Here is a 54,763-nt window from a genome sequence, read left to right on the forward strand (position 1 = left end):
GCAGATGGTCGTCATGCAGGCAAAATTGCCCCTGCAGCACTGCACCGTGCTGCCATTGTTCCGACAGGTCGCACAGCAGACCGAGACGCACCCGGCCGTCAATCGACCAGTCCAGTACCTGTGCATCTTCGAAGTAGAAGCGTTTGCCAACCAGCGGATACAGCGCCTTGAACAACGCCTCCTTGATCGAAAAGGTCAGGGTCACGCACAGCGCCAGTTGCTCCTCTGGCAACTGTTGCAGACGGGCCAGTTCGTCTGCGGTAAGGATTTCTCCGGCCAGGCGGCTGGCGCGCTCATGGCTGAGCAGGCTTTCTGCATCCAGGCCCAGGCCGCGCCAGTGCGTGCGCGGTGCAACGATGGCCGCTGCCCAGCCGGTGCTGTGGGTGATCGAACCACAGACATCGGCAGGCCAGACCGGTGCGCGGTCCTCGCCGATGGCGGGCACATAGAGACGCCGGTCAAGCTGCTGCAAGGCCTGACGGGCACACAGGCGCCCGGCGAGGAATTCAGCCTGACGCTTGGCCACCGAACGCTGGATGCTGGCCGGTGGCTCGATATTGCACAGTGACCAGTCGCTGGGGGCGAGTTGCTGCGGGTCGAATGATCCGCTAATTAATACCACCCCTGATAGCGTTTCCGGCAGAGGCCAGTGGAGCGTGAGATCAGGACAGCAGGCGGGGAGGGGCGGGTGTCGGGTCATGGTCGTGTGTCGTCGGTTACGGGCGTAGGAGCGGCTTTAGCCGCGAAAGGGTCAGGGCCCATAGCAGCTAAAACCCCGCCAACGGTGTTGGGGCTATCAGCCAAAGATTTTCTTGAAGAATGCCTGCATGTCGGCCCACGAGCTTTGGTCGGCGGCTTTGTTGTAGCCAATGTCCGGCCCGCCATGCTCACCGTGGCTCAGGCGGTCCGCGTCAGGATTGGTGAAGCCGTGTTTGACGCCTTCGATGCTGACGAACTTGTAGTCGGCCTTGGCCGCGTCCATTTCCTGTTTGAAGGCCGCGACCTGTTCGGCGGTGACCATGCTGTCGCTGGCGCCATGTTCCACCAGCATGGGGACTTTGATGCCTGGCTTGGCCGGGCTCTGGGTGGCCAGGGCGCCGTGGAAGCTCACCACGCCCGCCAGCGGTTCGCCACGGCGGGCGGCGTCCAGCACCACCTTGCCGCCGAAGCAGTAGCCAATGGCGGCAATTTTGGCCGGGTTGGTCTGCGGCTGTTTCTTGAGTTGCTCAAGGCCGGCGTCGAAGCGCTTGCTGGAGGCGTCGCTGTCTTTGAGCGCGGCCTGCATGAATGCCAGGGCGTCCTTGGGGTGTTCGGTGTTCTTGCCATCGCCATACATGTCGATGGCCAGCGCGCTGTAGCCCAGTTGCGCCAGGTCGCGGGCGCGGCGCTTGGCATAGTCGTTCAGCCCCCACCATTCGTGGACCACCAGAACGCCTGGGCGCTGGCCGGTGATCGCGTCATCGTAGGCGTAGTAGCCGACCAGTTGCGTACCGTCAGCACTCTGGTAATTGATCTGCTCGGTCTTTACCGCCGCCTGCGCCAGCCCGGCCAGGCCCATCAAGGTCAACGCAATCCAGACACGCATGGGCAATTCCTTTTCTGCAAGAGTGGGGGAGCGCACAGCCTAGCCGATTTGCCCGTTCAGGTCTGTCATGGGTGTGCCGCAGGTGTTCAGTCGGGGTTCAGCGCTGGCCTATTACCGTAGTCGCAGCAAGGTCGTTATGATGCCTGCCATGGAACCGGCGGTTACCGGGTGATCATGACGATCGCCGTTTTTTGTCCTGAGGGTGCAGCCGCATCCGGGAGAGCTGCATGAAGTTGTTGGTGGTCGAGGACGAGGCGCTGTTGCGCCATCACTTGTATACGCGCCTGAGCGAGGCCGGACACGTGGTGGAAGCGGTGGCCAATGCCGAGGAGGCGCTGTATCAGGTCGGGCAATTCAATCATGACCTGGCGATTATCGATCTGGGTCTGCCGGGCCTGGGCGGGCTGGATCTGATTCGTCAGTTGCGCACCCTGGGCAAGGCCTTTCCGATCCTGATCCTCACCGCGCGTGGCAACTGGCAGGACAAGGTCGAAGGCCTGGCTGCCGGCGCCGATGATTACGTGGTCAAGCCCTTCCAGTTCGAAGAGCTGGAGGCACGGCTCAATGCCCTGTTGCGACGCTCCAGCGGTTTTATCCAGTCGACCATCACCGCCGGCCCCTTGCTGCTTGACCTCAACCGCAAGCAGGCCACCCTGCAAGAGCAGCCGCTGGCGCTGACGGCCTACGAATACCGCATCCTGGAATACCTGATGCTCCATCACCAGCAGGTGGTGCCCAAAGAGCGTTTGATGGAGCAGCTGTACCCTGACGATGATGAGCGCGATCCGAACGTGATCGAAGTGCTGGTCGGCCGCCTGCGCCGCAAGCTCGACACCGCCGCCGCGTTCAAACCCATCGAAACCGTGCGCGGCATGGGCTATCTGTTCACTGAGCGCTGCACATGATCCGTTCGCTGCGCCTGCGCTTGATGCTGGGGGCAGCGACCCTCGCGGTCATCTTCATGCTGTTGATGCTGCCGGCACTGCAAAGCGCCTTTAGCCTGGCGCTGCGTGGCGCCATCGAGCAGCGCCTGGCTGCCGATGTGACCACCATGATTTCCGCCGCGCGGGTCGAGAGCGGCGGTTTGATGATGCCTTCTTTATTGCCGGGCGAGCAGTTCAACCTGCCGGGCAGCCGTCTGCACGGCTATATCTTCAACCGTCAGGGCCAACTGGTCTGGCGTTCGCTGGCCAGTGAGGGCGAAGATCTCGATTACCGCCCTGAATATGACGGCCTGGGCAGCAAGTTCAACCGGATCAAGACCGACAACGGCAACGAGTTTTTCGTCTACGACGTGGAAATCCGTCTGTTGGGCGGGCGTAATGCGGCGTTCAGCATCGTCGCCGTGCAGCCGTTGCACGGCTACCAGGAAACCGTTGGCCAATTGCGCAAAAAGCTTTATCTGGGCTTCGGTGGCGCCCTGATCGTACTGCTTGGCCTGCTGTGGCTGGGCCTGACCTGGGGCCTGAAGGCGCTCAAAGGCGTCAGCCGCGAGCTTGACCAGGTGGAAGCCGGCGAGCGGGAAAGCCTCAGCGAGAACCACCCCAGTGAACTGCTGCGCCTGACCGGCTCGCTCAACCGCCTGTTACGCAGCGAGCGTGAACAGCGGATTCGTTATCGCGACTCGCTGGGTGATCTGGCCCATAGCCTCAAAACACCGTTGACCGTCTTGCAGGGCGTCAGCGAAACCATTGCCAAGCGCCCGCAAGACCTTGAGCAGGCGCGGGTGCTGCAAACCCAGATCGAACGCATGAGCCAGCAGATCGGCTACCAGTTGCAGCGTGCCAGCCTGCGCAAGAGCGGTCTGGTCCGGCATTACGTCGCACTGCGGCCGGTGGTCGAGAGCCTGTGCAACACCTTGCAGAAGGTTTACCGCGACAAAACGGTCAATGTCACCTTGCACTTGCCGGAGCGCTGCCAGGTGCCCATGGAAGAGGCTGCCCTGATGGAGCTGCTCGGCAACCTGCTGGAGAACGCCTACCGGCTGTGCCTGGGCGAGGTGCGTATCAGTTTCATGGCGCTGGAGTCTGGCGACGAACTGTGTGTTGAAGATGACGGCCCCGGTGTGCCAGCCAGCCAGCGCGCGCGCATTCTGCAGCGCGGCGAGCGCCTGGACCGGCAGAACCCCGGGCAGGGCATTGGTCTTGCGGTGGTCAAGGACATCATCGAAAGCTACAGCGCACAATTGACCCTGGATGAGTCGCCGTTGGGCGGTGCGCTGTTTCGCATTCACTTCACCGCCGAGTGACTGGCGTATTTCCGCCAACGCTGGCATGGCAGGCCCACCGGCACTGGCCGCTCTGGCAGGCCGCGCCACAGGCAGATTGCGCTTGTCGGCCAGCAGGGCGCTGACGGGCGTGCAGCGCTAAAGCGTGCTGCTCAGGGCGCAGGCGGATACCCGCCACTGTTAAGCCGCTAACCTCTAAAACAGGCGGAAATCCGCCACCCATTTTTCTCAAGAGCATCTAGTGTCAATGCTGAGCGCCTTGTCTGGCGCGGGTTCTGCGGTAAATAACCGAACGTGGCACGGCCATTGCTATACAACCGGCAGAGGCCTGCTACGCGCAGCTCGACACAACAAATCCCTCCAGTGCAGGAGGGTTAGCGCTTTATAGGCAACACGCGCACCGGATAGTGCCGTGAAGCCCTTGAGGATAACTACAATGACGACTCGTCAGCCTATCTACAAAACCCTGTACTTCCAGGTCATCGTGGCCATCGTGATCGGTATCCTGATCGGTCACTTCTACCCGCAGACCGGCGAAGCCTTGAAGCCGCTGGGTGATGGCTTCATCAAACTGATCAAGATGGTCATCGCGCCCATCATCTTCTGTACTGTAGTGAGCGGCATCGCCGGCATGCAGAACATGAAGTCGATCGGCAAGACCGGCGGTTACGCGCTGCTGTATTTCGAAATCGTTTCGACCCTGGCCCTGATCATCGGCCTGGTCGTCGTCAACGTGGTCAAACCGGGCGTTGGCATGAACATCGACCCGACCACTCTGGACGCTTCCAAGATCGCCGCCTATGTAACGGCGAGTAAGGACCAGAGCATCGTTGGTTTCATCCTCAACGTGATTCCGAACACCATCGTCGGCGCCTTCGCCAACGGCGACATCCTGCAAGTGCTGATGTTCTCGGTGATCTTCGGTTTCGCCCTGCATCGCCTGGGTGCTTACGGTCGTCCGGTACTGGACTTCATCGATCGCTTCGCACACGTGATGTTCAACATCATCAACATGATCATGAAGCTGGCGCCTATCGGTGCGTTCGGTGCCATGGCCTTCACCATCGGTAAATACGGTGTCGGTACCCTGGTCCAGCTCGGTCAGCTGATGCTGTGCTTCTACATCACCTGCTTCCTGTTCGTGATGCTGGTCCTGGGCGGCATCTGCCGTGCCCACGGTTTCACCATCTCCAGGGTGATTCGCTACATCCGTGAAGAGCTGCTGATCGTACTGGGTACTTCCTCGTCGGAATCGGCCCTGCCACGCATGCTGATCAAGATGGAGCGCCTGGGTGCACAGAAGTCGGTCGTGGGTCTGGTTATCCCGACTGGCTACTCGTTCAACCTGGACGGCACCTCGATCTACCTGACCATGGCTGCTGTGTTCATCGCTCAGGCGACCAACACCGAAATGGACATCACCCACCAGATCACCCTGCTGCTGGTGCTGCTGCTGTCCTCCAAAGGTGCTGCTGGCGTGACCGGTAGTGGCTTCATCGTGTTGGCTGCAACCCTGTCGGCCGTAGGCCACCTGCCGGTTGCCGGTCTGGCGCTGATCCTGGGTATCGACCGCTTCATGTCCGAAGCCCGCGCCCTGACCAACCTGGTGGGTAACGCGGTTGCCACTCTGGTTGTTGCCAAGTGGGTCGGCGAGCTGGACAACGACAAACTGCAATCCGAGCTGGCCTCGGGCGGTTCGGCAATCATCGAAACCCGTCATGAAGATGACCTGGGTGTCGCTGAAGGCCCGGCTCCGGTGAGCACCACCAAGCCAACCGTCTGATCATCGATCGGACCTGAAAAAGCCCATCTTCGGATGGGCTTTTTCGTTGCTGGCGGTTCTATTCAATGCGGGTCTCGCCGCTGAACACCAGAGTCTGACGACAGCGGCGGCACAGGTAGCGGCGGCCCTGGACCACCATGCGGTGGCGCTGGGCGGTGAAGGCAAAATCGCTCTGCGGGCATGGGCAGCGGTAGATGTAACGGGTCACTTGCCGCCGCTCCACGGCATAGGTATGGCAGCGGTTGGGCGGTAGCTCATACACGCCGCGCATGATCAGTTGCCATTCCTCCCCGTGGGGCTGGATCTTGCTGCCAAACAACTGATGAGCGATCAGGTGAGCCACTTCATGAGGGACGGTCTGGCGCAGGAAGTCTTCGCGGTTTTCCTGGTACAGCTGAGGGTTGAAGCGCAGCAGGTTTTCCTGCAGATGGGCAACCCCGGCCTTCTGCCCGCGCAGCTTGAAACTCACCAAGGGGCGCTTGAACGGACGTTTGAAAAAGGCTTCGGCTTTTTGATAACAGGCTTCTACGTGGGACTTCAGTAGCTCGGGCATGCGTGACGACTCTCCAGTGGCGCCCAGTATGCCGCAAGGCGGGCGCCGACTGAAAATCCCGACACTGGCTACTCGTCGGGAGGGTTACGCTGACTGTCAGGTCGTATATTGCGGCCCGGCGCCCAGCCCCCAGAGCACCACGGTAAAGGCCATGATCGCCACCAGCACCACCAGGCCTACCGACAGGATGGAACTGGAAAACATGAAGCCCTCTTCGGCCGAGACGTTCATGAACGTTGGCAGGCCGCTGTACAGCAGATACACCGTGTAGCTGATCGCTGCAGTGCCCACTATCAGTCCCAGCCACAGGTGCGGATAAAGCGCTGCCACGCCGCCAATGAACAGCGGTGTCGCGGTGTAGGTGGCAAACGCGATACAGCGCGCCAGGCTCGGGTCGGCATCATAGGTACGAGCCATCCAGTGGATGAAACCGCCCATGATCGCCACGCCGGCCAACAGGGTCAGGTAAGACATCATTGCCATGCCCAAGGCGCTGGCCTGAGTGAGCATGACCGGCGCACGCTCGCCGATCGTCCAGCCGACCTGCGTGGTGCCGATATAGGCGCATAACGGTGGGATCACCGCCAATAGCAGGGTGTGAGTGAGATAGATATGACGAATGCTTTCGTCTTCTGTGCGGATTTGTTGCCACTCACGCTCCGGATGGGTGAACAGACCCCAGACATGATTGATCACGGTGTCCTCCTCGCAGTTAGCGCCTGCAGTGGCATGGCGCCGCCAACCACCTGATTCAGGCCTCACATTAAAAGTATAGAAGTGCCGCACAGCCGGTGCGCTGCTGCTTAGAGCGATTGGTGATCTGCAACACGTCGTTAATGCCATGCATGGAGGTTCAATGATGCTGACGATGTGCGTAAAATGTCGGCCCTTTCGGCGGTCTTGCGCGACATTTTCCTTGTTCAGGCCCCTTTGTAGAAACCTTGCCAGCGGAAACCACCAGCATCATGGGCACTCTTTCAGTCAATCAGAACAAACTGCAGAAACGCCTGCGTCGGCTGGCCGGCGAGGCTGTCAGCGATTACAACATGATCGAGGACGGCGACAAGGTCATGGTCTGTCTGTCCGGCGGCAAGGACAGCTACACCATGCTCGACGTGCTGATGCACCTGCAGAAGGTGGCGCCGATCAAGTTCGATATCGTCGCGGTGAACATGGACCAGAAGCAGCCCGGCTTTCCCGAGCATGTGTTGCCGGCTTATCTGGAAACCCTGGGCATCGAGTATCACATTGTCGAGAAAGACACCTACTCGGTGGTCAAGGAACTGGTGCCGGAGGGCAAAACCACCTGCTCGCTGTGCTCGCGCCTGCGTCGCGGCACGCTGTACACCTTTGCCGATGAAATCGGCGCGACCAAGATGGCCTTGGGGCATCACCGCGACGACATCGTCGAGACGTTCTTCCTCAACATGTTCTTCAACGCCTCGCTCAAGGCCATGCCGCCCAAGCTGCGCTCCGACGACGGCCGTAATGTGGTGATCCGCCCTCTGGCTTACTGCCATGAGAAGGACATCCAGGCCTATTCGAACTTCAAGGGCTTCCCGATCATCCCGTGCAACCTGTGTGGTTCTCAGGAAAACCTGCAACGCCAGGTGGTCAAGGACATGCTTCAGGATTGGGAGCGCAAGACCCCGGGCCGGGTCGAGAACATCTTCCGTGCCCTGCAGAACGTTCAGCCTTCGCAACTGGCCGACCGCAACCTGTTCGACTTCAGCAGCCTGCGCATGGACGAAAGCGCGGCGTCGCGCTTCGTCAATGTGGTCAATCTCTGAGCCGACTCAGTGGTTGACGGTATAGGCCAGCATCGCTGACAACTGACACAGTGGCCGGCCACTCTCGGCCTGCCACTGGTTGAATGCGGCCTGGACAATGGCCATGTCGCGTTTGCTGGACGGCACCTTGTCGACAATGTCCTGCGCATTGAGGGCAGCGACCACATCGTTGCTCGGCACGAAGGTGTCCTTGCCGATCATGCGCAGAAAGCGCGGCGCCGACAAACCGCCCATCTGGCTGCCATGCTTGCTCAGGTACTGCCACAGCCCGGTAATGTCCTCCACCGGCCACTGGGCGATAAAGTTGCCGAAGCTGCCGTGCTCTTGAGCGATATCCAGTACCAATTGGGCATTGCGTGGCACGCTTTTGAGCTTGCCGAGGTGGCGAATGATGCGTGTGTCCTGCATCAGCCGCTCCAGATGGTCGGCGCCCATCAGCACCACCTTTTCCGGGTCAAAACCGAAAAACACCTGCTCAAAGGCCGGCCACTTGGCATCGACCAGGCTGTGCTTGAGCCCGGCGCGAAACACCCGCAGGGCCAGGGTCGACAGGTAGCGGTCATCGCCGATGGCCTTTAATTGCTCTGGCGTTCTGGGCTGCGGCAATTGCGCCTCAAGCGCCTTGGCCGAGCCAAAGCGGTTCAGGCAATACTCATGGAGCCATTTGTAGTCTTGCATTCGAACTCCAGGCTTATAGATTTGCGGGTTTGGCCTTCTACGCCGCGCCCAGCAACGACGCGGTCCGCGCCAGACGTTGGCCCAGGGCGCGGCACAGTTCGATCTCGTGTTTGTCCAGCGGACGTTTGCCGTCGGGGCCGGCGTGATGGCTGGCGCCGTACGGTGTGCCGCCACCGGCGGTTTCCAGCAGCGCCGACTCGCTGTAGGGCAGGCCGGTGATCAGCATGCCGTGGTGCAGCAGCGGCAGCAGCATCGACATCAAAGTGGTTTCCTGGCCGCCGTGCAGGCTGGCGGTGGAGGTAAACACACTGGCGGGTTTGCCGACCAGCGCACCGGTCAGCCACAGATTGCTGGTGCCGTCGAGAAAGTACTTGAGCGGCGCAGCCATGTTGCCGAAGCGCGTCGGGCTGCCGAGGGCCAGGCCTGCGCACTGTTTGAGATCGTCCAGAGTGGCATAAGGCGCGCCGCTTTCCGGGATATCCGGGGCGCTGGCTTCGCAGTCGGCCGACACCGCCGGTACGGTGCGCAGCCGTGCTTCCAGGCCGCCCATCTCGATACCGCGGGCAATTTGCCGGGCCATCTCGCTGGTCGAACCATTACGGCTGTAGAACAACACCAGAATGTAAGGTGCACTCACGGCAGCAACTCCAGCAGCTTTTCGGTGGGGCGACCAATTGCCGCACGATCACCGGCGACCAGAATCGGTCGTTCGATCAATTTCGGGTGGCTGGCCATGGCGCCAATCAACTGCTCATCGCTCAACGCCGGGTCGGCCAGGTTCAGCTCCTTGTATTCGTCTTCACCGCTGCGCAGCAGCTGGCGCGGGGCGATTCCCAGCTTGCCGAGCAGGTCGCGCAACTGCGCTGCATCGGGCGGGGTTTGCAAATAAAGGACTACTTCAGGAGTCAGGCCGCGGGCTTGCAGCAGCTCCAGCGCCGCGCGGGATTTTGAGCAACGCGGGTTGTGATAAAGCTTCAGATCAGTCATTTGCGGGTCGCATCTTGTAGAGTGTGGCGCGTATTCTAACTGCGCGGTGTGCTGGATCGACATATACAGTGCCGATTGCACGCATCAAGTGTCATATGAGTTTGGTTTGACGAAAGAAGGAAAGTTTCGATGGCAAGGCGATTAGTGGCAACGTTGGCACTGCTCGGCAGTATCTTGCTCAGTGGTTGTGGTGTGGACCTGGGCACTGACCAGAATGGTCAGAAAGTGACCAGTGAGCGCATCGACAAGCACTGGCTGGTGATCAATTACTGGGCTGAATGGTGCGGGCCGTGTCGGGTCGAAATCCCGGAACTGAACCACCTGGCCGAACAGCTCAAGGACCAGAAGGTCACCGTATTGGGGGTCAACTTCGACAACCTGCAAGGCGATGAGCTGAAAAAGGCTTCCGATGCATTGGGCATCAAATTCACCGTGCTGGCTCGGGACCCGGCCGAGCGCTATGAATTCCCGCCTGCCGAAGCCCTGCCGGTGACCTACATCATCGATGACAAAGGCAAACTGCGTGAGCAGTTGCTGGGCGAACAGACCGCCGCCGGCCTGACCGCCAGACTCAAGGCGCTGCGCGGCGAGGGCTGACGCTGCTGCGCGGTTATTCTTGCCAGAACCGCAGCGGTTTGCCCTCTGCCGGCCACAACCGCAACTGGTTGATCGGCGAGATATCCCAGCGCTGCACTTTGGGCAAGGTTTCGAGAAAGCGCTGTTCCTGCTCCATCAGCGCTTCGACGCACAGTTTGCGAGTCTTGCCGATCCGCTCGAAGCTGATCAGTTGGCCTTGCAGCGTGTAGGCGGCGAACCAGTGGTTGCAACCGGCGTTGCCATACGCCCGACCGTCAGCGCCCAGGGTCATGGTCATGCGGCTGCGATCAACCAGCGGGCGCTCGCCGATCCACTCCAGCACGTAACTCTGCTCCTGCTGAATCAGCACTGGCTCACTGGCACAGCCGGTCAGCAGCAAGGCACCGATCAGGCTTGCTAACCCTCGGCGTTTCATGCCGGCTGGGCCTGGCATTTACGGCAGGTGTGTTTGTCGCCGTCAGTCTTCCAGCCCAGTTCGGCGATGCGCGCAACGGCCGCCGGTTTCTGAGCCTTGGTGCCCAGTTTGCTTTCCACCGAAAACTCGAACTTCAGCTCGCTGTTGCAGCTGTCGCAATGCACCGCCCACTCATGGATCGCCAGTTCGTCGAACACTGGACCGTTGGCCACCGCGACCCACTGGCCGGGCGGGTTGATCAGGTGGCGGACCTTTTCCACTGTCAGGCGCATGTACAGGCTCTTGCTGCCTTTAAGGGTGACCAGCAGTTGGTCGTCGCCTTGAATCGAACCACCGTTGCCGGTGACCTGATAGCGGCCGGGTGCCAGAGTGCGGCACTCGGTGAGGGTGTGTTGCGGGTTGAGCATGCTGTAGCGAAAATCGTGTTCGGCCATGAGTCCTCCAAAATGCCCGCTATGGTATCAGGCTAAGCGCGTGCGCTCACGCGGTGACTCGCGCTTCGGTCGCCAGGCGGGCAATGGCTTTGTCAAGGTCGTCCAGAGCGTCGCTGGCCTGCGGGGCATTTTGCTTGAGCAGGGTCTCTGCCCGCTGGCAGGCGGCGCGTAGCTGCGGCACACCGCAGTAACGGGTCGCACCATGCAGCCTGTGGATGCGCTCGATCATCGCCTGGATATCGGCAGCGCTGCGGGCCGTGCGAATCGCTTCGCGATCGGCGTCCAGCGAGGCCAGCAACATGGCCAGCATGTCGGCGGCCAGGTCAGCTTTGCCGGCCGCCAGGCGCAGGCCTTCTTCCGGGTCCAGAACCAGCGGCCCGACATGACTCTGCTCGGCGTCCAGTGGCGACTCCGGCACCGGCGTACGCAGCGCCAGACCGGTCCACTTGAGCACCACTTGAGCCAGTTGCCGCTCGCTGATCGGCTTGGTCAGGTAGTCGTCCATACCGCTTTGCAGCAACGAGCGTTTCTCGTTGGCCATGGCGTGGGCGGTTAGGGCCACAATCGGCATCGGGCTGTTCTGCCGCTCTTCTTCCCAGTCACGAATTGTCTCGGTGGCCTGGCGACCATCCATGCCGGGCATCTGCACGTCCATCAGCACCAGGTCGAAGCTCTGTTCCTGCACGGCCTGGACGGCGGCGTAGCCACTGTCCACCGCCACCACCTTGGCGCCCATGTCTTCCAGCAGGGTCTGTACCAGTAACAGGTTGGCAGGGTTATCGTCCACACAGAGGATGCGGGGTGCCCGGCTGGGCAACTGAATACTGTTTTCAGTACGGATTGCGCGCGGGGCAATCAACTCTGACAGCCCGCGACGCAGCTTGCGGTCACAGGCAGGCTTGGCCTGCAACTGGGTATATACATCCGGGACTGACTGCTGGAACAGCAGCTGCTCGGTGGTCGGGCACAGCACCAGCACCTTGCAGTCGAGGTTTTCCAGCTCCCAGATTGACTGGCGCAGACGTTCCGGAGGCATCTCGTAGCTGGTCACGCCGATCACTGCCAGTTCAATGCGCGCTGGCGTTTCATGGGCGACCGTCACACCGTTGATCAGGCTTTCCAGGTTCTTGAACAGCAGTGGCTCCAGGCCGCAATCCTCTAGCTGATGCTCCAGTGCCTGACGCGCCAGCTCATGGTGTTCCAGAACCGCCACCCGCACGCCTTGCAGCGGTTGCGGCATCGGGTCTTCGGAGTCGTCGCGGGCCTTGGGCAGTTTCAGGCTGATCCAGAACTCCGAGCCGACGCCAGGGGTGCTGTCTACCCCGATCTCGCCGCCCATCTGCTCGATCAGGCGTTTTGAAATCACCAGCCCCAGACCGGTGCCGCCTGGCTGGCGCGACAGCGAATTGTCGGCCTGGCTGAAGGCCTGGAACAGCGCGCGCAGGTCCTGGCTGGACAGCCCGACTCCGGTGTCCTGGACGCTGATGCGCAGTTGCGCGCTGTCTTCGGTCTCTTCCTCGACCATGGCGCGGGCAACAATGGTGCCTTCGCGGGTGAACTTGATCGCGTTGCTCACCAGGTTGGTGAGAATCTGTTTGAGGCGCAGCGGGTCGCCGATCAGGGCCGCCGGCGTGTCGCGGTACACCAGGCTGACCAGTTCCAGCTGCTTGGCATGCGCCGCCGGAGCGAGAATGGTCAAGGTGTCTTGCAACAGGTCGCGCAGGTTGAAGGCGATGGTGTCGAGGACCAGCTTGCCGGCCTCGATCTTGGAGAAGTCGAGAATCTCGTTGATGATGCTCAACAGGCTGTCGGCGGACTTTTCGATGGTGTTGAGGTAGTCGATCTGGCGTGGCGTCAGTTCGCTTTTCTGCAATAGATGTGTAAAACCGACGATGCCATTGAGCGGCGTACGGATTTCATGGCTCATGTTGGCCAGAAACTCCGACTTGATGCGGCTTGCCTCCAGCGCCTCTTTGCGCGCCAGGTCCAGTTCGATGTTTTGAATCTCGATGGTTTCGAGGTTCAGGCGCACGTCTTCGGTCGCCTGATCGATGCTCTGCTGCAGTTCTTCGCGGGCATTTTGCAGCGTCGAGGCCATGCGGTTGATGCCCGACGCCAGTTCGTCGAGCTCATGGCTGCCCAGTGGCGGCAGGCGGGTTTCCAGATGACCTTCCTTGAGCAGGCTGACCGCATGCTTGATGCGCCCCAGCGGCTGGTTGATGCTGCGGCTCATGCGCAGCGCCAGTGCGGCGGTGACGCCCAGCCCGAGGAGGATCAGCAGCAGGCTGGCGAACAGGCTGCGATAGCCGCGCAACAGCGTGCCGTTATGGGAAATCTCCAATTCGACCCAGCCCAGCAGACGGTCGGCCTCTTCAGGGATGACAGCGCTGGTCAGATGCCGCTGGTTGCCGAACACCGGCAATAGATAGCGGGTGGCATCGCTGCCGGTGCGATTGAGCAATTGGGTGCCCTGACCGGTGGGCGCGGGATTGATCATGCTCGGGCCGGCATGCGCCAGTGCATTACGATCGGCATCCAGGAACGTCACCGAGCGCACGTCGTCTTCTTCCAGCGACTGGGTGGCGATGCGGCTGAGAATGGCTTTGTCTTTATGCCCCAGCGCGGTAGCGGCCAGCGGTACCAGTTGGCGGGTGATCATTTCGCCGCGCACCAGTAGCTGGCTTTGCAGCTCGTACAACTGCATCCATGTGAAATAGCCGCCCAGCACCACAGCCATCAGGCTGGTGGGCAAAATGGTCAACAGCAGAACCCGGCTCTTGATACCCAGCTTGGTCAGCACACACGCTCTCCTGCAACCCGGAAGGTGTCCCGGAAGGTCCTTTATTTGTCACCCCTGAACAGTGACACACCAGTGTAGCCATTGGCTGCCAGACATATTACATCCTTAACTGCCTGCGGCGGCGCACGGCGTCACCATCCCCGGTGGCAGGGGCAATCAGCCGCCCGTTGGTCATTGTGGAGCGGCCTTGGCATTATTGACAGGCTTGGCGCGAGCGCAACGGGCTGGGCAGCCGCACGCCAGCAGCGCAGCCCGCCAGGCAAGGGGTGCCGGCAAGTCTCTTATTCTTTTTGGTGATAAATGCCTCACTTTGCGTGATATGGGCTTTGGGCGTTTGCCGGTATGATAGGCGCCCCCGCAGACTGGATTGCGAATACGCCATGACCCTGCAGTATCAAACCATTGCCGATTGCGTCGGCAACACACCGCTGGTGCGCCTGCAGCGCCTCGGCGGTGACACCAGCAATACCCTCCTGTTGAAACTTGAAGGTAACAACCCCGCAGGTTCGGTCAAAGACCGTCCGGCGCTGTCGATGATCACCCGCGCCGAGTTGCGCGGGCAGATCCAGCCCGGCGATACCCTGATCGAAGCCACCTCCGGCAACACCGGCATTGCCCTGGCCATGGCGGCGGCCATCAAGGGGTACCGCATGATCCTGATCATGCCCGACAACTCCAGTGCCGAGCGCAAGGTCGCGATGACGGCCTATGGCGCCGAGCTGATTCTGGTCAGCAAGGAAGAGGGCATGGAAGGTGCCCGCGACCTGGCCGAGCGCATGCAGGCCGAAGGTCGTGGCAAGGTGCTGGACCAGTTCGCCAACGGTGACAACCCCGAGGCGCACTACACCGGCACCGGCCCGGAAATCTGGCGGCAGACCGGCGGCACCATCACCCACTTTGTCAGCTCGATGGGCACCACCGGCACCATCATGGGTAACTCGCGCTACCTCAAGGAGCAGAACCCCAACGTGCAGATCGTCGGCCTGCAGCCGATGGAAGGCGCAGCCATTCCGGGGATCCGTCGCTGGCCCGAAGAGTACCTGCCCAGCATCTATCAGGCTTCCCGGGTCGATCAGATCATCGACATGGGGCAGGCTGAGGCCGAAGACGTCATGCGTCGCCTGGCCCGTGAAGAAGGCATCTTCTGCGGCGTGTCGTCCGGTGGTGCAGTGGCCGGGATGTTGCGCCTGTCCCGCGAGCTGGAAAACGCCGTGATCGTCGCCATTATCTGTGACCGTGGCGACCGTTACCTGTCGACCGGCGTTTACGACGCACCCAACTGATGGCCAAACAGCAACGAGGGCTGCGTTTCCAGCCCGCCGGTGGCGTTAAAAGCGCGCAGATTCCGGTCGGCAAGAAGCAGCGCCTGGTCATTGAGCGACTGTCCAGCGACGGTCGTGGCATTGCTTTCGCTGACGGCAAGACCTGGTTTGTGGCCGGCAGTCTGGCCGGTGAAGAAGTCGACACGCGGGTCCTCAACGCCCGCGGTAAGGTGGTCGAGGCCCGTACCGAGCGGGTGGTGCGGGCCAGCGAGACACGACGTGCTGCCGCTTGCGAGTATTTCGGTCGCTGTGGCGGCTGCAGCGTGCAGCACATGCCCCACGATCAGCAATTGGCATTCAAGCAGGAAATGCTCGCAGAGCAACTGCAGCGGGTGGCCCAGGTTGCGCCGGAGCAGTGGGCGCCGCCGTTGGTCGGCAGCGAGCTGGCCTACCGGCGCCGGGCCCGGGTCGCGGTGCGCTGGGACAACAAGGCGCGCCAGCTGGAGGTCGGCTTCCGCGCTGCGGCGAGCCAGGACATCGTCAATGTGCGCCATTGCCCGGTGCTGGTCGAAGAACTCCAGCCGCTGATGGCCAGCCTGCCTGAGTTGCTGGGGCGGCTAGCCAAGCCCCAGGCATTGGGGCATGTCGAGCTGTTCAGTGGTACGGCCCTGGCACTGCTGGTCCGGCATGTCGCGCCACTCGCTGCTACCGATCTGGCCATACTGGGTGAATTCTGTGATCAACAGGGCGTGCAGCTCTGGCTGCACGGCGATGGCGAGCCGTATCCGCTCGACCCGCAGCAGACCCTGGGCTATCGCCTCGAACCCTGGGATATGCAACTGGCCTGGCGGCCGGGAGATTTCATTCAGGTCAACGCGGCGGTCAACACCGCGATGATCGACCAGGCCCTGCAATGGCTGGCGCCCGAGCCGAGCGAGCGGGTCATGGACCTGTTCTGTGGCCTGGGCAATTTCGCCTTGCCGCTGGCTGCACAAGCCCGCGAGGTGGTGGCGGTCGAAGGTGTCCAGGTGATGGTCGATCGCGCCGCACTCAATGCCCGCGACAACGGGCTGCAGAACGTGAAATTTTTCCAGGCTGATCTTTCTCAGCCTTTGACGCAGGCAAGCTGGTCTGTAAAAGGATTTTCTGCGGTACTCTTGGACCCACCACGCGACGGTGCCTTTGAAGTGGTGCGCCAGATCGGCAAGTCGGGGGCCCGGCGGTTGCTGTATGTGTCCTGCAACCCCGCCACCCTGGCCCGTGACGCGCAAGAATTGATCAAACAGGGTTACCGCTTGAAACGAGCCGGAATTCTCGACATGTTTCCTCAAACGGCGCATGTCGAAGCGATGGCGTTATTTGAAATGAAAGAATGAGTGAGTGGACGCCGGTTCATTGGATCGAACCGGTGCCACAGGGAATCTCGTTTAATTCAGACTGGCCCGTGAATGCTGTTGCTTGCTGGCCCGGCAAGTGGCATTCGCTTTAAAAGGCCGGCGACTTTCGGCGCCATTCATCGCGCCGTAGGGAAGGTAAGCAGCATGGTACAGGTGAGAGCACACCAGCCGGTCAACACCGACGGCAGTATCAATCTCGACGCATGGCTCGACCATATTGTCAGTGTCGATCTGATTCTGGATCGCCAGGCCATGAAAGAAGCCTGCGAATTCGCAAGGCTGGCAGAAGAGCAGAACAACCCCACCCATAAAGACGACTGGGCCGACGGCACCTCCAGTTTTCAGACCGGTCTTGAAATTGCCGAGATCCTCGCCGACCTCAAGCTCGATCAGGACTCGCTGATTGCGGCGGTCATTTATCGTGGCGTACGCGAGGGGCTGATTCCCCTCGCGCAGGTCGAAGAACGCTTCGGCGCCACCGTGGCCAAACTGATCGAAGGCGTTCAGCGCATGGCTGCGATCAGTGCCAGCTTCAGCCCGCGCCAGTCGCTGGTGCTGGGCAGCCAGACGCAGGTCGAGAACCTGCGCCGCATGCTGGTGGCAATGGTCGATGACGTGCGCGTGGCGCTGATCAAGCTGGCCGAGCGTACCTGCGCGATTCGTGCGGTAAAAAATGCCGACGAAGAAAAGCGCAACCGCGTTGCCCGGGAAGTCTTCGACATCTATGCCCCGTTGGCCCATCGGCTGGGTATCGGGCATATCAAGTGGGAGCTCGAAGATCTCTCGTTCCGCTATCTGGAGCCTGATCAGTACAAACAGATCGCCAAGCTGCTGCATGAGCGGCGGCTGGACCGTGAGCGCTTCATCAGCGATGTGATGACCCAGCTCGACAACGAGCTGCAGGCCACCGGGGTCAAGGCCGATATCAGCGGCCGGGCGAAACACATCTACTCGATCTGGCGCAAGATGCAGCGCAAAGGCCTGGCGTTCAGCCAGATCTACGACGTGCGTGCCGTGCGGGTGCTGGTTCCGGAAATGCGCGACTGCTACACCGCGCTGGGTATCGTCCACACTCTGTGGCGGCATATTCCCAAGGAGTTTGACGACTATATCGCCAACCCCAAGGAGAACGGCTACCGCTCGCTGCACACTGCCGTGATCGGCCCGGAAGGCAAGGTCCTGGAAGTGCAGATCCGCACCCACGCCATGCACGAAGAGGCCGAGCTGGGCGTGTGTGCCCACTGGCGCTACAAGGGCACCGACGTCAAATCCAGCTCCAACCACTACGAAGAGAAGATCTCCTGGCTGCGTCAGGTGCTGGAGTGGCACGAAGAACTGGGTGACATCGGTGGGCTGGCCGAACAGCTGCGGGTCGATATCGAGCCGGACCGGGTCTATGTGTTCACCCCGGACGGTCATGCCATCGACCTGCCCAAGGGCGCGACACCGCTGGATTTCGCTTATCGGGTGCACACCGAGATTGGCCACAACTGCCGCGGTGCGAAGATCAACGGGCGGATCGTACCGCTCAACTACAGCCTGCAGACCGGTGAGCAGGTCGAGATCATCACCAGCAAGAATGGCATCCCCAGCCGAGACTGGCTCAATGCCAACCTCGGTTACATCACCACCTCACGGGCACGGGCCAAGATCGTCCACTGGTTCAAGCTGCAGGCTCGCGACCAGAACGTCGCCGCTGGCCGCACCTTGCTGGAGCGCGAACTGGCGCGCATGGCGTTGCAGCAGGTCGACTTCGAGAAGCTGGCCGACAAGGCCAATTACAAGACCGGCGAAGACATGTTCGCGGCACTGGGTGCCGGTGACCTGCGTCTGACCCAGCTGGTCAACCTGGCGCAGCAGCAAGTCGAGCCGGAGCGGGTCGACGAGGTCGAGCTGATTCCGCGCAAGGCGACCGGTTACAAGCCGGGCAAGCGTGGCGATATCCAGATCCAGGGCGTCGGTAACCTGTTGACCCAGATTGCCGGCTGCTGCCAGCCAGTGCCGGGCGATGCGATTGTCGGCTATATCACTCAGGGGCGTGGCGTGACCATTCACCGGCAGGATTGCGCCTCGGTGTTGCAACTGGGCGGCAAGGAGCCGGAGCGGATCATCCAGGTCAGTTGGGGGCCGGCGCCGGTGCTCACCTACCCGGTGGACATCCTGATTCGTGCCTACGACCGTTCCGGGCTGTTGCGTGACGTCACCCAGGTGCTGCTCAACGAGCGGATCAACGTGCTGGCGGTCAACACCCGCTCGAACAAGGAAGACAACACTGCAACGATGTCGCTGACCATCGAAATTCCGGGGCTCGATGCACTGGGCCGGTTGCTGGGGCGTATTTCCCAGTTGCCGAACATCATCGAGACCCGGCGTAACAAGACGTCGTGATGGACAGCCCGTAGGAGCGGCTTCAGCCGCGAAAGCGCATCTTCGCGGCTGAAGCCGCTCCTACGGGCGACCTTGGGAGCCTTCTATGTACACGCTCGACGATCTGCTCAATCTCATGGCCCGGCTGCGTGATCCGCAGTACGGTTGCCCCTGGGATCTGAAGCAGACTTACGCCAGTATCGTGCCGCACACGCTGGAGGAGGCCTATGAGGTCGCCGACGCCATCGAGCGGGGTGACTACAGGCAGATGCAAGGCGAATTGGGTGACTTGCTGTTCCAGGTGGTGTTCTACGCTCAACTGGCCAAAGAAGAGCAGCGCTTCGAGTTTGCTGCGGTGGTCGATGGCATCACCCGTAAACTGCTGCGCCGTCACCCGCATGTATTTCCCACCGGCGAGCTGTATGCGCCGCTGGAGACGCCGCGTCTGAGTGAAAGCGAAGTCAATCGGCGCTGGGACGAAATCAAGGCTCAGGAGCGTGCCGAGCAGGCTGCCGCGCCCGAGCAGTTGTCGTTGCTCGACGACGTGCCGCAAGCCTTGCCGGCGCTGTCCAGAGCCAGCAAGTTGCAAAAGCGTGCGGCCCAGGTGGGCTTCGACTGGCCGGCCGCCTTGCCGGTGGTCGATAAAGTGCGTGAAGAGCTCGACGAAGTGCTGGAAGCCATGGCCGATGGTGATACCGCAGAAGTGGCCGATGAAATCGGGGACCTGCTGTTTTCGGTGGTCAATCTGGCCCGGCATCTTAAAGTCGACCCGGAAACTGCGCTACGCTCGGCCAATGGCAAGTTTGACAGGCGTTTTCGCTTCATCGAAGCGGTCTTGCACGATCAGGGGCGCGCCCTTGAGGGCTGCAGCCTGGAAGAACTCGATGCCTTGTGGGGCGAAGCCAAACGTCAGGAAAAGAACACAACCCATTGCGGTTGAACCGGATAAAGCGAGTAAACAATGAGCCTCTCCCTACGCGACCAATTGCTCAAGGCCGGCCTGGTCAACGAAAAACAGGCCAAGCAGGTCAGCAAAGCCAAGCAGAAAGAACAGCGTCTGGTTCATAAGGGCCAGATCGAAGCTGACGACTCACAAAAGCGCGCCGCCCAGGAGGCCCAGGCCGAAAAAGCCAGGCGCGACCAGGAACTGAATCGTCAGCAACAGGAAAAAGCCGAGGCCAAGGCCCGTACGGCGCAGATCAAGCAACTGATCGAAGTGTCCCGCTTGCCCAAGCTCACCACCGAGGACTACTACAACTTCGTCGACGACAAAAAGGTCAAGCGCATCTCGGTCAACACCCTGGTGCGCAACAAACTCAGCAGCGGCTCGCTGGGTATTGTCCATCACGGCGGCGGTTACGAAATCATCCCCCGTGAAGCAGCCCTGAAAATCCAGGAGCGCGACCCACGCCGCATCGTACTGCTCAACGCCCCGACCGAAGAGCCGGATGCCGATGATCCGTACGCTGCGTACCAGATCCCTGATGATTTGATGTGGTAAGTACCGCCACGCCCCGGTAGGAGCGGCCGTCGCCACGGCACCGCGCTGTCGCGCAGCAAACACGGAACCCCGTAGGACTGGCTTCAGCCGGGAAGCCTTCGCGGCTGAAGCGGATCGCCGCCCGGCCGCTCCTACGGTGTATTCCTTGCAAATCAACGGGTTGTGGTCTTGTTTGATGAGAGAGCGGCTTTAACCGCGAAAGCTCAAAGCTTCGCAGCTAAAGCTGCTCCTACAAAGGGCTGTGTCTGCTGCACGACGGCGCAATTGTGCTGTGCCTGCTCTTCCAGCGCCTCAAGTTCCTGCTTGTAACGCTGCGCATCAGCCTCATCGTGGAACATCCCCACCAGCTGATCCTGCTGGCGCACATCCCAGATATGAATTCCGTGGCCAATCGCCTCATGAGAGAGGTGGGCTTCGTCGCGTTCAGTCACTGTTACGGTCATGGTGTGATCTCCCGGATCTGATAACTGCGGCGAGATGTCGCAGGTCTTTTTTATAGTTTTTGTTAGCCTGCTAAGTAAATACCCTTTATCGACCATGAAACCCGCGAAATAGCTGAAGCCCTTGAAATACAAGCCCTCGCGCCAGCATGAATGTTTCTTCATGTTTCAAGAGGTAAAGTGGCCGCCCACAAAAAAGCCCCTGATACCTGCGTACCAGAGGCTCTTTGTAACGCACGTCTTAGCGGCCTTTAACCGACTTGCCGTTCACCGTGCCGTCCTGGAGCATGATGTTGTACTCCTTGCCATCGGTCTCGACCTGCTGCAAGCGTACCAGCAGATAATCCCAGTCCTTGGCGAACCACAGCACCGTGATGCGCTTGCTCTGCGTCGGGTCGCGTACCCGCTCGACCTTGATCGCATCGATCTGGCCAGCCTTGGTCGATACGGTCTCCGAACCCAGCACACGGAAGTCGTAGGTGTCGAGCTCGTCACCATCGACCACCTGATAGCTCATGCTCTTCTTGCCGGCCGCCACGTCATGTTGCAGGGCCAACTGGTACGTGGACTTGTCCAGCACACCACGATTGATCGGCAGCTTGATCGCGTCGCCACGGTCGCTGCCGGTGACGAACTTGCTCGACCAGTCGAAAGCCAGGTCAACCTTCTTGGACTTGCCCAGACCGCTACGCTCGAACGTGTAGGTCTGTGGCATCAACACATCCTTGTCGACCTTCAGCGTGCTGGACTCGGTCAGGCTGGCAATGACCATCGACGCCTTGAAGTTGAGGTTCCAAGTGCCGTTCTGGCCGGCTTCCAGACTGCGTTCGGCTGTGCCGCTCATGGGCAACTGTTTCCAGTCGGCCGTGTAGCTGGCGGAGAATGGCTGCAGATCGGCTGCCTGGGTGGCAGGCAGGGCGAGCAGGGCGAAAGCGAAGAGCAGTGCGCGACGCATGATGTCTCCTAGTTTCGAATCAGGTGGCCGCTGGCCGGGAGCAGTTGACCATCGAGGCTGGCGCCTTGTTGGTCAAGATGCAGACGCCGCTCAGCGAACCAGCGAATGGCCAGCGGGTAAATCCGGTGTTCCTGGATATGAACGCGTTGCGCCAGAGTCGTGGATGAATCGTGCGACTCTACCGAAATCACTGACTGTACGACCAGTGGTCCTCCATCGAGTTCCTCGGTGACGAAGTGCACGCTGCAACCATGCTCGCGATCACCGGCATCCAGCGCCCGCTGATGGGTATGCAAACCCTTGTAGCGCGGCAGCAGCGATGGATGAATGTTCAGCAGGCGGCCGTGGTAGTGATTGACGAAACCTGCGCTGAGAATGCGCATGAAGCCGGCCAGCACCACCAGGTCAGGATTGAAGCCGTCAATCAGCTCGACCAGCGCTGCGTCGAACGCCTCGCGTCCGTCGAACTGCTTGTGGTCCAGGACACAGGCATCGATGCCCGCGTCTTTGGCGCGTTGCAAGCCGAATGCATCGGCGCGGTTGGAAATCACGGCGCGGATGCGCGCCGGGCTGTCCGGGGCGCTGAAGCTGTCGATCATCGCCTGCAGGTTGCTGCCGGTACCCGACAGCAACACAACGACATTGCAGGGAGCTTGTGTCGATGCTGGCATCAATGCGCCTTGAGGTTGTTCAGCTCGACCTGGGCAGCACCTTCGGCAGCCGCCGCGATCTGACCGATCACCCATGGCTGTTCACCGGCATCACGCAGCACGCTCAAGGTCTTCTCGACCTGATCTTGCGCAACACAGATGACCATGCCCACGCCGCAGTTCAGGACGCGGTGCATTTCGTGCTCGTCAACGTTGCCCTGCTCTTGCAGCCAGTCGAAGACGGCCGGGCGTTGCCAGCTGGCGACGTCGATGATCGCCTGGGCGCCTTTTGGCAGGACCCGCGGGATGTTGTCGAGCAGACCACCGCCGGTGATGTGGGCCATGGCCTTGACCGCACCGGTGTCCTTGATCAGCTTGAGCAGCGGTTTGACGTAGATGCGCGTTGGCGCCATCAGCAGTTCGGTCAGCGGCTTGCCGCCCAACTGGGTGGTTTCGATGTCGGCACCGCTGACTTCGATGATCTTGCGGATCAGCGAGTAGCCGTTGGAGTGCGGGCCGGAAGACGGCAGGGCGATCAGTGCGTCGCCGGTCACCACTTTGGAGCCGTCGATGATCTCGGCTTTTTCGACCACACCAACACAGAAGCCGGCCAGGTCGTAGTCTTCGCCTTCGTACATGCCAGGCATTTCAGCGGTTTCGCCACCGACCAGCGAGCAGCCTGCCAGTTCGCAACCGGCGCCGATGCCGGTGACCACGGTCGCCGCGACGTCAACGTTCAGTTTGCCGGTGGCGTAGTAGTCGAGGAAAAACAGCGGCTCGGCACCGCACACCACCAGGTCGTTGACGCACATGGCGACCAGGTCCTGGCCAATGCTGTCGTGCTTGTTCAGGTTCAGCGCCAGGCGCAGTTTGGTGCCGACGCCGTCGGTGCCTGAAACCAGCACTGGCTGCTTGTAGCCGGCCGGGATTTCGCAAAGCGCGCCGAAACCTCCCAGGCCGCCCATGACTTCAGGACGTGCGGTGCGCTTGGCGACGCTTTTGATGCGTTCGACCAATGCTTCACCGGCGTCGATGTCTACACCGGCGTCTTTGTAGCTCAGGGAAGGTTGCTTGCTCATAGAAAATCCAGGCCTTTAGGGGGGATTCGGAAGGACAATCGACCGTTGCGGCCGGGTCCGGTCCAGTCATGCGCAATCGCACAGTGCTGTTTCGGAGCCGATACCATTGTCGGTCTGTGAAGGCGCGCGATTTTAACAGGCTTGCTGCTCTGGAGCCATCCTTGGGCCGACGGGCAGGGCAGCGCTGTACAATCGCGACGTTAATGTGAATGATTGAGCGCCCGCTGCTGTCTCAACCACGAAGTGCCGCGACTGCGTTCTTCCTAGACCAGGAACCTTCCATGCGTTTTTCCAGTTACCTTCTTCTTGGCTGCCTGAGTCTGGCCAGCCTGCCGGGTTTGGCGCAGACCGTGAATGACCTTTATCAAGTCCGCGAACCAGTCACCAGTCAGTCTCCCCAGGAGCGTGACCGGGCTACCCAGGCGGCGGTGCAGACCATGGTAGTGCGCCTGACCGGCAACACCAGGGCCGCCGAGGGGGCGGCGCTGGCCGAGGTGCGCAAGGACCCGCAACAAATCATCAGCCAGTACGGCTATGAGCCTGGCCCGCCGCAGACCCTGCTGGTCGATTTTGACCCGGCCAGCACGGATCGTGCCTTGCGTCAGGCCGGTCTGCCGATCTGGGGCAGCAACCGCCCGAGCATTCTTGGCTGGTGGCTGATCGACTCCACTGAAGGCTCGAATCTGGTCGGCGACGCGCAGGAGGCTGCCGCGCCGCTGCGCCGCGCCGCTCAGCATCGCGGTCTGCCCATGCAGTTGCCGCTGGCCGATCTGAGCGAGCAGGGTGTCGGCACCGCACAGCATCTGTCCGCCAGTGATCCGGGCGAGCTCAAGCAAGCGTCCGAGCGTTACGGCGCTGACGCCATTCTGGCGGTGCATGCCCGTGAAGAGGGCGGCAAGTGGCAGGCGCAGTGGCGCCTGTGGCTGGGTGAGCAGCGTGAGCAGGGCAATGTCGGCGGCGACAGTGTCGAGGCGCTGGCCGATGCCGTGCTGCTGGCGGTTACCGAGCGCCTGGCGCCACGCTTCGCGGTCAAGCCCGGCGCGACCGCCAGTACGCTGCAGTTCGAGGTTCAGGGCATGAACCTTGAGCGTTATGCGCAATTGATGCGGGTGCTCGAAGCCATGGGCGGCAAGCTGGTACTGGTCGAAGGCGAGCGCAGCACCTTTGCGGTCGGGACCAGTGCCGAGCAACTGCGTAACCAGCTTGGTCTGGCCCGTCTGCAGGAAATCCCGGCCAGTGAGGCCGTGCCCGTGGATGCCAGCGCCCCGGCTACAGCTCCGACGCCAGGTGCTGAGGCTGGCGCGCCCGTCAGTGCCGGCAAACTGTATTTCCGTTGGTAACGGTTTTGCGGGAGATTCTTGATCGCGAAGACTGCCTGAGGTTCATGGCAAATGTGCTGGCTTTGCTGGCCTCTTCGCGAGCAGGCTCGCTCCCACGATCACCTTTGATTTGCGCTGAGCGAGCGGCGCTACCCAACGGTGGCTCCTGCGCACCGGTTGTTTGATGAGGAACATCAATGACTGACATAAAACGCTGGTACTGGCTGGGCGCTGCGGCGCTGCTGATCGCCTTTCTATTCTCGCTGCATTCGATCCTGATGCCGTTTCTGGTCGCGTTGCTGCTGGCCTATATGGGCGACCCGCTGGTCGACCGCCTGGAGCGTCTTGGCTTGTCCCGTACCCTCGGCGTAGCAGCGGTGTTCGGTTTGTTTACCTTGATCATGCTGGCGTTGCTGCTGGTGCTGGTGCCGATGCTGGTCAAGCAGTTGATCCGCCTTTATGAGCTGGCCCCGCAGATCCTCGACTGGCTGCAACACACCGCCTTGCCGTGGGCGCAGGCCAAGTTCGGCCTGTCCGATGGCTTCTGGCGGTTCGACAAACTCAAGACGGCGCTGGCCGGGCATATGGGGCAGGCTGGCGATATCGTTGGCCTGGTGCTCTCCCAAGCCACCGCTTCTAGCCTGGCGCTGATGGCCTGGCTGGCCAATCTGGTGCTGATCCCGGTGGTGAGCTTCTATCTGCTGCGCGACTGGGATCTGATGATGGCCAAGCTGCGCAGCCTGCTGCCGCGCCAGCGTGAAACCCAGATCATGGGCCTTGCCAGTGAATGTCACGAAGTGCTGGGCGCCTTCATTCGCGGCCAGTTGTTGGTGATGGTCGGCCTTGGCGTGATCTATTCGGCCGGGCTGATGCTGGTGGGCCTGGAACTGGGGTTGCTGATCGGCATGATTGCCGGTCTGGCAGCGATCGTGCCTTATATGGGCTTCGTTATCGGTATTGGCGCGGCACTGATCGCCGGCTTGTTCCAGTTCGGTGGTGACCTGTATCCGATGCTCGGGATCGTTGCGGTGTTCATGATCGGTCAGGCGCTGGAAGGCATGGTTCTCACCCCTTTACTGGTGGGCGACCGTATCGGCCTGCACCCGGTGGCGGTGATCTTCGCGATTCTGGCGGGCGGTGAGTTGTTCGGCTTTACTGGCATCCTGTTGGCGTTGCCGGTGGCGGCGGTGATCATGGTGTTGTTGCGCCATGTGCATACCCTGTACAAAGAGTCGGACATGTATGCAGGCAGTCGTGACCCGGAACTTTAATGGCCGATGCTGGCAAACACCGCTGGAGCAGGCGCTGCGAAAAAACGCAAGCCTTTGATTTTGCTTGAAGTCTGTCGCATTGTGCGGTCCGCCTCACGGGTATAGACTTTGCTAACTTTATTCAGAGGTCATCGCTTGCTCCCAGGAAGCGCCCAGTCAGCATGAAACCGGTTCAGCTGCCCCTGAGTGTGCGTCTGCGCGATGACGCCACTTTCATCAATTACTATCCCGGCGCCAACGCGGCGGCCCTCGGCTATGTCGAGCGGTTGTGCGAGGCCGATGCGGGATGGACCGAAAGCCTCATCTATCTGTGGGGCAAAGACGGGGTGGGGCGCTCTCATCTGTTGCAGGCGGCCTGCCTGCGCTTCAAGCAACTGGGCGAGCCGGCGGTCTACCTGCCGCTGACCGAGTTGCTCGAGCAGGGCGTCGAGCTGTTCGATCATCTTGAGCAGTACGAACTGGTTTGCCTGGATGACTTGCAGGCCATCGCCGGCAAGGCTGACTGGGAAGAGGCACTGTTTCACCTGTTCAATCGTTTGCGTGACAGTGGCCGGCGTTTATTGATTGCCGCGTCCAAGTCACCTCGCGAGCTGTCGATCAAGCTGCCTGACCTCAAGTCACGCCTGACCATGGCGCTGGTGTTCCAGATGCGCGGCCTGTCTGATGAAGACAAGCTGCGCGCCTTGCAACTGCGTGCCTCGCGCCGTGGCCTGCACCTCACCGACGAAGTCGGGCATTTCATTCTGACCCGTGGCACGCGCAGCATGAGTGCGTTGTTCGAACTGCTTGAACGCCTCGATCAGGCCTCGTTGCAAGAAAAGCGCAAACTGACCATTCCTTTTCTCAAGGAAACCCTTGGGTGGTAGCGGCGCCGCTCGATCAGCAACTGATCCGCCAGGCCGCCGCCGCCTTGCGGCATGCCCAACGTATTCTGATCATCACCGGTGCCGGTCTGTCGGCCGATTCAGGGTTGCCGACCTATCGTGGTCTGGGCGGCCTGTATAACGGCCGTACCGATGATGGCTTGCCTATTGAAATGGCGCTGTCCGGGCCGATGCTGCGCCGCGATCCGGCGCTGTGCTGGAAATACATCGCTGAACTGGGCAAGGCCTGCCTTGCTGGCGAGCCCAACATCGCCCATTACGCCATCGCGCAATTACAGCGCCTCAAGCCTGATTGCTGGGTGCTGACCCAGAATGTCGATGGCTATCACCGGGCTGCGGGCAGTCCGCCGGAGCGCCTGATCGAGATTCATGGGCAAATGACTCCGCTGTTTTGCCAGGCGTGCGGCGCCGAAGACCCGCAACTGGCCGGGCATCTATCAGCCGAGCTACCGCCGCTGTGTAGCCATTGTCATGGCATTTTGCGACCGCCGGTTGTTCTGTTCCAGGAAATGCTCCCTGAGCCCGCTATAGACGCTCTGCAAGCGCAAATGGCGCTGGGCTTCGACGCGGTGCTGAGTATCGGCACCACCGCCAGCTTTCCCTATATTCACGAGCCGGTGTTGCGCACGCGGATTACCGGCGGCTTTACCCTGGAAATCAATCCTCAGGCCACTGATCACAGTGCGGGGATGGATATTTTCCTGCAGGGCCGGGCGGCACATGTCATGCCGGAACTCATAAGTCACATTTAATTCGATAGAATTTGCAAATCGGTTGGATAGCGGGCATAGTCGCGGCTCCTCATTTTTTGACGCCACGGTCGTGCCCATGCAAGTTTTACGCTTCGCACCCCTCGTGCCACTCGCTTTAGTTACTTTTCTATTCGGCTGCTCCACCCAGTCATCGGTGACCCAGCCAGAGCAATTCGCTCAATACCAGAATTCCGTTACCGCTCAATCCAGTGCCCGTCAGGCGCACAACATCCGTGCCCAGCAAGCTCTGGAAGCGGAAGAAGAGCTGGCCGAGTTCACCGACGAGAATGCCTACCAGCTGCCGTTGCTGGCAGACAGCATTCTGGAGCGCGGCAAGGCGCTGATCGGCACCCGTTACCGCTTTGGCGGCAACTCCACTGCCGGTTTCGATTGCAGCGGTTTCATCAGCTACCTGTTCCGCGAAGAAGCCGGCATGACCCTGCCGCGTTCGAGCCGCGACATGATGAAAATCGACGCCCCGCAGGTCTCGCGTCATGACCTCAAGCCAGGCGACCTGCTGTTCTTCAGCACTGCCGGCCGCGGCCGTATCAGCCACGCTGCGATCTATCTGGGCGACGACCAGTTCATCCACTCCAGCAGCCGCCGTAGCGGTGGGGTGCGGATCGACAGCCTGGACGACACCTACTGGAGCAAAACCTTCGTCGAAGCCAAGCGCGCTCTGGTGTTGGCACCAGCCTCCGGTGAGGCGCAGACCACTGCAATGACTTCCACCAGCGTCAAGCCGGTGAGTAACAAGCGTCATAACTAAAACAAGCTGTTTGAAACGGCCTGTTAACTGGAAAGCCCGTTTGGTCGGATTGTCTGAAACCTCTGCACAGCGCTCTGGTCTTCAGCTAGTCTCTCTTAACGGGCTTTCTAGCTTTCGGCAGTAAAGCCGCATTCCTGATGGAGTTTTTGTGGTCATGTCGATTTTCTTACGCTGTGCCGTGATCTCTCTCGCTGCGCTGCTCGGCGCCTGCGCCAGCGCGCCGCCGCCCAAACCCAAGGTCGTCCAGCGTCCGGTGATCGTCGCGCCTGCGGTGCTGAATTCACCCGCTGCCGAAGACGTGCTGTTTCGCGCGCTAGGCCTGGTTGGCACGCCTTACCGCTGGGGCGGTAATACCCCGGACTCCGGCTTCGACTGCAGTGGCCTGATCGGCTATGTCTACCGCGACATGGCGGGCATCAGCCTGCCGCGTTCGACCCGCGACATGATCGTGATGAAAGCGCCCAACGTCGGCCGCGAGAACCTCCAGACCGGCGACCTGGTGTTCTTCGCCACCTCCGGCGGCTCGCAGGTCTCCCATGCCGGCATCTACGTCGGCGAAGGCCGCTTCGTGCATGCCCCGGCCACTGGCGGCACCGTCAAGCTCGACAGCCTCGGCTCGCCTTATTGGCAGAAAGCCTACCTGAACGCCAAGCGCGTTCTGGAGCCTTCCAGCCTGGCGCAGAACAACCGTTAGTGGAGGCATCGCGTAGGGGGAAGCCGGCTCTTAGCGAGTGAGCGTCGTGTCTGTTTCTTGAGCACGGCACAAATCCGGTGGGAGCGAGCTTGCTCGCGAATGCGATGCCAGCTTCACAGCAAATGCGCTGACTTTACCGGCCTCTTCGCGAGCAAGCTCGCTCCCACAAAAAGTGAAGTGCCTGATCGGACGGTATTGCGGCTAAAGCCGTTCCTACGCGCAGACGCGCCGATACCCGACCCGATACCGTTTGACGCTCCATGCCCAACCCTCTACCCTTCGCGGTTTGTTTCAGGTGCCCGGCAGCCAACGGCTGGCAGGGTGAAACAGGGAAGCCGGTGGGAAGACACGCACTTCGATTCCGGCGCTGCCCCCGCAACGGTAAATGAGTCAAGACCGCGCATCGTGCCACTGGACATTCTCCGGGAAGGCGCGCGGTCGGCAGGCAATGCCTCGCTCATGAGCCCGGAGACCGGCCTGTCACGTATTCAAGGCATCACGGCGGGCGATGCTCTGCGCAAGGCAACTGACTGCCTTGGCGTTCTGTCGTCCTGTTGTCTGCTTTCGCCTGCCTTTCCAGCGGAGAGCTGAGATGAACGAGTCCCTCGAACGCGACGAGCGCCATCTGGCGCGCATGCAGCGTAAAAAAGCCATTATCGATGAACGCATCGCCAACTCGCCCAACGAGTGCGGCCTGCTGCTGGTGCTGGGCGGCAATGGCAAGGGCAAGAGCAGCTCGGCCTTTGGCATGCTCGCCCGGGCGATGGGCCACGATATGCAGTGTGGCGTGGTGCAATTTATCAAGGGCCGTAACGCCACTGGCGAAGAGCTGTTCTTCCGCCGTTTCCCCGACCAGGTGCGTTATCACGTCATGGGCGAGGGCTTTACCTGGGAAACCCAGGACCGCCAGCGCGACATCGCCGCTGCCGAAGCGGCCTGGCAAGTGTCGAAGCAGTTGCTCAGCGACCCGAACATCAATCTGGTGATCCTCGACGAGCTGAATATCGCGCTCAAACACGGCTACCTCGACCTGGAGCAGGTGCTCAACGACCTGCAGGCGCGCCCGCCGATGCAGCACGTCGTGGTGACCGGTCGCGGGGCAAAACCGGAACTGATCGAGCTGGCCGATACCGTCTCGGAGATCGGCATGGTCAAGCATGCCTTCCAGGCCGGCATCCGGGCGCAGAAGGGCATCGAACTGTGAGTGATGCGCAAGCGCGACAATGTCCTGCGGTACTGATCGCCGCGCCGGCGTCCGGCCAGGGCAAGACTACCGTCACTGCTGCCCTGGCACGTTTGCATCGCAATCAGGGCCGCAAGGTCCGGGTGTTCAAGTGCGGGCCGGACTTTCTCGACCCGATGATTCTCGAACGCGCCAGTGGTGCGCCGGTCTATCAACTGGACCTGTGGATGGTCGGCGCCGATGAAAGCCGGCGGCTGCTCTGGGAGGCGGCCGCTGAGGCTGACCTGATCCTGATTGAAGGGGTCATGGGCCTGTTCGATGGCACGCCCTCCAGCGCGGATCTGGCCCGCCACTTCGGGGTGCCGGTGCTGGGCGTTATTGACGGTACTGCCATGGCCCAGACCTTTGGCGCACTGGCGCTGGGCCTGGCCCGTTATCAGCCAGACCTGCCATTCGCCGGTGTGCTGGCCAACCGGGTTGGCACGGTGCGCCATGCGCAACTGCTGGAAAACAGCCTGACCGAGGGCCTGCGCTGGTACGGCGCGTTGTCGCGCGAAACCGGTATTGAACTGCCCAGCCGGCATTTGGGCCTGGTGCAAGCCAGTGAACTGAATGACCTGGATGCACGCCTTGATGCTGCGGCCGAGGCGCTGGCCGGCACTTGCGAAGTCGCGCTGCCGCCGCCGGTGAGTTTTGCCGCACCTGAGCCGCAACCGGTCGAGCCCTGGCTGGCCGGGGTGCGGGTTGCGATTGCCCGTGACGAAGCCTTTGCCTTCACCTACGGCGCCAGCCTGGAGCTGCTGCGCAATATGGGCGCCGAACTGAAGTTCTTCTCGCCGATTCACGACAGCCAGTTGCCCGAAGCGGACAGTCTGTACCTGCCCGGCGGTTACCCTGAATTGCACCATGTTGCGCTGCAGGCCAACCGCTCGATGCGCGAGGCCATTGCCGCCCACCACGCACAGGGCAAGCCGCTGCTGGCCGAATGTGGCGGCATGCTGTATCTGCTCGACGCACTGACTGATGTCGACGGGGTGCGCGCTGAGTTGGCCGGCCTGCTGCCCGGTGAGGCGACCATGCAGAAGCGCCTGGCGGCGTTGGCCCTGCAAGCGGTGACGCTGCCTGAGGGCGTGTTGCGCGGCCACACCTATCACCATTCGCTGACCAGCACTGAACTGGAGCCGATTGCCCGTGGTGTCAGCCCCAACGGTGGACGTGGCGCCGAAGCGGTGTACCGGCTGGGGCGGCTGACCGCCTCTTATGTGCACTTTTATTTCCCTTCCAACCCCCAGGCGGTGGCGGCGTTGCTGAAACCATGAGTGAAGCAGCCTTTAGCCCGGATGAGCGGGCCGCGGTGTACCGGGCGATTGCCGAGCGCCGCGACATGCGTCATTTCAGCGGCGGCACGGTGGCGCCCGAGGTTCTGGCGCGCTTGCTCGAAGCCGCGCACCACGCGCCGAGCGTCGGCCTGATGCAGCCCTGGCGCTTTATCCGGATCACTGATCCGGCGCTGCGCAGCAGCATGCAAGAGCAGGTCGAGCAGGAGCGGGTCCGCACCGCTGAAGCATTGGGCGAGCGCGCCGATCAATTCATGAAGCTCAAGGTCGAGGGTATCAGCGACTGTGCCGAGGTGATCGTCGCCGCATTGATGGACGGCCGTGAGCAGTTTGTCTTTGGCCGACGCACGATGCCGGAAATGGACATCGCCTCAATGTCCTGCGCCATTCAGAATATGTGGCTGGCGGCCCGCGCCGAAGGGCTGGGCATGGGCTGGGTGTCGCTGTTCGATCCTGACAAGCTGGCCGCCCTGCTGAACATGCCCGAGGGCGCCCGGCCGTTGGCGATTCTATGCCTGGGGCCGGTCACCGGTTTCTATCCGGCACCCATGCTGGTGCTCGAAGGCTGGGCGCAAGAGCGCCCGCTGGAACAACTGCTGTATGACAATCAATGGGGAGTGCATCGATGAGTGTGGCGCTGTTGAGCGTAGCGGGGGTGGCGCTGGATGCGTTGCTCGGAGAACCGAAGCGCTCGCATCCGCTGGTGGCGTTCGGGCGATACGCCGAGCGCATCGAACAGCGTTTCAATGCCGCCGGGCGCGGCTGGCGCAGTCATGGGGTCACCGCCTGGGTGCTGGCGGTGATTCCGCTGACCCTGCTGATCACCTTGCTGAGCTGGCTGCCTTATATCGGGCTGCTGGTGGACATTCTGGCGTTGTACTGCGCGCTGGGCCTGCGCAGCCTCGGCGAGCATGTGCAGCCGGTCGCGGCGGCATTGCGTGGCGGTGACCTCGACCAGGCGCGGCAGCGGGTCGGTTATCTGGTCAGCCGCCAGACTTCGGAGCTTGATGCCAATGGCGTGGCCCGCGCAGCCACCGAGTCGGTGCTGGAAAATGGCAGCGATGCGGTATTCGCCGCGTTGTTCTGGTTTGTCGTGGCCGGTGCGCCCGGGGTGGTGCTGTATCGCCTGAGCAATACCCTGGACGCCATGTGGGGTTATCGCAACGAGCGTTTCGAGCGCTTTGGCTGGGCGGCGGCGAAGATCGACGACGTGCTCAATTACATTCCTGCGCGGCTGGTGGCCTTGACCTATGCGCTGCTGGGCAAAACCCGCCTGGCGCTGCGTTGCTGGCGCACCCAGGGGCCGACCTGGGACAGCCCCAATGCCGGCCCGGTGATGGCGGCGGGCGCTGGCGCGCTGGGGGTCGAGCTGGGCGGTGCAGCGATTTATCACGGTGAGTTGCACGAGCGTCCAGCGCTGGGCGAAGGCCGGCCTGCCGATGCCGAGTCCATCGAAGCCGGCTGGCAACTGGTGCAGCGCGGCGTATGGCTGTGGCTGCTGATTCTCTGCGTGGGAGCGCAACTCTATGCTTGAACATGGCGGCCGGCTACGCGCAGCGGCGCAGCAGTACGCGATTGCCGAGGCCGACTGGCTGGATCTGTCCACCGGTATCGCGCCGTGGTCCTGGCCGATTGCGCCGGTCGATGCGCGCGACTGGGCACGTTTGCCAGAAACCGATGACGGTCTGGAAGCGGCGGCTTGCGCCTATTACAACGCCGCGCAGGTGTTGCCGGTGCCGGGCTCCCAGGCTGCCATTCAGGCGTTACCCCGCTTGCGTGGCCCCGTCGGCAAGGTTGGCGTGCTGTCGCCGTGTTATGCCGAGCATGCTCATGCCTGGCGCAAGAGCGGTTTTCTGGTGCGTGAAGTGCTGGAGCATGAAGTCGAGCACTTCATCGACGTCTTCAACGTGCTGGTGGTGGTCAACCCGAATAACCCCACCGGCCGTTTGATTGCGCCTGAGCAGTTGCTCAAATGGCATGCCCGGCTGGCCGAGCGCGGTGGCTGGCTGGTGGTGGACGAGGCGTTTATGGACACCGCGCCGGCGCACAGCCTGGCGGCCGAAACCTGGCGCAGCGGGCTTATCGTGTTGCGCTCGTTTGGCAAGTTTTTTGGCCTGGCCGGTGCGCGCCTGGGCTTTGTGCTGGCTGAGGCCGGTTTGTTGCAGGCACTGGCGAGCGAGATCGGCCCCTGGGCCGTCAGCGGCCCCACCCGCAAGGTCGGGCTGGCGTGCCTGAGCGATCTGCCCGGCCAGCAATTGCAGCGTGAGCGTTGTGAATATGCGGCGCTGCGCCTGTCGGCGCTGCTCAGCGCTCATGGTCTGGAACCTGACGGCGGTTGCGCACTGTTTCAATGGCTGGTCACTGCCCATGCTGAGCCGTTGTACGAGTTTGCTGCCCGGCGTGGAGTGTTGCTGCGCTTGTTCAAGGCCGAGCGTGCCGAACACAGCAGCCTGCGGTTTGGCCTGCCGCACAGTGAAGCTGACTGGCAGCGCCTGGAAACCCTGCTGCATGACTACCGCAAGGACCTGAAATGACCACCCTGATGGTGCAAGGCACCACCTCCGATGCGGGCAAAAGCACGCTGGTAACCGGCCTGTGCCGCTGGCTCAAACGCCAGGGCATCAGTGTGGTGCCGTTCAAACCGCAGAACATGGCGCTCAACAGCGCAGTCACTGCCGACGGCGGCGAGATTGGCCGTGCCCAGGCCGTACAGGCCCAGGCCAGCGGGCTTGAGCCGCACACCGACATGAACCCGGTGCTGCTCAAACCCAATACCGACACCGGCTCGCAGGTGATCATTCATGGGCGGGCGGTGACCACCATGAATGCGGTGGCTTATCACGGTTACAAAGCCATCGCCATGCAGGCGGTGCTCGACTCGCACCAGCGCCTGGGCGCGGCGTATCAGGTGGTGATGGTCGAAGGTGCCGGCTCGCCGGCCGAGATCAACCTGCGCGAGAACGACATCGCCAATATGGGCTTTGCCGAGGCGGTGGACTGCCCGGTGCTGTTGATTGCCGACATTAACCGCGGCGGGGTGTTTGCCCACCTGGTCGGTACGCTGGAACTGCTCTCGCCCAGCGAGCAGGCGCGGGTCAAGGGCTTTATCATCAACCGCTTTCGTGGTGATGTGGCGTTGCTGCAGCCAGGCCTGGACTGGCTGCAGCAACGCACTGGCAAGCCGGTAGTGGGCGTGCTGCCCTACCTGATGGATTTGCATCTGGAAGCCGAAGACGGTCTGGACCGGCGCCAGACCGAAAAGCTCGACAAGGTACTCAACGTGGTGGTGCCGGTGCTGCCGCGCATCAGCAACCACACGGACTTTGACCCGCTGCGCCTGCACCCGCAGGTTAACTTGCAGTTCATCAGCGCCGGCCAGCCGATTCCGCCCGCCGACCTGATCATCCTGCCTGGCTCCAAGAGCGTGCGCAGTGACCTGGCGTATCTGCGCGCCAATGGCTGGGAGCCGGCGATCGCCCGGCATCTGCGCTATGGCGGCAAGCTGTTGGGCATTTGCGGCGGGCTGCAGATGCTCGGTGAGCAGGTGCATGACCCGTTGGGCCTGGAAGGCGCGCCGGGTTCCAGTGCCGGTTTTGCTCTGCTACAGATCAGCACGGTGCTGGAGGCGCAAAAGCAACTGCGTAACGTGCGCGGTGTGCTGAGCCTGGAAGGCGCCGAGGTCAGCGGCTACGAGATTCATGCCGGGGTCACCAGTGGCCCGGCCCTGGAGCAACCAGCGGTGCAATTGGCAGACGGTCGCTGTGATGGCGCGCAAAGCGCCGATGGCCAGGTGCTTGGCACCTATCTGCATGGCCTGTTTGAATCGCCGGCCGCTTGCGGCGCGCTGCTGCGCTGGGCCGGGCTTGAAGACGTGCAGAGTGTTGACTATCACGCGCTGCGCGAGCGCGATATCGAACGCCTCGCCGATCTGGTCGACAAGCACCTCGATGGCGCGCTGTTGCGTGGGCTGTGCGGTCTGGAGAACAACTGACATGCTGCAACTGATTCTCGGCGGCGCCCGCTCTGGCAAGAGCCGCCTGGCTGAAGAGCTGGCAAGCCGCTCGGGGCTGGCGGTGACCTACATTGCCACCAGCCAGCCGGTAGACGGCGAACTCAACCAGCGTGTGGCCCTGCACCGGGCGCGACGCCCCGAGCACTGGGGGTTGGTCGAAGAACCGCTGGAACTGGCGCGGGTCCTGCGTGAGCACGCGGCCGCTGATCAATGCCTGCTGGTCGATTGCCTGACCTTGTGGCTGACTAACCTGTTGATGCTCGACGATCCCGAACGGCTGGCCCATGAGCGCCAGACGCTGCTCGATAGCGTGGCGCAGTTGCCAGGCGAAATCATTTTTGTCAGCAATGAAACCGGGCTGGGTGTCGTGCCCCTGGGTGAGCTGACCCGTCGCTATGTTGACGAAGCCGGCTTGTTGCATCAGGCCCTTGCCGAACGCTGCCAGCGCGTGGTGTTGACGGTTGCCGGCCTGCCTCTGACTTTGAAAGGAACTGCTCCATGACTCAATCCTGGTGGCTTGCCCCTGCTCGCGGCATCGACGTGGCGGCCCGTGAAGCGGCGCTGGCGCGTCAACAGCAACTGACCAAACCGGCCGGCTCGCTGGCGCAACTGGAGCGTCTGGCGGTGCAGATCGCGGGCCTGCAAGGCCGCGAAAAACCGGCTGTCGAGCGGCTGTGGATCGCGATTTTTGCCGGCGACCACGGGGTGGTCAGTGAAGGCGTGTCGGCCTATCCGCAGGAAGTCACCGGGCAGATGCTCGGCAACTTCGTCAATGGCGGTGCGGCTATCAGCGTACTGGCCCGGCAATTGGTCGCGCAGCTGGATGTGGTCGACCTCGGCACTGTCAGTGCCCTGAACCTGCCAGGTGTGCGTCATCTGCAACTGGGCGCCGGCACCGCCAGCTTCGTCAGCGGCCCGGCGATGAACGCCGGGCAGGGCCATGCGGCGTTGCAGGCCGGGCGTGACAGCGTACTACGCGCCAAGGCCGCCGGTATCGAGCTGTTTGTCGGCGGTGAAATGGGCATTGGCAATACCACCGCAGCCAGTGCCGTAGCCTGTTCATTGCTTGAGTGTGCAGCAGCATTGATGGTTGGTCCGGGCACCGGTCTGAACGCCGAGGGCGTGCAGCACAAGACCGCCGTGATCGAGCGCGGCCTGGCGTTGCATGCCGAACATGCGGGCGATCCGCTGGGCAGTTTGCTGAGCCTTGGCGGCTTCGAGATCGCCGCTCTGGCCGGTGCCTACCTGGCCTGCGCTCAGGAAGGTATCGTCGCGCTGGTCGATGGCTTTATTTGCAGCGTCGCCGCCTTGGTGGCGGTGCGCCTGAATCCATCGATACGGCCATGGCTGTTGTTTGGTCATCGCGGTGCCGAGCCCGGTCATCGGCATGTCCTGGAAGTGCTGCAGGCCGAGCCGCTGCTTGATCTGGGGCTGCGGCTGGGCGAAGGCAGTGGTGCGGCGCTGGCAGTACCGCTGGTGCGCCTGGCCTGCGAGCTGCATAACGGCATGGCGACCTTTGCCGAAGCCGCCGTGGCGGATCGCCCGGCATGATCGTCGACCTGCTGCGCCATGGCGAAACCGAACTGGGCGGCGGTCTGCGCGGCAGTATCGACGATGCCCTGACCGAAGCGGGCTGGGCACAGATGCATGCCGCCGTGGCCGACGCTGCAACAGGTGCCGCGCCATGGACCCGGATCGTCAGTTCGCCGTTGCAGCGCTGTGCACGGTTCGCGCAAGTATTGGCCGAGCGTCTGCAACTGCCGCTGAGCCTGGACGCTGATGTTCAGGAGCTGCATTTCGGTGACTGGGAAGGGCGCAGCGCGGCGCAGATCATGCAAACCGATGCCGATGGCCTGGGCGCGTTCTGGAACAACCCCTACACCTTCACCCCGCCCAATGGCGAGCCGGTGGCGGTGTTTGCCGAGCGTGTGGGCGCGGCGTTGCAACGCTTGCAACAGCGCCATAGTGGCGAGCGGGTATTGCTGGTCTGTCATGGCGGGGTGATCCGCCTGTTGTTGGCCCGTGCCCGCGGCCTGCCCCGTGAGCAGTTGCTGCAAGTGTCGGTGGCCCATGGCGCGCTGCACAGCGTGCAAGTGGCGGTGGATGGCACCCTGACGGAGCTTTGAGATGCTGCCTTTGTGGATCGCCGTGCAATTTCTCAGCAGCCTGCCGGTGCGTTTGCCGGGCATGCCGGAACCGCAGCAGATGGGCCGTTCGCTGCTGTTTTATCCGCTGGTCGGGGCGCTGTTCGGCGCGTTGTTGATGCTGCTCGCGGCGCTATTGTCCGCAACCCCGCCGATCTTGCAGGCGGCGCTGCTGCTCTGCGCCTGGGTGCTGCTCAGCGGTGGTCTGCACCTGGACGGCCTGGCCGACAGCGCGGACGCTTGGCTGGGCGGCTTCGGTGACCGTGAGCGCACCCTGAGCATCATGAAGGACCCGCGCAGCGGACCGATTGCGGTGGTCACCGTGGTGCTGGTGCTGCTGCTGAAGTTCTGCGCGATTCTGGTCCTGCTTGAGCAGCAGGCGTGGATCGGCTTGCTGCTGGCACCGCTGATCGGGCGCACGGCGTTGCTGGGGTTGTTTCTCAGCACGCCTTACGTGCGTGCCGGCGGCCTGGGTCAGGCGCTGGCCGATCACCTGCCGCGCCGCGCTGGCTGGCAAGTGTCGGGCGTGGTGGTGGTGGCCTGCCTGTTGTTGGGGGGCGCCAGCGGCGTAGTTGCCTTGCTCGTCGCCAGCACGGTCTTCCTTTGGCTGCGCAGCCTGATGCTGCGCCGACTCGGCGGCACCACCGGGGACACTGCCGGGGCGTTGCTGGAGTTGCTTGAGGTCGCCGTGCTGGTGGCGTTGGCCTTGTAAAGCAGCATTCGCTGTGAATAGAGCCTTCGGGGCACAAGCCCCTTCTACAGACGATGTTGTTCTTGTCGTGGCTGGCATACTGTGAAATATCTTGCAATACCCATTGATGGGGGTATATACACGTATTTATGTTGACCACCGAATGTATCTGTACCCATCTGCGTCGTGCTGCCCGTGGGGTGAGCCGGCATTATGACGAAGCGCTGGACGGCTTCGGGATTAATGTCGCCCAGTTTTCCCTGCTGCGCCATCTGCAGCGTCTCGACCAACCGAGTATCTCCAGCCTGGCTGAAGCCATGGGGCTGGAGCGCAGTACGTTGGGCCGCAATCTGCGGGTGCTGGAAGCCGAGGGGCTGGTGGCGCTGGATGAGGGGCGTGATCAGCGTAATCGGCTGGTGCGCCTGACGGCTGAAGGTAATAAGCGTCTGCACGCAGCCGGCCCGGCCTGGGAGCAGGCCCAGCAACAATTGATCGATCGATTGGGTGAAGACCGGCGTAATGAACTGCTGCGCGTGCTGCAAAGCCTGGCCTGAATAACAACGGGTAAACCACCCGAATAACGTACGAGGGAATGACAAATGACATCAGCCTGGCGAACCAGCGGCTGGATCATGGTGGGCAGTGCGCTGATCCTGGCGTTATCACTGGGAACGCGGCATGGCTTCGGGCTGTTTCTTGCGCCCATGAGCAGTGATTTTGGCTGGGGCCGTGAAGTGTTTGCCTTCGCCATTGCCCTGCAGAACCTGTGCTGGGGGCTGGCGCAACCGTTCGCCGGTGCGCTGGCTGACCGCTATGGCTCCGGCAAGGTGGTGTTCGTAGGGGGTGTGCTGTATGCCATCGGCCTGGCGATGATGAGCATGGCCGATTCGCCCTGGAGCCTGTCGTTGAGTGCTGGCATTCTGATCGGCATCGGTTTGTCCGGCACCTCGTTCTCGATTTTGCTCAGTCTGGTGGGGCGCTCGTTGCCTGCGGAAAAACGCAGCATGGGCATGGGGATTGCCAGTGCGGCGGGCTCGTTTGGCCAGTTCGCGATGCTGCCAGGCACCTTGGGGCTGATTGGCGGCCTGGGCTGGTCCGGTGCTTTGTTGGTGCTCAGCGTGCTGGTGGCGCTGATCCTGCCGCTGGCCGCGATGCTCAAGGAGCAGCGCCCGGTGGAGGCCCAGGGGCCGCAGCAGACGCTGGCTGAGGCGCTGCGCGAAGCCTGCAGCCATTCCGGCTTCTGGCTGCTGGCGCTGGGCTTTTTCGTCTGTGGCTTTCAAGTGGTCTTCATCGGCTTGCACCTGCCGGCTTATCTGGTGGATCAGCACTTGCCGGTGCAGGTCGGCACCACGGTGCTGGCGCTGGTGGGGCTGTTCAATATCTTTGGTACTTACACCGCCGGCTGGCTGGGCGGGCGGATGTCCAAACCGCGGCTGCTCAGCGCGCTGTATCTGCTGCGCGGCGTGGCGATCGTGATATTTCTCTGGGTGCCGCTCAGTGAGACCTCGGCCTACCTGTTTGGCGTGGTGATGGGGCTGTTGTGGCTGTCGACTGTGCCGTTGACCAATGGCACGGTGGCGGTGATGTTCGGTGTGCGTAACCTGTCGATGCTCGCCGGTATCGTGTTCCTGTTCCATCAGTTGGGCTCGTTCATGGGCGGCTGGCTGGGCGGGGTGGTCTATGACCGTACCGGCAGTTACGATCTGGTCTGGCAAATCGCAGTGTTGCTCAGTGTGCTGGCGGCGGCCCTGAACTGGCCGGTGCGTGAGCGTCCGGTGGCTCGTTTGCAGGTGGCGGTGTGATCCGCCTTGGCCCCTGGCTGCTCGCTGTGGCGGCCGGCACTGCGCTGCTGGCGCTGAGCTGGTGGGGCTGGCAGCGCATGGGGCTGGCGGCGTTGCAACTGGGCATGGGCAATTGTTGAGCTGTGGCCGGTTGTGGGAGTAACGTGTCAGACAATACACCGACTAAAACACCACCCACAGGGATGCTCCGATGACTGCGCGCTGGATTTCACTGCCACTTCTATTGCTGGCCTTGGGCAGCACCGCCCAGGCCGCCGATTGCCCCGCCGTGCTCAAGGAACAGGGCGAGTTGCCCGCGTTGCGCGGCAAACAAACCATTGACCTGTGCCAGCGTTTTGCCGGTAAACCGCTGGTGGTGGTCAATACGGCCAGCTTCTGTGGCTTTACCTCGCAGTTCAAGGGCCTGGAGGCGTTGAATCAGCAGTACAAGGCTCAAGGCCTTGAGGTGCTGGGCGTACCGTCCAATGATTTCAAGCAGGAGTCCGGGGACGGTGAAGAAACGGCCAAGGTCTGCTACGTCAATTACGGCGTGACCTTCACTATGACCGAGCCGCAACCGGTACGCGGCAGCGATGCCATTGCGTTGTTTCGTAATCTTGCCGAACAAAGCGATGGCGCCGCACCGCGCTGGAACTTCAACAAGTATGTGCTGGACCGTCAGGGCAAGGTTGTCGCCCACTTCGGCAGCACCACCAAGCCGGATGATCCGCAGTTGATTGCGGCCATCGAGAAGGCGATTGCTTCAAAGCCTTGAGGTACATACAGGGGTATTAAAAAGCCCGCAACCGTGACCGGTTGCGGGCTTTTTAATGGCTGATCCGTGATCAGAACTTGTAGGTCAGCGAAGTACCGATGGTGTGTGCGCTGTTGCGGAAGTCAGCGTTGTAGGCGCCTTTGGTGGCGCTGGCATCGCGCAGCTTGGCTTCTTCTTCACGCAGGTACAGGTAAGCGAAGTCGATGGTGATGTCTTCGGTCGGGCTGTAACCGGCGCCAAGGCTGAAGATCTTGCGATCGCCAGTCGGGATGCGTGGCGAACGATGCGAGTTGCTGACTGGCGACTGGTCCATGGCAAGGCCGGTGCGCAGGGTCCACTGGTTGTTCAGTTTGTAGGCTGCACCAATGGCGTGGTACCAGGTGTTTTTCCACTCCTGGACTTCCGAAATGCGCCCGATCGGACCTGTTGCGCCGCCGAGCTGGGCCGGCACGCCGCTGTTGTTCACGTCGATCGATTGCAGACGGCTCCAGCGGGTCCAGGTGCTGCCTGCGTAGAGTGTCCACTGGTCATCCAGTTGGTGGGTGATGGACAGTTCGGCAGACTCCGGGGTTTCCAGTTTCAGCGAGGCGTCGTATTTCTGGCCGTTGAACACACTGAAGCCCGGGCCTTCGATCTTGGTCTTGCCCTTGAGCTTGTAGTCGACCTTGGAACGGTAAGCCAGGCCGATGCTTGTGTCGTCGGTGGCCTGGACCAGCACACCGATGTTGAAGCCTACCGCGACGTCATCACCCTTGATGGTGACCTTGCCGTCGTTGCGGCCAGGTGTGGCGGCGTTGACGGCTGCCGAAGCCAGCTCGCCTTCAATACGGTTGATTGTCGGCCCGAAACCGATCGAGACCCGGTCGTTGAAGGCGTAGCTGATGGTCGGCTGCAGCGTCACGACCTGAACTTCGCTCTTGGAGCCCCAGTAACGGCCGGCGAAGCCGCTTTCGTAGTCGGTCTTCAGGCCAAATGGTGCATACATGCCCAGGCCGAAGGTCCATTGTTCGCTGAGTGGCTTGACGTAGTAACCCATGGGTACCGCGACCACAGGGACCATGTCGCCATCATTGCTGCCGCCGAAGGTGCCCTGGCCATTGTCGATGTCAGTCTTGGCAAAAATTGCAGCGGCACCGAGGTTGACCTGTTCACGCTTGAGGCGTGACATACCGGCAGGGTTGCCAGCCACTGTGCTGGCGTCTTCAGCTGCCGATGCACGACCGGCGAACGAGGTGCCCATGCCACTGATGCTTTGTTCGTTGAGGGCGAAACCGGAAGCCAGCAGATGGGAGGAGGCGAGACAGGCAGTCAATCCGAGTGTGGTCTTGAGCATTGCTTTTTTCATTATTAGTACTCCATGAGAATCACGGCATCGAAAGTATCAATATTTCCTACCGTGCGCCATAGCCTGAAGAGCCCGAGATAGAGCCTTTTTTTGTCTGACAATCGGACCTTTTTGCACGATCGTCCCAGAACGTGCGGACTACGGCCATCGCTTAGGCGGTGGCAAATAAAGGGGCGACGCTGAGTTGCCATGCAGTGACAAAATCTTTCAGTCTGCCTTGCGGCTGAAATATCTGTCGCCAGATTCTGGCCATTGCCAGAGGATCGTCTTCCGTGGGCAGGGTGTTGATCTGCGCCTCGACCATCAGCCAGGCAATCGCCGTGGCGTACCGCAGGTTGACGGTCAGTTCCAGGTGCGGGCCGCTGAGAAACGCATGCTGGCTGGCCAGCCCACGGACCAGACTGGCAAGGTTCGGGTCCTGCGCCAGGTAGTCGTCCCAGAGCCGCTGATGGCGTGATTCGGAAATATGATAGAGGCCATGGCCGCGGGGGCTGTCCAGTGCGGCACCGAGCGCCGACTGGCTGGCGGCGATACCCAGCAGCAATGCCTCTGCAGCGGGGTGGTGACGATCAAGGTAGGCCAGAGTCGGGCGAATGACGTGACGGTGCAAATGTACGGCTGCGATACCCATAAGACAGTCCGCTCACTGTGAAGTGGCCGGCGGACCCGCGCGCGTGGCAGCACTATGAAAGGTGGGGTCCGTCGGAAGCGGCAGGGCCGCTTGAGTTCAAGTGTAGTGTCATATTTACGGTGTAAAGGCCTGTTTTTACATCGTTTGTCTTGCCAGCATCACTTCGATAGAACGCTTGGCGATTAGCCGGCTGGCGCTCAATCAGGCCGCCAGGGCCTGGCGGGTGCGGTCGATGACGGCCTGCAGCGGGGCTGCGCTGGCGTACTGCTCGGGGTACAGGCGCTCACTGTGACGGGCAATGCCGTGCTCGTTGACCAGGGTAAAGCTGAAGCTGCCCTTGCGTGCTGCGACGATAAGGCAGTTCATGGGGGCAAAAGCGTGAGTCAGGGCGTTGATGGCTTCTTGGGTATGAAAGTGTTGAGTTGTCATTATGAAAATATTCCTGAGTACGGCATGTCTGCATGCCGTGCATCCATTAAGGATTCCAGTAAACGCGGGGTACGGAGTCTTGGGGCCGTAATTGGGCGTAGAACCTGACTGGAACAAAAGCAGCCAGTTGAAGCGCATAAATATGTGGCGCTCGGGCTGACCGGTAGGTACGTGGGAAGTCAGGCAACATACAAGAGCAAAGGTTCGCGCTCTGATGAAGATCCTGATCAATTGCAGAAGGGTCGGTGGAGCATGGGCCTTGATGTGCAGCGCGTTGGCGCAGCAGAGAGAGCAAGGAGGTGCTCGAAAAACCAGCGATGGGGTCTGTTCCCGTGGGTTATAGCCGTGGCTGGCCTTGGGAACCTGGTCGACCTGAGTGAATTGACATTCAGCTTGGTACTTAACGGCGGCGATGCTGCCTGAGATTGGCGAGTAATGCAAGTCCTTTGACAAAATTTCTGGTGAACCGGTTTGCACGCCGGGTGCGTCCAGGCGTCGATGACCGGTCGTAGTGTCTGGCTCGCTGGTTTGTCACTTTCTGTAAGGCGAGGCTTACAGCCTGGCCAGCTGTCAAGCATCGTTGTGCACATTAGCGGCACAAGCTGCCACATCACTGTCATATGGGCGCCTAAGAGCTTGATTTACTGCGGTGAATTAATAAGTCAATGAAAAACATCGCTTTTTTTTACTGGTGAAAAAATCGACAGTTTGAGCGCAGGCCTCATTCTGTGTGGCTTTGCGAGGGGATAGGGGGGGTTGTCCACTGAGTTATCCACAGCTTCTGTGGATTGTCCCGGTGCATTTCTGTGTGTATCAGGGGCTTTACCTTGGCAGAAAATGGCGTAGAGTATGCTCCCCCTCGATTTAAGTCCTTGATCCTTCGGTCATCAGGACGCAGTCTTCGCTACGGGTCTGAACACGCACATTGCTGCTGGCCGTGGAGTTCTCAAATGGCGCTTGAACTGAACAGCCTGTTGTTGGGCCTGGCCTTGGCTGCTGCGCCGCTACTGGCATTGGCCTGGCAGTTGCAACGGCGGGCCGCGACCGCTGCTGGCGAACAGGCATTGCTCGAAGAGCGCCTGAGCACCGCGCAGCTGGCGCAGGACGGGCTGACCGTGCAGCTTGAAGCCAGCCGTGACGAAGTCAGCGACCTGAGCGAGGCCAACGCCGCCCGCCAGGCCGATCTGGCGGCATTGCGCCGTGAGGTCCAGTTGCTGCGTCAGGAGTGCGATGACCGCCGCGACGCCGCTGAGGGCTGGAATGTCGAGCGCACTGGCAAAGAAAGCGAGTTACGGCGCCTGGAAGCCCGCTGCGCGGCGTTGCAGGCCGAGTTGACCGAGCAGCAGGAAGGCCACCAGCAACGCCTCAATGATTTGCAGGATTCACGCAATGAACTGCGGGCGCAATTCGCCGAACTGGCCGGCAAGATTTTCGACGAGCGCGAGCAGCGCTTTGCCCAGACCAGTCAGGAGCAGCTCGGCCAGTTGCTCAACCCGCTCAAGGAGCGCATTCAATCGTTCGAAAAGCGCGTGGAGGAAAGCTACCAGAACGAAGCGCGCGAGCGCTTCTCGCTAGGTAAGGAGCTGGAGCGCCTGCAACAGCTCAATCTGCGCCTGAGCGATGAAGCCACCAACCTGACCCAGGCCCTCAAGGGTCAGAAGACCCAAGGCAACTGGGGAGAATTGATCCTGGAGCGGGTGCTGGAGCACGCCGGGCTGGAAAAGGGCCGTGAGTACCAGACCCAGGTCAGCCTCAAGGGGCCTGAGGGTGAACGCTTTCAGCCTGACGTGCTGATCATGCTGCCGGGTGACAAGCAGGTGGTGGTCGATGCCAAGGTCAGCCTCACCGCTTATCAACAGTATGTCAGTGCTCCTGACGAGGTGCTGGGCCAGGCAGCACTGAAACAGCATGTGCTGTCGCTGCGCAATCACGTCAAGGGTTTGTCCGGCAAGGACTATAAACGTCTGGAAGGCCTGCACAGTCTGGATTTCGTACTGCTGTTCGTGCCGATCGAAGCGGCTTTTGCCGCGGCCCTTCAGGCCGAGCCAAATCTGTTTCAGGAAGCGTTTGACCGCCACATCGTGATTGTCAGCCCGACTACCTTGCTGGCCACCCTGAGGGTGATCGACAGCCTGTGGAAGCAGGAGCGGCAGAGCCAGAATGCCCGGGAAATCGCCGAGCGGGCCGGCTGGCTTTACGACAAGTTTGTCTTGTTCATTCAGGACCTCGATGAAGTCGGCAATCGCTTGCAACAATTGGATAAGGCTTATGCGGCCGCACGCAATAAACTCACTGAAGGGCGTGGCAATCTGGTCAGCCGTAGTGAACAGCTGCGTCTACTGGGGGCACGGGCCAGCAAGAGTCTTCCGGCCGACCTGCTGGAGCGGGCAATGACCGACGAAGACGGCACGCTGCACTTGCCTGAGTAGCCGGGCCGTTCATCGCCAATGGATGACGATTGGGCTGATAGATGTCACATTGCCCATGTTTGCAGAGCGGTGACTGGCGGCATGCCGGTCAGGCTCTAGAATCAGTACAGGCGGCCGATAATCTGTAGTCGCCGGTTTTTCCCCAAGGGGGCGTTATGAACAACAAATTGCAGGAATGGCTTCATGATCTCGGCGTTGCCCTGGGCCTGATAGAACGGCCCAAATTGCAGCCGATCCCCGTGCGTAGCGACGACGAGCGCCGCCAGCGCCGTCGATAACAGCCCAGCTGCCGTGCAAGCCCTGATGCTCTCGGGGCTAGCGCCTCAGGCGTCGGCCAGGCAGGTCCCGGCCCATCAGCATGATCAGGTCAACGATCACCGGCACCGAGACCCGGTCCGGGCGCTTTCTGGCGCTTTCGCGGACCCGCTGCGGGAACTGACAGCCAAACGTCTCTTCGAGCCGCTCAAGCAGCATCTGTACATCGTCGTCGTCCAGCAGCATTTCTGCGAACGTGGCGTTGTCGCGTATGTGTGACTTGTCCACCAGAATGATGCCCAGTGCATCGAGCACGCGCTGGGTGACCCCCTCGCGATCCATAGGGACCTCCGGGTGTTGGCTGCTCACCTGGCACCATTACCGCAGTGCCAGCCTTGGCAGGTTAACGCAATCCATTCCCGGCTCAGAGGCAGTGCCGACAGACGCGCCGCTTCTGTTCGGTAAAGGGCTGTTGTAGATTGGCCGATTTCGAGGTTTCCGATGTCCCGCCAGCGTTGCGAGCGTTGCCTGCGCCCGCTCAGCCACTGCCTGTGTGCGCTGATTCCGAGTCTTGATAGTCGTACCCGGGTGTTGGTGCTGCAGCATCCCAGCGAGGTGGGGCACGCCCTCAATACGGCGCGTCTGGCGACTCTGGGGCTGCGCAATGCGCAGTTGCTGGTGGGTGAAGTGTTCGATGACCTGCCGCAATTGCTCCATCAGCCCGGTTATCAGGCGCGCTTGCTGTTTCCGGGGGCGCAGGCTGAGGTGGTTGCACCGGTGCCTGCTGATGGCTTGCCGACCTTGTTGGTGGTCCCTGACGGCACCTGGCGCAAAGCGCGTAAGCTGCTGCATCTGAACCCGGCGCTGGCAGCGTTGCCCCGGCTAAGTCTGGCGCAGGTAACGGCTTCTCGCTATCGGCTGCGCAAAGCGCCTGGTCCCGAGGCGCTGTCGACCCTGGAGTCGATCGTCCAGGCACTGCAAGTGCTGGAGGCGCCCACAGGCTTTGATGCCTTGCTAAAGCCTTTTGATGCGTTGATCGACGGGCAGATTGCGGCCATGGGTGATGAGGTTTATCGGCGTAACCATGGGTGAGGTGCCCGACCATCAAGGACGGCCTCTGTCATCGCAGACAGGCCGCTGTTAGGTTGTATTTGCAGGTAGCTGTAACTGTCAGCTCGATAGCCCGCTATCTAGAATGATCGTGACCGCACCATTTTCCCGCCATTCTGGAACCATTCATGCACGTATCTTCCGGCCGTTGGCTATTGGGCCTCGGTCTGGCGCTGTTGACCGCGCTGCTCTGGGGCATCCTGCCTGTCAAACTCAAACAGGTTCTGCAGGTCATGGACCCGGTCACGGTGACCTGGTACCGCTTGCTCGTTTCCGGGCTGTTGCTGTTCATCTGGCTCAAGGCGAGCAGGGGCCTGCCGAGCTTCAAACCGCTGGGCAAGACCGGCAAGGGGCTGGTGGTCATGGCGGTATTGGGGCTGGTGGGCAACTATGTGCTGTATCTGGTGGGGTTGAAGCTGCTCAGCCCGGGTACTACGCAACTGTTGATCCAGACCGGGCCGATCATGTTGCTGATCGCCAGTATCTTCGTGTTCAAGGAGCGTTTCACACTGGGGCAGGGCATGGGGCTGCTAATCATGCTGGCCGGCTTTGTGCTGTTCTTCAACGAGCGGTTGGCCGAACTGTTCAGCTCACTGGGCAGCTACACCGTCGGTGTGCTGGTGATATTGCTGGCGTCATTGGTCTGGACCTTCTATGGCCTTAGCCAGAAGCAATTGCTCACGGTCTGGGACTCACGCCAGGTGATGATGGTCATCTACCTGTTCTGCGCCTTGCTGATCACGCCGTGGGCGCACCCACTGCAAGTGCTGCAACTCGATACCGTGCAGGGTTTGCTGCTGTTCGCCTGTTGTCTCAATACCCTGGTGGCCTACGGCGCGTTTGCCGAAGCGCTGGTGCATTGGGAAGCTTCAAGGATCAGCGCGACTCTGGCGCTGACGCCGCTGATTACCCTGGCGTGCGTCGCGGTAGCGGCCTGGCTGTGGCCCGACCATGTGCAGGGCGAGCAGCTTAATCTGTTGGGGTATGGTGGCGCGGTGCTGGTGGTGACCGGTTCGGCGTTTACCGCCCTGGTGCCGTCGCTGATGACCGGTTGGCGGGCCCGCAATGCTCGTTTGTCGAACGGCAAGCTTCACGGTTAAAGCCAATATTGTTCACTAGATAAACCTTAACCTCGGCCCAACTGCTCTGCCTGGCGCACCCATTGCTGGCGCTGTGCCTCGCTGGCGCTGCGCACCGGGGCAAACTCGGTCAGACGAGTGGTCCTGATCCCGCAAGAACCCAGAATCGTGCGCGTGATCTGCCGGTGGGGCGGGGCGCCGAAAATCCAGCGAAAGTAGCGCGGTGGCGTGTCCAGGCTGATCAGCAGTTCCGCGCTGCGGCCCTTGAGCAGTTGATTGTCCGGGTCTTCGCGTCCATGGAGCCTGAAGGCGAAGCCCGGGATCAGGACCCGATCAAAAAAACCACTCAGCAGCGCGGGCAGGCCGCTCCACCAGACCGGATAGACCAGCACCAGATGTTCGGCCCAATGAATCAGCCGCTGGGCATCGAGCAAATCGGCCTCCAGTGGCTGACCCTGCTCATAGCCGCCACGCAGGATCGGATCGAATGCCATTTCGCCCAGTTTCAGGCTGCGCACGACATGGCCCTCACCGCGCGCGCCCAGGGCGTAGGCATCGCCCAGGGCATGACATAACCCGCCAGCCTTGGGGGTGCCATAGATCAGCAGGATTCGCTTGCCATTACCTTCAAGCGGAGTGGCGCCACTACGGGCCTCAGCCATGACTACCCGCCTCAAGCATGTTTTGCGGGCGTACCCAGGCGTCGAACTGCTCGTCGCTCAGGTAGCCCAGGTCCAGAGCTGCCTGGCGCAGGGTAAGCCCTTCGGTGTAGGCCTTCTTGGCGATCTGTGCGGCTTTGTCATAACCGATATGCGGATTGAGTGCGGTGACCAGCATCAGTCCGCGCTCCAGATGCTCAGCCATCTTCGCGGTGTCTGGCTCCATGCCAGCCACACAGTGCTCATTAAAGTTTCGGCAGCCGTCTGCCAGCAGTTCGATGGATTCGAGCAGGTTATGGATGATCACCGGCTTGTACACATTGAGCTGTAAATGCCCCTGACTGGCGGCAAAACCGATGGTCACATCATTACCCATGACCTGGCAGGCAAGCATTGACAAGGCCTCGCACTGGGTCGGGTTGACCTTGCCGGGCATGATCGAGCTGCCCGGTTCGTTGGCCGGCAGGCGCACTTCGGCCAGCCCGCCGCGCGGGCCGGAGCCGAGCAGGCGCAAGTCGTTGGCGATTTTCATCAGGCTGGTGGCCAGGGTCTTCAGGGCGCCGGACAAGGCGGCCAGTGGTTCGTGACCGGCCAGGGCGGCGAATTTGTTTGGCGCGGTGACGAATGGTAAACCCGACAGCGCTGCCAGTTCGGCCGCCACCGCTTCGGCAAAGCCTTTCGGGGCATTGAGGCCGGTCCCCACCGCCGTGCCGCCCTGGGCCAGCTCGTACACTGCTGGCAGGGTGGCGCGAATGGCTTTGACCGAGTAATCAAGCTGGGCCACGAAACCGGACAGTTCCTGACCGAAGGTGATCGGCGTGGCGTCCATCATGTGGGTACGGCCGGTCTTGACCAGTTGGCTATGCCGTCTGGACTGCTCGGTCAGGCCTTCAGCCAGTTCTGCGACAGCCGGCAGCAGTTGATTTTGAACCGCTTGGGCGACCGCGATGTGCATGGCCGTGGGGAAGCAGTCGTTGGAGCTTTGCGAGCGATTGACGTGATCGTTGGGGTGCACCGGCGACTTGCCGCCGCGGCCCTGGCCGGCCAGCTCGTTGGCGCGTCCAGCGATCACTTCGTTGACGTTCATGTTGCTCTGCGTGCCACTGCCGGTCTGCCAGACCACCAGCGGAAACTGGTCATTGAGCTGGGCGTCGAGAATTTCGTCAGCCGCCTGCTCGATCAGCCGGGCGATATCGGCGGGCAGGTCGCCATTGCGGTTGTTGACCCGCGCGGCGGCTTTCTTGATCAGTGTCAAGGCATGCACCACTGGCAGCGGCATGCGCTGCTGGCCAATCGCGAAGTTGATCAGCGAGCGCTGGGTTTGCGCTCCCCAGTAGGCATCTTGCGGGACTTCAATCGGACCAAGGCTATCGGTTTCGGTACGGCTCACTGGACGACTCCTCGAAAATACGTTCGGTCTGTGCTGCTGACCGGTAGAGTTTAGTCGCCGATATCACCCTCGGGTTCCCCGCAGGCTCATGACCGCTGGCAACGCAGGGGTTGAGGCCGATGCGAACATCTGCGCAGAATGAAAAACATTGAGGCCATGCCTCGTTTGCCCAAATAGGAAACCCGATGATTCGTCTTCGCGTCATGTTCACCGTGCTGGCTCTGGCGTGTGCCAGCGGTCAGGTTCTTGCCGACACGGCCAGCCAGAATGCCAGCGCCGAGACGCTTCTGAAGCTGACCAACGCTGACAAACTCACCACGCCGATCTACGGGCAGGTTCAGCAGTTGTTTGCCCAGCGCTTCGCCGAGGCCAAGGCGCCGGCTTCGAAGAAAGCCCTGCTGGAGACCTATCAGGCCAAGGCCAACGCAGCGCTGGACCAGGCGGTTGGCTGGAACAAGCTCAAACCTGAGCTGGTGAAGATCTACACCAGCAACTTCACTGAGGCCGAGCTCAAAGAACTGGTGAATTTCTATCAGTCACCGGTCGGCAAAAAGGTGCTGAGCAAAATGCCTGAGCTGTCGCAGCAGTCAGTGCAACTGACCCAGACTCGTCTGGAAAGCGCAGGTCCTGTGGTCAACAAGCTGCTCGCCGACATGAGTGCCGAGCTTGAGCCGGCCAAGGCCGCACCTGCGAAAAAACCTTGAGCCTCCACTCTGAGACATCGTACCGATCATGAGCATGCAGCAACGTATCGAAACGGCCCTGGCCGACCTGCAACCTCTGCACCTGCAAGTGCTGAATGAAAGCCATATGCACAGCCGGGGCCAGGAGACGCACTACAAGGCGATCCTGGTCTGCGAGTCATTCCAGGGGCTCAATGCTGTCAAGCGTCATCAAAAGGTCTATGCCACTCTCGGCGGCCTGATGCAAGAGTTTCACGCGCTGGCGCTGCACACTTACACCCCGCAGGAGTGGGCGGCAAACAGCGATGTACCGGCGTCGCCGACCTGCGCAGGCGGTCACGCCTGAGGCCTGCGGCTTATTGATCCAGGTCAATATCCAGCGCTGTCTGCCAGCTCAGGTTTTTTGCTAGAATCCGCGCCGCGCCGCACTTGGCCGGCGCGTTTTCATTTCTGTTCTGTCCGGTAGGCCCTTTGCGAGGGTCACCACCTGGAGATATTGATGACTCAAACGTCGATGACCGCGCCGATCGTCGTGGCTGCGCTATACAAGTTCGTCACCCTCGACAATTACCTTGAGCTGCGTGAGCCGCTGCTCAATGCCATGCTCGCCAACGGCGTCAAAGGCACCCTGCTGATTGCCGAGGAAGGTATCAACGGCACCGTGTCTGCAACCCGCGAGGGGATCGACGGTTTGCTGGCCTGGCTGCGCAGTGACCCGCGGCTGGTGGACATCGACCACAAGGAATCCTACTGCGACGAACAGCCGTTCTATCGCACCAAGGTCAAGCTCAAGAAAGAGATCGTGACCCTGGGCGTGCCAGGCGTCGACCCCAACAAGGCGGTCGGGACCTATGTCGAGCCGCAGGACTGGAACGCGCTGATCAGCGACCCTGAAGTGCTGTTGATCGATACGCGCAACGACTATGAAGTGTCGATCGGCACCTTTGAAGGCGCGATCGATCCGAAAACCACCACCTTCCGCGAGTTTCCCGACTACATCAAGGCCAACTTCGACCCGAAGGTGCACAAGAAGGTCGCCATGTTCTGCACCGGCGGCATCCGCTGCGAAAAGGCCTCCAGCTACATGCTCGGTGAAGGCTTCGAAGAGGTCTATCACCTCAAGGGCGGGATTCTCAAGTACCTCGAAGAGGTGCCGCAGGAGCAGACCCTGTGGCGCGGCGACTGCTTTGTGTTCGACAACCGCGTAACGGTACGTCACGACTTGTCTGAAGGCGACTACGATCAATGTCATGCCTGTCGTAATCCGGTCAGTGTCGAGGACCGTGCCAGCGAGCATTACGTGCCGGGTATCAGTTGCCCGCATTGCTGGAATACCCTGAGCGAAAAGACCCGCCGCAGCGCCATCGACCGGCAGAAGCAGATCGAGCTGGCCAAGGCGCGTAATCAGCCACACCCGATCGGCTACAACTATCGCCAAGCATCGGAAACGGAGGCCTGAGCCATGTCCGCTCGTCTGGTGTATGTGATGGACCCGCTTTGTTCATGGTGCTGGGGCTTCGCTCCGGTCGCCGAGGCTCTGGTGCGCCAGGCACAGGACAGCGGTGTGCAACTGCACCTGGTGATGGGCGGACTGCGCGCCAACGATGCGCCGCTGGACCCTTCCACCCGGCGCTACATCCTTGATCACTGGCAGTCGGTGCAGCAGACCACCGGCCAGCCGTTTCTGTTCGACGCGGCTTTGCCTGAAGGTTTTGTCTATGACACCACCCCGGTGTGCCGGGCGGTGGTCACCGCACGACAGCTCGACCCGCAGGCGGCCTGGCGATTGGTGGGCCTGATTCAGGCAGCGTTTTATGCCGCAGGCCGCGACGTGACTCAAGGTTCACTGTTGGCCGAGCTGGCCGAGCAGGCGGGGCTGGATCGCCTGCAGTTTGCCGAGCTGTTCGACAGCGCCGAACTCAAAAGCGCCACGGCGGCGGATTTTGCCTGGGTTCAGGGGCTGGGGATTGCCGGCTTTCCGACTTTGCTGGCCGAACGTAACGGCCAACTGGCGTTGCTGACCAACGGCTACCAGCCCGTGGACGCCCTGGCGCCATTGCTGGCCCGCTGGCTGGAGCGCGCTGCCAGTGCCTGATACACCCGGCGACACGGCGGCAACTTCCACCACGACCGATCGGCTGAGCTGGGCGGATATTCGCGCGCTGGTGTTGCGCCACAAAAAGGCGTTATGGACGGCCAATGGCGTGGCGATCATGGCCACCCTGTGCAGTGTGCCGATTCCCTTGCTGTTGCCGCTGCTGGTCGATGAAGTGCTATTGGGCCATGGCGATACGGCGTTGCGCTTCATGGACCGGCTGCTGCCTGAAAGCCTGCACCAGGCGGTGGGCTATATCGGCCTGATGCTGCTGGCGACTTTGCTGCTGCGTCTGGGGGCGCTGCTGTTCAACGTGTTGCAGGCGCGGTTGTTTGCCCGCTTGTCCAAAGACATTGTCTATCGCATTCGCTTGCGTCTGATCGAGCGCCTCAAGCGTATCGCCCTGCGTGAATACGAGAGTCTCGGCGGCGGGACGGTGACCACCCATCTGGTCACTGATCTGGACACGCTGGACAAGTTCGTCGGCGATACCCTCAGCCGCTTTCTGGTAGCGATGCTGACCCTGACCGGCACGGCTGCCGTCCTGATGTGGATGCACTGGAAGCTGGCGCTGTTGATTTTGCTGTTCAACCCGTTGGTGATCTTCGCCACCGTACGGCTGGGCAAGCGGGTCAAACACCTTAAAAAACTGGAAAACGACAGCACCGCACGCTTCAGCGAAGCCTTGAGCGAGACCCTTGAGGCGATACAGGAGGTTCGTGCCGGCAATCACCAGGGCTTTTTCCTGGGCCGGCTTGGCCTGCGTGCCCGCGAGGTGCGTGACTACGCGGTCAATTCACAATGGAAAAGCGATGCCTCAGGGCGCGCCAGTGCGCTGTTGTTCCAGTTCGGTATCGATCTGTTTCGTGCGGCGGCGATGCTCACTGTGCTGTTCTCTGATCTGTCCATCGGTCAGATGCTGGCGGTGTTCAGCTACCTGTGGTTCATGATCGGCCCGGTGGAGCAGTTGCTTAACCTGCAATACGCCTGGTACGCCGCTGGCGGCGCGCTGAGCCGTATCAACGAACTGCTGGCGCGGGCCGATGAACCGCGTTATCCCGGCCACGCCGACCCGTTTGCCGGCCGGCAGACAGTGGGCATTGAAGTGTGTGGCCTGAGTTTCGGTTACGGCGCCGAGCGGGTCCTGGATCAGGTGAATCTGTCGATTGCGCCCGGTGAAAAGGTCGCCATCGTGGGCGCCAGCGGAGGCGGCAAGAGCACCCTGGTGCAGTTGTTACTGGGCTTGTACACAGCTGATGCCGGCAGCATCCGGTTTGGCGGTGCAACCCAGCAGGAGATCGGCCTTGAGCGGTTGCGTGAGCGCGTCGCAGTGGTGTTGCAGCATCCGGCACTGTTCAACGACAGTGTCCGCGCCAACCTGACCATGGGACGCGATCGCAGTGATGAGGCTTGCTGGCAGGCGTTGCAGATCGCGCAACTGGACGCCACCGTGCGCAGCATGCCGCAGGGGCTCGATACCGTGGTTGGACGTTCCGGGGTACGGCTTTCAGGCGGCCAGCGGCAACGCCTGGCGATTGCGCGGATG

At 61.5% G+C, this 54,763-nt stretch carries 59 protein-coding genes and 1 riboswitch (2 of these 60 only partly in view); of the genes, 39 read left to right on the forward strand and 20 right to left on the reverse strand.

Going from position 1 to position 54,763, the window contains the following annotated elements:
* Both NJC38_RS12655 and NJC38_RS12660 read right to left on the reverse strand, forming a co-directional pair.
* Positions 1-700, reverse strand: the 5' portion of a protein-coding gene (locus tag NJC38_RS12655; protein ID WP_253115052.1) for a 4'-phosphopantetheinyl transferase. 26 nt of this gene lie to the left of the window's left edge; the window shows 700 of its 726 coding nt (coding positions 1-700); its start codon is at positions 698-700; the stop codon falls past the left edge of the window.
* Between the two features lie 96 nt (positions 701-796).
* Positions 797-1,585, reverse strand: coding sequence for a dienelactone hydrolase family protein (locus tag NJC38_RS12660; RefSeq protein WP_253115053.1), 789 nt, complete (start codon positions 1,583-1,585; stop codon positions 797-799).
* A 227-nt stretch (positions 1,586-1,812) separates the two neighbouring features.
* Here NJC38_RS12660 and NJC38_RS12665 point away from each other — a divergent pair, with 227 nt between their 5' ends.
* From NJC38_RS12665 to NJC38_RS12675, 3 genes are all read left to right on the forward strand, one after another.
* Positions 1,813-2,490: a response regulator gene (locus NJC38_RS12665; RefSeq protein WP_045482183.1), complete on the forward strand. Its 678-nt coding sequence runs from the start codon at positions 1,813-1,815 to the stop codon at positions 2,488-2,490.
* Positions 2,487-3,833 carry an ATP-binding protein gene (locus NJC38_RS12670; protein WP_045482180.1) on the forward strand — a complete coding sequence of 449 codons (1,347 nt, stop codon included), beginning with the start codon at positions 2,487-2,489 and terminating at the stop codon, positions 3,831-3,833. Before NJC38_RS12665 ends, NJC38_RS12670 begins: the two co-directional genes overlap by 4 nt.
* A gap of 415 nt (positions 3,834-4,248) precedes the next feature.
* Positions 4,249-5,595 carry a dicarboxylate/amino acid:cation symporter gene (locus NJC38_RS12675; RefSeq protein WP_045482177.1) on the forward strand — a complete coding sequence of 449 codons (1,347 nt, stop codon included), beginning with the start codon at positions 4,249-4,251 and terminating at the stop codon, positions 5,593-5,595.
* 58 nt (positions 5,596-5,653) lie between these two features.
* Here NJC38_RS12675 and NJC38_RS12680 read toward each other — a convergent pair whose 3' ends face one another.
* Both NJC38_RS12680 and NJC38_RS12685 read right to left on the reverse strand, forming a co-directional pair.
* Positions 5,654-6,148, reverse strand: a complete 495-nt coding sequence (locus tag NJC38_RS12680) for a SprT family zinc-dependent metalloprotease (RefSeq protein ID WP_045482174.1) — start codon at positions 6,146-6,148, stop codon at positions 5,654-5,656.
* Between the two features lie 96 nt (positions 6,149-6,244).
* Positions 6,245-6,844, reverse strand: a complete 600-nt coding sequence (locus NJC38_RS12685) for a Yip1 family protein (RefSeq protein ID WP_045482171.1) — start codon at positions 6,842-6,844, stop codon at positions 6,245-6,247.
* Positions 6,845-7,113: 269 nt separating this feature from the next.
* On the opposite strand from NJC38_RS12685, the gene ttcA reads away from it, so the two are divergent.
* Positions 7,114-7,938 carry a tRNA 2-thiocytidine(32) synthetase TtcA gene (ttcA, locus tag NJC38_RS12690; RefSeq protein ID WP_045482168.1) on the forward strand — a complete coding sequence of 275 codons (825 nt, stop codon included), beginning with the start codon at positions 7,114-7,116 and terminating at the stop codon, positions 7,936-7,938.
* A gap of 6 nt (positions 7,939-7,944) precedes the next feature.
* Here ttcA and NJC38_RS12695 read toward each other — a convergent pair whose 3' ends face one another.
* From NJC38_RS12695 to arsC, 3 genes are read right to left on the reverse strand one after another with little or no spacing between them, the layout of a single operon-like run.
* Positions 7,945-8,616: a DNA-3-methyladenine glycosylase I gene (locus NJC38_RS12695; protein ID WP_253115054.1), complete on the reverse strand. Its 672-nt coding sequence runs from the start codon at positions 8,614-8,616 to the stop codon at positions 7,945-7,947.
* Positions 8,617-8,653: 37 nt separating this feature from the next.
* The gene (gene wrbA, locus NJC38_RS12700) at positions 8,654-9,253 is read right to left on the reverse strand and encodes an NAD(P)H:quinone oxidoreductase (protein WP_045482162.1); all 600 of its coding nucleotides are present in this window, start codon (positions 9,251-9,253) and stop codon (positions 8,654-8,656) included.
* Complete coding sequence (gene arsC / locus NJC38_RS12705) at positions 9,250-9,603, reverse strand: arsenate reductase (glutaredoxin) (protein WP_045482160.1); 354 nt, start codon at positions 9,601-9,603, stop codon at positions 9,250-9,252. Before arsC ends, wrbA begins: the two co-directional genes overlap by 4 nt.
* A 129-nt stretch (positions 9,604-9,732) precedes the next feature.
* On the opposite strand from arsC, the gene NJC38_RS12710 reads away from it, so the two are divergent.
* Positions 9,733-10,200: a TlpA disulfide reductase family protein gene (locus tag NJC38_RS12710; RefSeq protein WP_253115055.1), complete on the forward strand. Its 468-nt coding sequence runs from the start codon at positions 9,733-9,735 to the stop codon at positions 10,198-10,200.
* Between the two features lie 13 nt (positions 10,201-10,213).
* Here the strand turns inward: NJC38_RS12710 and NJC38_RS12715 are convergent, their stop codons facing one another.
* The 3 genes from NJC38_RS12715 to NJC38_RS12725 are packed head-to-tail and all read right to left on the reverse strand — an operon-like array spanning position 10,214 to position 13,849.
* Positions 10,214-10,615 (reverse strand): META domain-containing protein, encoded by a 402-nt coding sequence (locus NJC38_RS12715; RefSeq protein ID WP_045493696.1) that lies wholly within the window; start codon positions 10,613-10,615, stop codon positions 10,214-10,216.
* Positions 10,612-11,049 carry a hypothetical protein gene (locus NJC38_RS12720; RefSeq protein ID WP_045482155.1) on the reverse strand — a complete coding sequence of 146 codons (438 nt, stop codon included), beginning with the start codon at positions 11,047-11,049 and terminating at the stop codon, positions 10,612-10,614. The genes NJC38_RS12715 and NJC38_RS12720 overlap by 4 nt, the downstream gene beginning before the upstream one ends.
* Positions 11,050-11,095: 46 nt before the next feature.
* Positions 11,096-13,849: a response regulator gene (locus NJC38_RS12725; protein ID WP_045482152.1), complete on the reverse strand. Its 2,754-nt coding sequence runs from the start codon at positions 13,847-13,849 to the stop codon at positions 11,096-11,098.
* A 380-nt stretch (positions 13,850-14,229) separates the two neighbouring features.
* On the opposite strand from NJC38_RS12725, the gene cysM reads away from it, so the two are divergent.
* From cysM to NJC38_RS12750, 5 genes are all read left to right on the forward strand, one after another.
* On the forward strand, positions 14,230-15,132 hold the full coding sequence (cysM, locus tag NJC38_RS12730; protein WP_045482149.1) for a cysteine synthase CysM: 903 nt from the start codon (positions 14,230-14,232) through the stop codon (positions 15,130-15,132).
* Entirely contained in the window at positions 15,132-16,487 is a 1,356-nt protein-coding gene (rlmD, locus tag NJC38_RS12735) for a 23S rRNA (uracil(1939)-C(5))-methyltransferase RlmD (protein WP_253115056.1), read from the forward strand. The genes cysM and rlmD overlap by 1 nt, the downstream gene beginning before the upstream one ends.
* A 165-nt stretch (positions 16,488-16,652) precedes the next feature.
* Positions 16,653-18,896, forward strand: a complete 2,244-nt coding sequence (relA, locus tag NJC38_RS12740; protein WP_045482143.1) for a GTP diphosphokinase — start codon at positions 16,653-16,655, stop codon at positions 18,894-18,896.
* 85 nt (positions 18,897-18,981) lie between these two features.
* Entirely contained in the window at positions 18,982-19,815 is an 834-nt protein-coding gene (gene mazG / locus NJC38_RS12745; protein WP_253115057.1) for a nucleoside triphosphate pyrophosphohydrolase, read from the forward strand.
* Positions 19,816-19,836: 21 nt separating this feature from the next.
* Positions 19,837-20,376 (forward strand): DUF2058 domain-containing protein, encoded by a 540-nt coding sequence (locus NJC38_RS12750; protein WP_253115058.1) that lies wholly within the window; start codon positions 19,837-19,839, stop codon positions 20,374-20,376.
* A 203-nt stretch (positions 20,377-20,579) separates the two neighbouring features.
* Here the strand turns inward: NJC38_RS12750 and NJC38_RS12755 are convergent, their stop codons facing one another.
* The 4 genes from NJC38_RS12755 to purM all read right to left on the reverse strand — a co-directional run bounded on the left by NJC38_RS12755 (position 20,580) and on the right by purM (position 23,500).
* Positions 20,580-20,981 carry a hypothetical protein gene (locus NJC38_RS12755; protein WP_253115137.1) on the reverse strand — a complete coding sequence of 134 codons (402 nt, stop codon included), beginning with the start codon at positions 20,979-20,981 and terminating at the stop codon, positions 20,580-20,582.
* 76 nt (positions 20,982-21,057) lie between these two features.
* The gene (locus NJC38_RS12760) at positions 21,058-21,771 is read right to left on the reverse strand and encodes a DUF3108 domain-containing protein (RefSeq protein ID WP_045482137.1); all 714 of its coding nucleotides are present in this window, start codon (positions 21,769-21,771) and stop codon (positions 21,058-21,060) included.
* A gap of 8 nt (positions 21,772-21,779) precedes the next feature.
* Positions 21,780-22,442 (reverse strand): phosphoribosylglycinamide formyltransferase, encoded by a 663-nt coding sequence (gene purN / locus NJC38_RS12765; protein WP_045482134.1) that lies wholly within the window; start codon positions 22,440-22,442, stop codon positions 21,780-21,782.
* Entirely contained in the window at positions 22,442-23,500 is a 1,059-nt protein-coding gene (gene purM, locus NJC38_RS12770) for a phosphoribosylformylglycinamidine cyclo-ligase (protein ID WP_045482131.1), read from the reverse strand. The genes purN and purM overlap by 1 nt, the downstream gene beginning before the upstream one ends.
* 281 nt (positions 23,501-23,781) lie before the next feature.
* Between purM and NJC38_RS12775 the strand changes: the two genes are divergently transcribed.
* The 20 genes from NJC38_RS12775 to NJC38_RS12865 all read left to right on the forward strand — a co-directional run bounded on the left by NJC38_RS12775 (position 23,782) and on the right by NJC38_RS12865 (position 41,112).
* Entirely contained in the window at positions 23,782-24,840 is a 1,059-nt protein-coding gene (locus tag NJC38_RS12775; protein WP_045482128.1) for a DUF2066 domain-containing protein, read from the forward strand.
* 176 nt (positions 24,841-25,016) lie between these two features.
* Positions 25,017-26,090 (forward strand): AI-2E family transporter, encoded by a 1,074-nt coding sequence (locus NJC38_RS12780; RefSeq protein ID WP_045482125.1) that lies wholly within the window; start codon positions 25,017-25,019, stop codon positions 26,088-26,090.
* 161 nt (positions 26,091-26,251) lie between these two features.
* Positions 26,252-26,956 (forward strand): DnaA regulatory inactivator Hda, encoded by a 705-nt coding sequence (gene hda, locus NJC38_RS12785; protein WP_045482122.1) that lies wholly within the window; start codon positions 26,252-26,254, stop codon positions 26,954-26,956.
* Positions 26,950-27,726: an NAD-dependent deacylase gene (locus tag NJC38_RS12790; protein WP_045482119.1), complete on the forward strand. Its 777-nt coding sequence runs from the start codon at positions 26,950-26,952 to the stop codon at positions 27,724-27,726. The genes hda and NJC38_RS12790 overlap by 7 nt, the downstream gene beginning before the upstream one ends.
* 76 nt (positions 27,727-27,802) lie before the next feature.
* Positions 27,803-28,495, forward strand: coding sequence for a C40 family peptidase (locus tag NJC38_RS12795; RefSeq protein ID WP_045482116.1), 693 nt, complete (start codon positions 27,803-27,805; stop codon positions 28,493-28,495).
* Positions 28,496-28,649: 154 nt separating this feature from the next.
* Positions 28,650-29,189, forward strand: coding sequence for a C40 family peptidase (locus tag NJC38_RS12800; RefSeq protein WP_045482113.1), 540 nt, complete (start codon positions 28,650-28,652; stop codon positions 29,187-29,189).
* Between the two features lie 276 nt (positions 29,190-29,465).
* Positions 29,466-29,685, forward strand: a riboswitch (cobalamin riboswitch).
* Positions 29,686-29,781: 96 nt separating this feature from the next.
* Positions 29,782-30,393, forward strand: coding sequence for a cob(I)yrinic acid a,c-diamide adenosyltransferase (gene cobO / locus NJC38_RS12805; RefSeq protein ID WP_045482110.1), 612 nt, complete (start codon positions 29,782-29,784; stop codon positions 30,391-30,393).
* Positions 30,390-31,691: a cobyrinate a,c-diamide synthase gene (locus tag NJC38_RS12810; protein WP_253115059.1), complete on the forward strand. Its 1,302-nt coding sequence runs from the start codon at positions 30,390-30,392 to the stop codon at positions 31,689-31,691. The genes cobO and NJC38_RS12810 overlap by 4 nt, the downstream gene beginning before the upstream one ends.
* Positions 31,688-32,338 (forward strand): 5,6-dimethylbenzimidazole synthase, encoded by a 651-nt coding sequence (gene bluB / locus NJC38_RS12815; protein WP_253115060.1) that lies wholly within the window; start codon positions 31,688-31,690, stop codon positions 32,336-32,338. Before NJC38_RS12810 ends, bluB begins: the two co-directional genes overlap by 4 nt.
* Positions 32,335-33,243 (forward strand): adenosylcobinamide-phosphate synthase CbiB, encoded by a 909-nt coding sequence (gene cbiB, locus NJC38_RS12820; protein WP_045482101.1) that lies wholly within the window; start codon positions 32,335-32,337, stop codon positions 33,241-33,243. The genes bluB and cbiB overlap by 4 nt, the downstream gene beginning before the upstream one ends.
* The gene (cobD, locus tag NJC38_RS12825) at positions 33,236-34,243 is read left to right on the forward strand and encodes a threonine-phosphate decarboxylase CobD (RefSeq protein ID WP_253115061.1); all 1,008 of its coding nucleotides are present in this window, start codon (positions 33,236-33,238) and stop codon (positions 34,241-34,243) included. The genes cbiB and cobD overlap by 8 nt, the downstream gene beginning before the upstream one ends.
* Complete coding sequence (locus NJC38_RS12830) at positions 34,240-35,700, forward strand: cobyric acid synthase (RefSeq protein WP_253115062.1); 1,461 nt, start codon at positions 34,240-34,242, stop codon at positions 35,698-35,700. The genes cobD and NJC38_RS12830 overlap by 4 nt, the downstream gene beginning before the upstream one ends.
* Before the next feature lies 1 nt (position 35,701).
* Positions 35,702-36,223, forward strand: coding sequence for a bifunctional adenosylcobinamide kinase/adenosylcobinamide-phosphate guanylyltransferase (gene cobU / locus NJC38_RS12835; protein ID WP_253115063.1), 522 nt, complete (start codon positions 35,702-35,704; stop codon positions 36,221-36,223).
* Positions 36,220-37,272 carry a nicotinate-nucleotide--dimethylbenzimidazole phosphoribosyltransferase gene (cobT, locus tag NJC38_RS12840; protein ID WP_253115064.1) on the forward strand — a complete coding sequence of 351 codons (1,053 nt, stop codon included), beginning with the start codon at positions 36,220-36,222 and terminating at the stop codon, positions 37,270-37,272. The genes cobU and cobT overlap by 4 nt, the downstream gene beginning before the upstream one ends.
* Positions 37,269-37,847 carry an alpha-ribazole phosphatase family protein gene (gene cobC / locus NJC38_RS12845; protein ID WP_253115065.1) on the forward strand — a complete coding sequence of 193 codons (579 nt, stop codon included), beginning with the start codon at positions 37,269-37,271 and terminating at the stop codon, positions 37,845-37,847. The genes cobT and cobC overlap by 4 nt, the downstream gene beginning before the upstream one ends.
* A gap of 1 nt (position 37,848) precedes the next feature.
* A complete protein-coding gene (locus NJC38_RS12850) occupies positions 37,849-38,577 on the forward strand; it encodes an adenosylcobinamide-GDP ribazoletransferase (protein WP_253115066.1) in 729 nt (242 codons plus the stop codon).
* Between the two features lie 128 nt (positions 38,578-38,705).
* Positions 38,706-39,110 (forward strand): MarR family winged helix-turn-helix transcriptional regulator, encoded by a 405-nt coding sequence (locus tag NJC38_RS12855; RefSeq protein ID WP_045482079.1) that lies wholly within the window; start codon positions 38,706-38,708, stop codon positions 39,108-39,110.
* 45 nt (positions 39,111-39,155) lie between these two features.
* Positions 39,156-40,358, forward strand: a complete 1,203-nt coding sequence (locus NJC38_RS12860; protein ID WP_253115067.1) for an MFS transporter — start codon at positions 39,156-39,158, stop codon at positions 40,356-40,358.
* Positions 40,355-40,477 carry a hypothetical protein gene (locus NJC38_RS29030; RefSeq protein ID WP_269451202.1) on the forward strand — a complete coding sequence of 41 codons (123 nt, stop codon included), beginning with the start codon at positions 40,355-40,357 and terminating at the stop codon, positions 40,475-40,477. Before NJC38_RS12860 ends, NJC38_RS29030 begins: the two co-directional genes overlap by 4 nt.
* Positions 40,478-40,548: 71 nt before the next feature.
* Positions 40,549-41,112 (forward strand): glutathione peroxidase, encoded by a 564-nt coding sequence (locus NJC38_RS12865; protein ID WP_253115068.1) that lies wholly within the window; start codon positions 40,549-40,551, stop codon positions 41,110-41,112.
* Between the two features lie 70 nt (positions 41,113-41,182).
* On the opposite strand, the gene NJC38_RS12870 is transcribed toward NJC38_RS12865, so the two are convergent.
* The 3 genes from NJC38_RS12870 to NJC38_RS12880 form a co-directional block, all read right to left on the reverse strand.
* Positions 41,183-42,457, reverse strand: coding sequence for an outer membrane protein transport protein (locus NJC38_RS12870; protein WP_045482070.1), 1,275 nt, complete (start codon positions 42,455-42,457; stop codon positions 41,183-41,185).
* A 151-nt stretch (positions 42,458-42,608) separates the two neighbouring features.
* Positions 42,609-43,088, reverse strand: a complete 480-nt coding sequence (locus NJC38_RS12875) for a hypothetical protein (RefSeq protein WP_045482067.1) — start codon at positions 43,086-43,088, stop codon at positions 42,609-42,611.
* A gap of 201 nt (positions 43,089-43,289) precedes the next feature.
* Complete coding sequence (locus NJC38_RS12880) at positions 43,290-43,517, reverse strand: hypothetical protein (RefSeq protein WP_045482064.1); 228 nt, start codon at positions 43,515-43,517, stop codon at positions 43,290-43,292.
* A 1,064-nt stretch (positions 43,518-44,581) separates the two neighbouring features.
* On the opposite strand from NJC38_RS12880, the gene rmuC reads away from it, so the two are divergent.
* Entirely contained in the window at positions 44,582-45,946 is a 1,365-nt protein-coding gene (gene rmuC, locus NJC38_RS12885) for a DNA recombination protein RmuC (protein ID WP_162484341.1), read from the forward strand.
* Between the two features lie 155 nt (positions 45,947-46,101).
* On the forward strand, positions 46,102-46,224 hold the full coding sequence (locus NJC38_RS29035) for a PA1414 family protein (protein ID WP_144403179.1): 123 nt from the start codon (positions 46,102-46,104) through the stop codon (positions 46,222-46,224).
* Between the two features lie 37 nt (positions 46,225-46,261).
* Here NJC38_RS29035 and NJC38_RS12890 read toward each other — a convergent pair whose 3' ends face one another.
* Positions 46,262-46,543 (reverse strand): hypothetical protein, encoded by a 282-nt coding sequence (locus NJC38_RS12890; protein WP_045482057.1) that lies wholly within the window; start codon positions 46,541-46,543, stop codon positions 46,262-46,264.
* Between the two features lie 159 nt (positions 46,544-46,702).
* Between NJC38_RS12890 and NJC38_RS12895 the strand changes: the two genes are divergently transcribed.
* On the forward strand, positions 46,703-47,293 hold the full coding sequence (locus NJC38_RS12895) for a DTW domain-containing protein (protein ID WP_045482054.1): 591 nt from the start codon (positions 46,703-46,705) through the stop codon (positions 47,291-47,293).
* A 146-nt stretch (positions 47,294-47,439) separates the two neighbouring features.
* On the forward strand, positions 47,440-48,411 hold the full coding sequence (locus NJC38_RS12900; RefSeq protein WP_253115069.1) for a DMT family transporter: 972 nt from the start codon (positions 47,440-47,442) through the stop codon (positions 48,409-48,411).
* Between the two features lie 26 nt (positions 48,412-48,437).
* On the opposite strand, the gene NJC38_RS12905 is transcribed toward NJC38_RS12900, so the two are convergent.
* Both NJC38_RS12905 and NJC38_RS12910 read right to left on the reverse strand, forming a co-directional pair.
* Positions 48,438-49,052 (reverse strand): NAD(P)H-dependent oxidoreductase, encoded by a 615-nt coding sequence (locus tag NJC38_RS12905; protein ID WP_253115070.1) that lies wholly within the window; start codon positions 49,050-49,052, stop codon positions 48,438-48,440.
* Positions 49,045-50,439, reverse strand: coding sequence for a class II fumarate hydratase (locus NJC38_RS12910; RefSeq protein ID WP_253115071.1), 1,395 nt, complete (start codon positions 50,437-50,439; stop codon positions 49,045-49,047). The genes NJC38_RS12905 and NJC38_RS12910 overlap by 8 nt, the downstream gene beginning before the upstream one ends.
* A gap of 185 nt (positions 50,440-50,624) precedes the next feature.
* Here NJC38_RS12910 and NJC38_RS12915 point away from each other — a divergent pair, with 185 nt between their 5' ends.
* From NJC38_RS12915 to NJC38_RS12935, 5 genes are all read left to right on the forward strand, one after another.
* Positions 50,625-51,143, forward strand: a complete 519-nt coding sequence (locus NJC38_RS12915) for a DUF2059 domain-containing protein (RefSeq protein WP_045482044.1) — start codon at positions 50,625-50,627, stop codon at positions 51,141-51,143.
* A 28-nt stretch (positions 51,144-51,171) separates the two neighbouring features.
* Entirely contained in the window at positions 51,172-51,468 is a 297-nt protein-coding gene (locus tag NJC38_RS12920) for a BolA/IbaG family iron-sulfur metabolism protein (RefSeq protein ID WP_045482042.1), read from the forward strand.
* 168 nt (positions 51,469-51,636) lie between these two features.
* Positions 51,637-52,581, forward strand: a complete 945-nt coding sequence (locus NJC38_RS12925; RefSeq protein ID WP_045493690.1) for a rhodanese-related sulfurtransferase — start codon at positions 51,637-51,639, stop codon at positions 52,579-52,581.
* Positions 52,582-52,584: 3 nt separating this feature from the next.
* Positions 52,585-53,217 (forward strand): DsbA family protein, encoded by a 633-nt coding sequence (locus NJC38_RS12930; protein WP_045482040.1) that lies wholly within the window; start codon positions 52,585-52,587, stop codon positions 53,215-53,217.
* Positions 53,210-54,763: the 5' portion of an ABC transporter ATP-binding protein gene (locus NJC38_RS12935; RefSeq protein ID WP_045482038.1), read on the forward strand. It continues 267 nt past the right edge of the window; 1,554 of the gene's 1,821 nt are visible here — the first part of the coding sequence; the start codon lies at positions 53,210-53,212; its stop codon lies beyond the right edge, outside the window. Before NJC38_RS12930 ends, NJC38_RS12935 begins: the two co-directional genes overlap by 8 nt.

Origin of the sequence: Pseudomonas sp. 21LCFQ010 (assembly GCF_024129905.1) — a bacterium.
Classification (GTDB): domain Bacteria; phylum Pseudomonadota; class Gammaproteobacteria; order Pseudomonadales; family Pseudomonadaceae; genus Aquipseudomonas.

Excerpts from the sequence above, each read along its gene's own strand:
- NJC38_RS12660 (WP_253115053.1), bottom strand. The coding sequence starts at position 1,585 with ATGCGTGTCTGGATTGCGTTGACCTTGATGGGCCTGGCCGGGCTGGCG.
- NJC38_RS12665 (WP_045482183.1), top strand. The coding sequence starts at position 1,813 with ATGAAGTTGTTGGTGGTCGAGGACGAGGCGCTGTTGCGCCATCACTTG.
- NJC38_RS12670 (WP_045482180.1), top strand. The coding sequence starts at position 2,487 with ATGATCCGTTCGCTGCGCCTGCGCTTGATGCTGGGGGCAGCGACCCTC.
- NJC38_RS12675 (WP_045482177.1), top strand. The coding sequence starts at position 4,249 with ATGACGACTCGTCAGCCTATCTACAAAACCCTGTACTTCCAGGTCATC.
- NJC38_RS12680 (WP_045482174.1), bottom strand. The coding sequence starts at position 6,148 with ATGCCCGAGCTACTGAAGTCCCACGTAGAAGCCTGTTATCAAAAAGCC.
- ttcA (WP_045482168.1), top strand. The coding sequence starts at position 7,114 with ATGGGCACTCTTTCAGTCAATCAGAACAAACTGCAGAAACGCCTGCGT.
- NJC38_RS12695 (WP_253115054.1), bottom strand. The coding sequence starts at position 8,616 with ATGCAAGACTACAAATGGCTCCATGAGTATTGCCTGAACCGCTTTGGC.
- arsC (WP_045482160.1), bottom strand. The coding sequence starts at position 9,603 with ATGACTGATCTGAAGCTTTATCACAACCCGCGTTGCTCAAAATCCCGC.
- NJC38_RS12710 (WP_253115055.1), top strand. The coding sequence starts at position 9,733 with ATGGCAAGGCGATTAGTGGCAACGTTGGCACTGCTCGGCAGTATCTTG.
- NJC38_RS12715 (WP_045493696.1), bottom strand. The coding sequence starts at position 10,615 with ATGAAACGCCGAGGGTTAGCAAGCCTGATCGGTGCCTTGCTGCTGACC.
- NJC38_RS12720 (WP_045482155.1), bottom strand. The coding sequence starts at position 11,049 with ATGGCCGAACACGATTTTCGCTACAGCATGCTCAACCCGCAACACACC.
- cysM (WP_045482149.1), top strand. The coding sequence starts at position 14,230 with ATGACCCTGCAGTATCAAACCATTGCCGATTGCGTCGGCAACACACCG.
- rlmD (WP_253115056.1), top strand. The coding sequence starts at position 15,132 with ATGGCCAAACAGCAACGAGGGCTGCGTTTCCAGCCCGCCGGTGGCGTT.
- relA (WP_045482143.1), top strand. The coding sequence starts at position 16,653 with ATGGTACAGGTGAGAGCACACCAGCCGGTCAACACCGACGGCAGTATC.
- mazG (WP_253115057.1), top strand. The coding sequence starts at position 18,982 with ATGTACACGCTCGACGATCTGCTCAATCTCATGGCCCGGCTGCGTGAT.
- NJC38_RS12750 (WP_253115058.1), top strand. The coding sequence starts at position 19,837 with ATGAGCCTCTCCCTACGCGACCAATTGCTCAAGGCCGGCCTGGTCAAC.
- NJC38_RS12755 (WP_253115137.1), bottom strand. The coding sequence starts at position 20,981 with ATGAAGAAACATTCATGCTGGCGCGAGGGCTTGTATTTCAAGGGCTTC.
- NJC38_RS12760 (WP_045482137.1), bottom strand. The coding sequence starts at position 21,771 with ATGCGTCGCGCACTGCTCTTCGCTTTCGCCCTGCTCGCCCTGCCTGCC.
- purN (WP_045482134.1), bottom strand. The coding sequence starts at position 22,442 with ATGCCAGCATCGACACAAGCTCCCTGCAATGTCGTTGTGTTGCTGTCG.
- purM (WP_045482131.1), bottom strand. The coding sequence starts at position 23,500 with ATGAGCAAGCAACCTTCCCTGAGCTACAAAGACGCCGGTGTAGACATC.
- NJC38_RS12775 (WP_045482128.1), top strand. The coding sequence starts at position 23,782 with ATGCGTTTTTCCAGTTACCTTCTTCTTGGCTGCCTGAGTCTGGCCAGC.
- NJC38_RS12780 (WP_045482125.1), top strand. The coding sequence starts at position 25,017 with ATGACTGACATAAAACGCTGGTACTGGCTGGGCGCTGCGGCGCTGCTG.
- hda (WP_045482122.1), top strand. The coding sequence starts at position 26,252 with ATGAAACCGGTTCAGCTGCCCCTGAGTGTGCGTCTGCGCGATGACGCC.
- NJC38_RS12795 (WP_045482116.1), top strand. The coding sequence starts at position 27,803 with ATGCAAGTTTTACGCTTCGCACCCCTCGTGCCACTCGCTTTAGTTACT.
- NJC38_RS12800 (WP_045482113.1), top strand. The coding sequence starts at position 28,650 with ATGTCGATTTTCTTACGCTGTGCCGTGATCTCTCTCGCTGCGCTGCTC.
- cobO (WP_045482110.1), top strand. The coding sequence starts at position 29,782 with ATGAACGAGTCCCTCGAACGCGACGAGCGCCATCTGGCGCGCATGCAG.
- bluB (WP_253115060.1), top strand. The coding sequence starts at position 31,688 with ATGAGTGAAGCAGCCTTTAGCCCGGATGAGCGGGCCGCGGTGTACCGG.
- cbiB (WP_045482101.1), top strand. The coding sequence starts at position 32,335 with ATGAGTGTGGCGCTGTTGAGCGTAGCGGGGGTGGCGCTGGATGCGTTG.
- cobD (WP_253115061.1), top strand. The coding sequence starts at position 33,236 with ATGCTTGAACATGGCGGCCGGCTACGCGCAGCGGCGCAGCAGTACGCG.
- NJC38_RS12830 (WP_253115062.1), top strand. The coding sequence starts at position 34,240 with ATGACCACCCTGATGGTGCAAGGCACCACCTCCGATGCGGGCAAAAGC.
- cobU (WP_253115063.1), top strand. The coding sequence starts at position 35,702 with ATGCTGCAACTGATTCTCGGCGGCGCCCGCTCTGGCAAGAGCCGCCTG.
- cobT (WP_253115064.1), top strand. The coding sequence starts at position 36,220 with ATGACTCAATCCTGGTGGCTTGCCCCTGCTCGCGGCATCGACGTGGCG.
- cobC (WP_253115065.1), top strand. The coding sequence starts at position 37,269 with ATGATCGTCGACCTGCTGCGCCATGGCGAAACCGAACTGGGCGGCGGT.
- NJC38_RS12850 (WP_253115066.1), top strand. The coding sequence starts at position 37,849 with ATGCTGCCTTTGTGGATCGCCGTGCAATTTCTCAGCAGCCTGCCGGTG.
- NJC38_RS12855 (WP_045482079.1), top strand. The coding sequence starts at position 38,706 with ATGTTGACCACCGAATGTATCTGTACCCATCTGCGTCGTGCTGCCCGT.
- NJC38_RS12860 (WP_253115067.1), top strand. The coding sequence starts at position 39,156 with ATGACATCAGCCTGGCGAACCAGCGGCTGGATCATGGTGGGCAGTGCG.
- NJC38_RS12865 (WP_253115068.1), top strand. The coding sequence starts at position 40,549 with ATGACTGCGCGCTGGATTTCACTGCCACTTCTATTGCTGGCCTTGGGC.
- NJC38_RS12870 (WP_045482070.1), bottom strand. The coding sequence starts at position 42,457 with ATGAAAAAAGCAATGCTCAAGACCACACTCGGATTGACTGCCTGTCTC.
- NJC38_RS12875 (WP_045482067.1), bottom strand. The coding sequence starts at position 43,088 with ATGGGTATCGCAGCCGTACATTTGCACCGTCACGTCATTCGCCCGACT.
- NJC38_RS12880 (WP_045482064.1), bottom strand. The coding sequence starts at position 43,517 with ATGACAACTCAACACTTTCATACCCAAGAAGCCATCAACGCCCTGACT.
- NJC38_RS29035 (WP_144403179.1), top strand. The coding sequence starts at position 46,102 with ATGAACAACAAATTGCAGGAATGGCTTCATGATCTCGGCGTTGCCCTG.
- NJC38_RS12890 (WP_045482057.1), bottom strand. The coding sequence starts at position 46,543 with ATGGATCGCGAGGGGGTCACCCAGCGCGTGCTCGATGCACTGGGCATC.
- NJC38_RS12895 (WP_045482054.1), top strand. The coding sequence starts at position 46,703 with ATGTCCCGCCAGCGTTGCGAGCGTTGCCTGCGCCCGCTCAGCCACTGC.
- NJC38_RS12900 (WP_253115069.1), top strand. The coding sequence starts at position 47,440 with ATGCACGTATCTTCCGGCCGTTGGCTATTGGGCCTCGGTCTGGCGCTG.
- NJC38_RS12905 (WP_253115070.1), bottom strand. The coding sequence starts at position 49,052 with ATGGCTGAGGCCCGTAGTGGCGCCACTCCGCTTGAAGGTAATGGCAAG.
- NJC38_RS12915 (WP_045482044.1), top strand. The coding sequence starts at position 50,625 with ATGATTCGTCTTCGCGTCATGTTCACCGTGCTGGCTCTGGCGTGTGCC.
- NJC38_RS12920 (WP_045482042.1), top strand. The coding sequence starts at position 51,172 with ATGAGCATGCAGCAACGTATCGAAACGGCCCTGGCCGACCTGCAACCT.
- NJC38_RS12925 (WP_045493690.1), top strand. The coding sequence starts at position 51,637 with ATGACCGCGCCGATCGTCGTGGCTGCGCTATACAAGTTCGTCACCCTC.
- NJC38_RS12930 (WP_045482040.1), top strand. The coding sequence starts at position 52,585 with ATGTCCGCTCGTCTGGTGTATGTGATGGACCCGCTTTGTTCATGGTGC.